Origin of the sequence: Microbacterium galbinum (genome assembly GCF_023091225.1) — a bacterium.
GTDB lineage: Bacteria > Actinomycetota > Actinomycetes > Actinomycetales > Microbacteriaceae > Microbacterium > Microbacterium galbinum.
Map to the genome: position 1 here is coordinate 226,937 of NZ_JAHWXM010000002.1, position 54,956 is coordinate 281,892.

57 protein-coding genes and 2 tRNA genes (2 of these 59 running past the window's edge) are annotated in these 54,956 nt (G+C 69.8%); 29 read left to right on the forward strand and 30 right to left on the reverse strand.

Annotated elements, in window-relative coordinates; genetic code table 11:
- The 3 genes from KZC52_RS15160 to KZC52_RS15170 form a co-directional block, all read left to right on the forward strand.
- Positions 1–266: the 3' end of an MMPL family transporter gene (locus KZC52_RS15160; RefSeq protein ID WP_247624975.1), read on the forward strand. The gene continues 1,921 nt to the left of window position 1, outside the view; 266 of the gene's 2,187 nt are visible here — the last part of the coding sequence; the start codon falls outside the window, past its left edge; it ends in the stop codon at positions 264–266.
- Positions 267–331: 65 nt separating this feature from the next.
- Positions 332–405, forward strand: a tRNA-Arg gene (locus KZC52_RS15165).
- A gap of 35 nt (positions 406–440) precedes the next feature.
- The gene (locus tag KZC52_RS15170) at positions 441–968 is read left to right on the forward strand and encodes a hypothetical protein (RefSeq protein ID WP_247624976.1); all 528 of its coding nucleotides are present in this window, start codon (positions 441–443) and stop codon (positions 966–968) included.
- 30 nt (positions 969–998) lie between these two features.
- Here the strand turns inward: KZC52_RS15170 and KZC52_RS15175 are convergent, their stop codons facing one another.
- The 3 genes from KZC52_RS15175 to KZC52_RS15185 form a co-directional block, all read right to left on the reverse strand.
- Complete coding sequence (locus KZC52_RS15175) at positions 999–1,496, reverse strand: HNH endonuclease (RefSeq protein WP_247624977.1); 498 nt, start codon at positions 1,494–1,496, stop codon at positions 999–1,001.
- Positions 1,497–1,834: 338 nt separating this feature from the next.
- Positions 1,835–2,629, reverse strand: coding sequence for a M23 family metallopeptidase (locus KZC52_RS15180; RefSeq protein ID WP_247624978.1), 795 nt, complete (start codon positions 2,627–2,629; stop codon positions 1,835–1,837).
- A 266-nt stretch (positions 2,630–2,895) separates the two neighbouring features.
- On the reverse strand, positions 2,896–3,597 hold the full coding sequence (locus KZC52_RS15185) for an iron-dependent transcriptional repressor DtxR (protein ID WP_247624979.1): 702 nt from the start codon (positions 3,595–3,597) through the stop codon (positions 2,896–2,898).
- A 101-nt stretch (positions 3,598–3,698) separates the two neighbouring features.
- On the opposite strand from KZC52_RS15185, the gene serC reads away from it, so the two are divergent.
- Positions 3,699–4,811: a phosphoserine transaminase gene (serC, locus tag KZC52_RS15190; RefSeq protein WP_247624980.1), complete on the forward strand. Its 1,113-nt coding sequence runs from the start codon at positions 3,699–3,701 to the stop codon at positions 4,809–4,811.
- 51 nt (positions 4,812–4,862) lie between these two features.
- Here serC and KZC52_RS15195 read toward each other — a convergent pair whose 3' ends face one another.
- Positions 4,863–5,489, reverse strand: coding sequence for a DUF3027 domain-containing protein (locus KZC52_RS15195; protein ID WP_247624981.1), 627 nt, complete (start codon positions 5,487–5,489; stop codon positions 4,863–4,865).
- Positions 5,473–5,853, reverse strand: a complete 381-nt coding sequence (locus tag KZC52_RS15200) for a cold-shock protein (RefSeq protein WP_247624982.1) — start codon at positions 5,851–5,853, stop codon at positions 5,473–5,475. Before KZC52_RS15200 ends, KZC52_RS15195 begins: the two co-directional genes overlap by 17 nt.
- Positions 5,854–5,973: 120 nt before the next feature.
- Here KZC52_RS15200 and KZC52_RS15205 point away from each other — a divergent pair, with 120 nt between their 5' ends.
- The 6 genes from KZC52_RS15205 to KZC52_RS15230 all read left to right on the forward strand — a co-directional run bounded on the left by KZC52_RS15205 (position 5,974) and on the right by KZC52_RS15230 (position 12,600).
- Positions 5,974–6,246, forward strand: coding sequence for a multidrug ABC transporter ATPase (locus KZC52_RS15205; RefSeq protein ID WP_247624983.1), 273 nt, complete (start codon positions 5,974–5,976; stop codon positions 6,244–6,246).
- A 13-nt stretch (positions 6,247–6,259) separates the two neighbouring features.
- Positions 6,260–7,969, forward strand: coding sequence for a helicase-associated domain-containing protein (locus KZC52_RS15210; protein WP_247624984.1), 1,710 nt, complete (start codon positions 6,260–6,262; stop codon positions 7,967–7,969).
- Between the two features lie 37 nt (positions 7,970–8,006).
- Positions 8,007–9,662 carry a DNA repair helicase XPB gene (locus KZC52_RS15215; protein ID WP_247624985.1) on the forward strand — a complete coding sequence of 552 codons (1,656 nt, stop codon included), beginning with the start codon at positions 8,007–8,009 and terminating at the stop codon, positions 9,660–9,662.
- A gap of 61 nt (positions 9,663–9,723) precedes the next feature.
- A complete protein-coding gene (locus tag KZC52_RS15220) occupies positions 9,724–10,416 on the forward strand; it encodes a response regulator transcription factor (protein WP_247624986.1) in 693 nt (230 codons plus the stop codon).
- A gap of 44 nt (positions 10,417–10,460) precedes the next feature.
- On the forward strand, positions 10,461–12,149 hold the full coding sequence (locus KZC52_RS15225; protein WP_247624987.1) for a sensor histidine kinase: 1,689 nt from the start codon (positions 10,461–10,463) through the stop codon (positions 12,147–12,149).
- 163 nt (positions 12,150–12,312) lie between these two features.
- Complete coding sequence (locus KZC52_RS15230; protein ID WP_247624988.1) at positions 12,313–12,600, forward strand: WXG100 family type VII secretion target; 288 nt, start codon at positions 12,313–12,315, stop codon at positions 12,598–12,600.
- 124 nt (positions 12,601–12,724) lie between these two features.
- Here the strand turns inward: KZC52_RS15230 and groL are convergent, their stop codons facing one another.
- From groL to KZC52_RS15250, 4 genes are all read right to left on the reverse strand, one after another.
- Positions 12,725–14,344 carry a chaperonin GroEL gene (groL, locus tag KZC52_RS15235; protein ID WP_247624989.1) on the reverse strand — a complete coding sequence of 540 codons (1,620 nt, stop codon included), beginning with the start codon at positions 14,342–14,344 and terminating at the stop codon, positions 12,725–12,727.
- A gap of 124 nt (positions 14,345–14,468) precedes the next feature.
- Positions 14,469–15,041: a LytR C-terminal domain-containing protein gene (locus KZC52_RS15240; RefSeq protein WP_247624990.1), complete on the reverse strand. Its 573-nt coding sequence runs from the start codon at positions 15,039–15,041 to the stop codon at positions 14,469–14,471.
- A 25-nt stretch (positions 15,042–15,066) separates the two neighbouring features.
- Complete coding sequence (locus KZC52_RS15245; protein WP_247624991.1) at positions 15,067–15,324, reverse strand: DUF3263 domain-containing protein; 258 nt, start codon at positions 15,322–15,324, stop codon at positions 15,067–15,069.
- 9 nt (positions 15,325–15,333) lie between these two features.
- Entirely contained in the window at positions 15,334–16,326 is a 993-nt protein-coding gene (locus KZC52_RS15250; RefSeq protein ID WP_247624992.1) for a DUF2332 domain-containing protein, read from the reverse strand.
- 71 nt (positions 16,327–16,397) lie between these two features.
- Here KZC52_RS15250 and msrB point away from each other — a divergent pair, with 71 nt between their 5' ends.
- Together msrB and KZC52_RS15260 are read left to right on the forward strand one after the other, a co-directional pair.
- Positions 16,398–16,808 carry a peptide-methionine (R)-S-oxide reductase MsrB gene (gene msrB, locus KZC52_RS15255; protein ID WP_247624993.1) on the forward strand — a complete coding sequence of 137 codons (411 nt, stop codon included), beginning with the start codon at positions 16,398–16,400 and terminating at the stop codon, positions 16,806–16,808.
- Positions 16,805–17,383: a nitroreductase family protein gene (locus KZC52_RS15260; protein ID WP_247624994.1), complete on the forward strand. Its 579-nt coding sequence runs from the start codon at positions 16,805–16,807 to the stop codon at positions 17,381–17,383. The genes msrB and KZC52_RS15260 overlap by 4 nt, the downstream gene beginning before the upstream one ends.
- On the opposite strand, the gene KZC52_RS17625 is transcribed toward KZC52_RS15260, so the two are convergent.
- The gene (locus KZC52_RS17625; protein ID WP_247624995.1) at positions 17,384–18,322 is read right to left on the reverse strand and encodes a DMT family transporter; all 939 of its coding nucleotides are present in this window, start codon (positions 18,320–18,322) and stop codon (positions 17,384–17,386) included.
- Between the two features lie 70 nt (positions 18,323–18,392).
- On the opposite strand from KZC52_RS17625, the gene KZC52_RS15270 reads away from it, so the two are divergent.
- Positions 18,393–19,046, forward strand: a complete 654-nt coding sequence (locus KZC52_RS15270; protein WP_247624996.1) for an SOS response-associated peptidase family protein — start codon at positions 18,393–18,395, stop codon at positions 19,044–19,046.
- 2 nt (positions 19,047–19,048) lie between these two features.
- Positions 19,049–19,465, forward strand: a complete 417-nt coding sequence (locus KZC52_RS15275) for an MmcQ/YjbR family DNA-binding protein (RefSeq protein ID WP_247624997.1) — start codon at positions 19,049–19,051, stop codon at positions 19,463–19,465.
- Here KZC52_RS15275 and KZC52_RS15280 read toward each other — a convergent pair.
- The 4 genes from KZC52_RS15280 to KZC52_RS15295 are packed head-to-tail and all read right to left on the reverse strand — an operon-like array spanning position 19,462 to position 22,879.
- Positions 19,462–20,076, reverse strand: coding sequence for a response regulator (locus tag KZC52_RS15280; protein ID WP_308194266.1), 615 nt, complete (start codon positions 20,074–20,076; stop codon positions 19,462–19,464). The genes KZC52_RS15275 and KZC52_RS15280 overlap by 4 nt on opposite strands.
- On the reverse strand, positions 20,073–21,164 hold the full coding sequence (locus KZC52_RS15285) for a sensor histidine kinase (RefSeq protein ID WP_247624998.1): 1,092 nt from the start codon (positions 21,162–21,164) through the stop codon (positions 20,073–20,075). Before KZC52_RS15285 ends, KZC52_RS15280 begins: the two co-directional genes overlap by 4 nt.
- A gap of 9 nt (positions 21,165–21,173) precedes the next feature.
- Complete coding sequence (locus KZC52_RS15290; protein WP_247624999.1) at positions 21,174–21,935, reverse strand: ABC transporter permease; 762 nt, start codon at positions 21,933–21,935, stop codon at positions 21,174–21,176.
- On the reverse strand, positions 21,932–22,879 hold the full coding sequence (locus KZC52_RS15295; protein ID WP_247625000.1) for an ABC transporter ATP-binding protein: 948 nt from the start codon (positions 22,877–22,879) through the stop codon (positions 21,932–21,934). Before KZC52_RS15295 ends, KZC52_RS15290 begins: the two co-directional genes overlap by 4 nt.
- 177 nt (positions 22,880–23,056) lie before the next feature.
- On the opposite strand from KZC52_RS15295, the gene KZC52_RS15300 reads away from it, so the two are divergent.
- Positions 23,057–25,957 carry a hypothetical protein gene (locus tag KZC52_RS15300; RefSeq protein ID WP_247625001.1) on the forward strand — a complete coding sequence of 967 codons (2,901 nt, stop codon included), beginning with the start codon at positions 23,057–23,059 and terminating at the stop codon, positions 25,955–25,957.
- Positions 25,958–25,985: 28 nt separating this feature from the next.
- Entirely contained in the window at positions 25,986–27,434 is a 1,449-nt protein-coding gene (gene cycA, locus KZC52_RS15305) for a D-serine/D-alanine/glycine transporter (protein ID WP_442928441.1), read from the forward strand.
- Here the strand turns inward: cycA and KZC52_RS15310 are convergent.
- Positions 27,423–27,959, reverse strand: a complete 537-nt coding sequence (locus tag KZC52_RS15310; protein ID WP_247625002.1) for a hypothetical protein — start codon at positions 27,957–27,959, stop codon at positions 27,423–27,425. The genes cycA and KZC52_RS15310 overlap by 12 nt on opposite strands.
- A 169-nt stretch (positions 27,960–28,128) precedes the next feature.
- Here KZC52_RS15310 and KZC52_RS15315 point away from each other — a divergent pair, with 169 nt between their 5' ends.
- The 3 genes from KZC52_RS15315 to KZC52_RS15325 are packed head-to-tail and all read left to right on the forward strand — an operon-like array spanning position 28,129 to position 31,407.
- Positions 28,129–29,283 (forward strand): calcium:cation antiporter, encoded by a 1,155-nt coding sequence (locus KZC52_RS15315; RefSeq protein WP_247625003.1) that lies wholly within the window; start codon positions 28,129–28,131, stop codon positions 29,281–29,283.
- A gap of 46 nt (positions 29,284–29,329) precedes the next feature.
- Positions 29,330–29,872, forward strand: a complete 543-nt coding sequence (locus KZC52_RS15320) for an ArsR/SmtB family transcription factor (RefSeq protein WP_247625004.1) — start codon at positions 29,330–29,332, stop codon at positions 29,870–29,872.
- A 14-nt stretch (positions 29,873–29,886) separates the two neighbouring features.
- Positions 29,887–31,407, forward strand: a complete 1,521-nt coding sequence (locus KZC52_RS15325) for a serine hydrolase domain-containing protein (RefSeq protein ID WP_247625005.1) — start codon at positions 29,887–29,889, stop codon at positions 31,405–31,407.
- Positions 31,408–31,423: 16 nt separating this feature from the next.
- On the opposite strand, the gene KZC52_RS15330 is transcribed toward KZC52_RS15325, so the two are convergent.
- Positions 31,424–32,377: an aldo/keto reductase gene (locus tag KZC52_RS15330; protein WP_247625006.1), complete on the reverse strand. Its 954-nt coding sequence runs from the start codon at positions 32,375–32,377 to the stop codon at positions 31,424–31,426.
- 57 nt (positions 32,378–32,434) lie between these two features.
- Here KZC52_RS15330 and KZC52_RS15335 point away from each other — a divergent pair, with 57 nt between their 5' ends.
- Both KZC52_RS15335 and KZC52_RS15340 read left to right on the forward strand, forming a co-directional pair.
- Positions 32,435–32,986 (forward strand): hypothetical protein, encoded by a 552-nt coding sequence (locus KZC52_RS15335; RefSeq protein WP_247625007.1) that lies wholly within the window; start codon positions 32,435–32,437, stop codon positions 32,984–32,986.
- 9 nt (positions 32,987–32,995) lie between these two features.
- Positions 32,996–33,478 (forward strand): hypothetical protein, encoded by a 483-nt coding sequence (locus KZC52_RS15340; protein WP_247625008.1) that lies wholly within the window; start codon positions 32,996–32,998, stop codon positions 33,476–33,478.
- A 12-nt stretch (positions 33,479–33,490) separates the two neighbouring features.
- Here the strand turns inward: KZC52_RS15340 and KZC52_RS15345 are convergent, their stop codons facing one another.
- The 3 genes from KZC52_RS15345 to KZC52_RS15355 all read right to left on the reverse strand — a co-directional run bounded on the left by KZC52_RS15345 (position 33,491) and on the right by KZC52_RS15355 (position 36,677).
- Positions 33,491–35,554, reverse strand: coding sequence for an acyltransferase family protein (locus KZC52_RS15345; RefSeq protein ID WP_247625009.1), 2,064 nt, complete (start codon positions 35,552–35,554; stop codon positions 33,491–33,493).
- A gap of 45 nt (positions 35,555–35,599) precedes the next feature.
- A tRNA-Thr gene (locus KZC52_RS15350) sits at positions 35,600–35,672 on the reverse strand.
- Positions 35,673–35,729: 57 nt separating this feature from the next.
- Positions 35,730–36,677 (reverse strand): DsbA family protein, encoded by a 948-nt coding sequence (locus KZC52_RS15355; RefSeq protein WP_247625010.1) that lies wholly within the window; start codon positions 36,675–36,677, stop codon positions 35,730–35,732.
- Between the two features lie 237 nt (positions 36,678–36,914).
- On the opposite strand from KZC52_RS15355, the gene KZC52_RS15360 reads away from it, so the two are divergent.
- Together KZC52_RS15360 and KZC52_RS15365 are read left to right on the forward strand one after the other, a co-directional pair.
- Positions 36,915–38,018, forward strand: a complete 1,104-nt coding sequence (locus tag KZC52_RS15360) for an ABC transporter ATP-binding protein (RefSeq protein WP_247625011.1) — start codon at positions 36,915–36,917, stop codon at positions 38,016–38,018.
- Between the two features lie 80 nt (positions 38,019–38,098).
- On the forward strand, positions 38,099–39,409 hold the full coding sequence (locus KZC52_RS15365) for a DUF4032 domain-containing protein (protein ID WP_247625012.1): 1,311 nt from the start codon (positions 38,099–38,101) through the stop codon (positions 39,407–39,409).
- Positions 39,410–39,436: 27 nt separating this feature from the next.
- On the opposite strand, the gene KZC52_RS15370 is transcribed toward KZC52_RS15365, so the two are convergent.
- From KZC52_RS15370 to KZC52_RS15390, 5 genes are all read right to left on the reverse strand, one after another.
- Positions 39,437–40,078, reverse strand: a complete 642-nt coding sequence (locus KZC52_RS15370) for an NAD(P)-dependent oxidoreductase (protein WP_247625013.1) — start codon at positions 40,076–40,078, stop codon at positions 39,437–39,439.
- 31 nt (positions 40,079–40,109) lie between these two features.
- Positions 40,110–41,114: a 23S rRNA (guanosine(2251)-2'-O)-methyltransferase RlmB gene (gene rlmB, locus KZC52_RS15375; RefSeq protein ID WP_247625014.1), complete on the reverse strand. Its 1,005-nt coding sequence runs from the start codon at positions 41,112–41,114 to the stop codon at positions 40,110–40,112.
- Positions 41,107–42,516 carry a cysteine--tRNA ligase gene (gene cysS / locus KZC52_RS15380; protein WP_247625015.1) on the reverse strand — a complete coding sequence of 470 codons (1,410 nt, stop codon included), beginning with the start codon at positions 42,514–42,516 and terminating at the stop codon, positions 41,107–41,109. The genes rlmB and cysS overlap by 8 nt, the downstream gene beginning before the upstream one ends.
- A gap of 65 nt (positions 42,517–42,581) precedes the next feature.
- Positions 42,582–43,799, reverse strand: a complete 1,218-nt coding sequence (gene ispD, locus KZC52_RS15385; RefSeq protein WP_247625016.1) for a 2-C-methyl-D-erythritol 4-phosphate cytidylyltransferase — start codon at positions 43,797–43,799, stop codon at positions 42,582–42,584.
- Between the two features lie 76 nt (positions 43,800–43,875).
- Positions 43,876–44,358, reverse strand: a complete 483-nt coding sequence (locus tag KZC52_RS15390) for a CarD family transcriptional regulator (protein WP_247625017.1) — start codon at positions 44,356–44,358, stop codon at positions 43,876–43,878.
- A gap of 134 nt (positions 44,359–44,492) precedes the next feature.
- Between KZC52_RS15390 and KZC52_RS15395 the strand changes: the two genes are divergently transcribed.
- Entirely contained in the window at positions 44,493–44,966 is a 474-nt protein-coding gene (locus KZC52_RS15395) for a DNA modification methylase (RefSeq protein WP_247625018.1), read from the forward strand.
- An 88-nt stretch (positions 44,967–45,054) separates the two neighbouring features.
- Here KZC52_RS15395 and KZC52_RS15400 read toward each other — a convergent pair whose 3' ends face one another.
- Together KZC52_RS15400 and KZC52_RS15405 are read right to left on the reverse strand one after the other, a co-directional pair.
- The gene (locus KZC52_RS15400) at positions 45,055–45,738 is read right to left on the reverse strand and encodes a response regulator (protein ID WP_247625019.1); all 684 of its coding nucleotides are present in this window, start codon (positions 45,736–45,738) and stop codon (positions 45,055–45,057) included.
- Positions 45,735–46,955 carry a sensor histidine kinase gene (locus KZC52_RS15405; RefSeq protein ID WP_247625020.1) on the reverse strand — a complete coding sequence of 407 codons (1,221 nt, stop codon included), beginning with the start codon at positions 46,953–46,955 and terminating at the stop codon, positions 45,735–45,737. Before KZC52_RS15405 ends, KZC52_RS15400 begins: the two co-directional genes overlap by 4 nt.
- A 221-nt stretch (positions 46,956–47,176) precedes the next feature.
- Between KZC52_RS15405 and phoU the strand changes: the two genes are divergently transcribed.
- Positions 47,177–47,875 (forward strand): phosphate signaling complex protein PhoU, encoded by a 699-nt coding sequence (gene phoU / locus KZC52_RS15410; RefSeq protein WP_247625021.1) that lies wholly within the window; start codon positions 47,177–47,179, stop codon positions 47,873–47,875.
- Positions 47,876–47,945: 70 nt separating this feature from the next.
- On the opposite strand, the gene KZC52_RS15415 is transcribed toward phoU, so the two are convergent.
- The gene (locus KZC52_RS15415; RefSeq protein ID WP_247625022.1) at positions 47,946–48,695 is read right to left on the reverse strand and encodes a phosphoglyceromutase; all 750 of its coding nucleotides are present in this window, start codon (positions 48,693–48,695) and stop codon (positions 47,946–47,948) included.
- 58 nt (positions 48,696–48,753) lie between these two features.
- Between KZC52_RS15415 and KZC52_RS15420 the strand changes: the two genes are divergently transcribed.
- Complete coding sequence (locus tag KZC52_RS15420; protein ID WP_247625023.1) at positions 48,754–49,578, forward strand: class I SAM-dependent methyltransferase; 825 nt, start codon at positions 48,754–48,756, stop codon at positions 49,576–49,578.
- A gap of 17 nt (positions 49,579–49,595) precedes the next feature.
- Here KZC52_RS15420 and ygfZ read toward each other — a convergent pair whose 3' ends face one another.
- The 3 genes from ygfZ to KZC52_RS15435 all read right to left on the reverse strand — a co-directional run bounded on the left by ygfZ (position 49,596) and on the right by KZC52_RS15435 (position 51,771).
- Positions 49,596–50,717 carry a CAF17-like 4Fe-4S cluster assembly/insertion protein YgfZ gene (gene ygfZ, locus KZC52_RS15425; RefSeq protein WP_247625024.1) on the reverse strand — a complete coding sequence of 374 codons (1,122 nt, stop codon included), beginning with the start codon at positions 50,715–50,717 and terminating at the stop codon, positions 49,596–49,598.
- A gap of 1 nt (position 50,718) precedes the next feature.
- Positions 50,719–51,321, reverse strand: a complete 603-nt coding sequence (locus KZC52_RS15430) for a heme-binding beta-barrel domain-containing protein (protein ID WP_247625025.1) — start codon at positions 51,319–51,321, stop codon at positions 50,719–50,721.
- Between the two features lie 153 nt (positions 51,322–51,474).
- Entirely contained in the window at positions 51,475–51,771 is a 297-nt protein-coding gene (locus tag KZC52_RS15435) for a hypothetical protein (protein ID WP_247625026.1), read from the reverse strand.
- 73 nt (positions 51,772–51,844) lie between these two features.
- On the opposite strand from KZC52_RS15435, the gene KZC52_RS15440 reads away from it, so the two are divergent.
- The 3 genes in view from KZC52_RS15440 to KZC52_RS15450 are tightly spaced (at most 52 nt apart) and all read left to right on the forward strand, a layout consistent with a single transcriptional unit that may run on beyond the window.
- A complete protein-coding gene (locus KZC52_RS15440) occupies positions 51,845–52,528 on the forward strand; it encodes a winged helix-turn-helix transcriptional regulator (protein ID WP_247625027.1) in 684 nt (227 codons plus the stop codon).
- Positions 52,529–52,580: 52 nt separating this feature from the next.
- Positions 52,581–54,746, forward strand: a complete 2,166-nt coding sequence (locus tag KZC52_RS15445; RefSeq protein WP_247625028.1) for an RNA degradosome polyphosphate kinase — start codon at positions 52,581–52,583, stop codon at positions 54,744–54,746.
- Positions 54,743–54,956, forward strand: the 5' portion of a protein-coding gene (locus KZC52_RS15450) for an NUDIX hydrolase (protein WP_247625029.1). The gene runs 761 nt beyond the window's last position; the window shows 214 of its 975 coding nt (coding positions 1–214); the start codon lies at positions 54,743–54,745; its stop codon lies beyond the right edge, outside the window. The genes KZC52_RS15445 and KZC52_RS15450 overlap by 4 nt, the downstream gene beginning before the upstream one ends.

Below are 54,956 nucleotides of genomic sequence, written 5' to 3' on the forward strand. Positions count from 1 at the left end.
TGGCGCACGGCACGCGCGAGGGTGTGCTGCGCGGACTGTCGATCACGGGCGGCGTCATCACCTCGGCGGGCCTCGTGCTGGCCGCGACGTTCGCCGCGCTCTCGGTGATCCCGATCCTCTTCCTCGTGCAGCTCGCGTTCATCGTGGCGTTCGGGGTGCTGCTCGACACGTTCATCGTGCGGTCGCTGCTCGTGCCCGCGCTCGCCTACGACATCGGCAAGAGGATCTGGTGGCCGTCGAAGCTCTGGCGCCGGGGCCTGGACTGAGTCTCTGCCGAGCCTCGACTGCACCTCGGGGGCCTGCCGTATCCGGTCGCTAGACTGGAGCCCAGGCCCCCGTAGCTCAGCAGGATAGAGCAGCCCTCTCCTAAAGGGCAGGTCGCAGGTTCGAATCCTGTCGAGGGCACCGATGATCATCCGACGACGAGTGGGGACACGACGATGACCGATCCGACGCAGAACCCGTACGTTCCGCCGCCCGCACCGGGCGCGGGCATCCCGCCCGTCCCGCCGGCCACGTCGGTGCCGCCCGTTCCCCCGGCACCCACCGCGAGTCCGCTCGGGTACCAGCCGCCGCCCGCGCCGCAGTCTGCACCGCCGGTCGCACCGCAGTATGCGCCTCCGGTCACGCCGCAGTACGCGACGCCGCCGCAGCCCGTCCAGCCCCCGCAGCAGGTCGCGCCCTACGGCTACCCCGGTCAGACCCCCGTGCCCGCCGGTCGGAAGCAGACGTCACCACAGACCAGCAGCATCATCTCGGTCGTCGCCGGAGCGGTCTCGATCATCGTCCTGCCCTGGATCGCCGGATTCATCGGCATCGGGATGGGCGTGTTCACCCTCCGCACGCAGTCGACCGCGCGTCGTCAGGGGCTTCCCACCAGCGGTGCCCATACGACGATGGCGATCATCGGGATCGTGCTCGGCTCGATCGGCATCCTCGCGAAACTCGCGCTCGACTACTTCCTCTGATCCGTTCCGAGTCGCGCCTGTCGCTCGCGGTCAGGCCGCCAGCGCCAGGTACGGCTCCCACCGCGGGTCGCTGCGCTCGGTGCCGCGCACGGTCCACGCCGTGCCGTGCGGAGGCCGAGGAACGAACCGTAGCTCCCAGCGCATCTCCTGCGGTGTGCGATTGCTCTTGACGTTGTTGCAGCGCAGGCAGCAGGCGACGAGGTTCTCCCACGAGTCGGCTCCGCCTCGCGAACGCGGCATCACGTGGTCGATGGTCGACGCCGCCTTGCCGCAGTAACCGCACCGATGATTGTCGCGACGCAGCACGCCGCGACGGGTGACCGGCACGCGTCTGCTGTTCGGCACGCGCACGTAGCGCGAGAGGATGATCACCGCCGGGCGGTCGTAGGCACCGCGGCTCCCCCAGACGGGGTCCCCCTCGATGCGTTCGATCACGGAGGCCTTGTCGTTCATCACGAGCACGAGGGCCCGCTTGAACGACACGATCGCCAGGGGCTCGTAGCCCGCGTTCAGGACAAGTGTGCGCATTCGTCATCCTCTCGATCCGCCGGGACGGCTTCCCGGCACTCTCGACTCACACGACGTCGTGCTGGCGGAGGAATGATCGCAGAGACGAAAAAAGGCGCTGTCTAGAGACAGCGCCTTCTGCGCGCGGAAGAACCGCGGCGTCCCTGCGGGCAATGCCGGAGGACGTGACGACCGAGGGCATCCATGGTGCGGATACTCGGTTGCGTGTCCATCGGCTTCTCCCGTCAGTTCGACGACGGGTTCAGGCTAACCCATTACGGACGGTGCAGGGCGAAACAGCCGGTGAACGTTCGGGCGTGTTCGCCCAGCGATCGCCCCGCCGAGCGGCTCAAGAAAGGTCAGCCGGCGTTGGCGCCGAGCCAACCGATGGGCTCGACGAGTCCGCCGTTGACCCAGACCTCGAAGTGGAGGTGGTTGGCGGTCGAGCGACCGGTGCTGCCGACGTAACCGATGAGCTGGCCGGCTTCGACGGTCTGCCCCTGCTGCACCTGACGCGAGCCGTAGATCATGTGGCCGTATGTGGTCTGCACGCGCTGGCCACCGATGACGCTGTCGAGCATGACGCAGACGCCGTATCCGCCGATGCTCTCGGCCGAGGCGCGCACGACGCCGGCCGCGGCCGCGTAGATCGGGGTGCCCGCGGGGGCGAGCATGTCGGCGCCGTTGTGACCGCCGCCGACCGTGCGGCTGACGTTCCAGGAGCCGAGGGGAAGCGGATAACGGACCTCGCCCGATCCGGGCGCGACGAGCGCGTAGCCCGCGGTGTTGAAGCTGGTGCTGGTGCTGGCAGCGGCGGCCTTCGCCGCCTCAGCGGCCCGTGCGGCGGCAGCTTCTTCGGCCTTCTTCTTCTCGATCTCCTCCGGCGTGGTCGCCGTGAAGGTTCCGCGATCGAGGGGAGCTGCAGTGGCCTCGGAGGCCACGACGAGCGACTGCGCGTCAACGGCGGCGAGCTGCTGGACGGTGGTGGCGGCCTCTGCCGGCTTGGTGGCGGCGTAGGCGGGCAGAGCGACGGCGGCGACCAGAGCACCGACTGCCCCGAAGATGGCGACCGACCGGATCGGCTTCGCGATGGAGCGGGTGCCGTTCTTCCCACCGGTACGGCGGGCGACAGCGCGGTCTTCAGATTTCTTCACGGGCAATTCGTTGTCTGCGACCAAAACATCCTCCAGCGCCTGCGCGCTCGGGTAGCGCTGACTCGTCGGCACTCTGCTCTCGTGGCACGTGTGTATCTCGGGTACGTTGTGCGTTTCTCACCGCGTCGACGACGAGCCTGGGAGGCAACCGACGCGATTCATCGTCTGCGGGCTTCGCGGACGACTCGACCGAGGTTACCGGAAGATAACGATCATGTCACCCTGTGAACCTGGCAATCCTCGGAGAGCCAGTTCAGGAGCCATTTTCAGGCAGGCTCCCCGACGAGGAAGATGTGCGAGGCCAGCTCGACGGGAAGCTCGAGCCCGTCATCCTTGCCCTCCATCTGGATCAGGACGTATCCCTCGTTGAAGCGGAAGTCGCCGCGCGCACCGGGCATGACGCCCGCGTCGCGCAGCTGCTCGAGCAGTTCGGGGTCGACCTGCGCGGGCTCGGCGAGGCGACGGACGGTGCCGTCGATCGGTTCACCCGCCGCATTCAGCTTCTGCACGAGGCCGATGACGCCCTCGTCGAAGGTGCGCGCCGGAAGGTCGCCGAGCTGGTCGAGACCGGGGATCGGGTTGCCGTAGGGCGACTCGGTCGGGTGCCCGAGGAGCTCGACGAGGCGACGCTCGACCTGCTCGCTCATGACGTGCTCCCAGCGGCAGGCCTCTTCGTGCACGAACGCCCAGTCGAGTCCGATCACATCGGACAGGAGGCGCTCGGCGAGGCGATGCTTGCGCATCACGTCGACGGCCTTGCGGCGGCCGGCATCGGTGAGCTCGAGCGTGCGATCCTCCGAGACGATCACCAGGCCGTCGCGCTCCATCCGGCCGACGGTCTGCGAGACCGTGGGACCCGAGTGGCCGAGGCGCTCGGAGATGCGCGCACGCAGCGGAACGATGTTCTCCTCCTCGAGTTCGAGGATGGTGCGGAGGTACATCTCCGTGGTGTCGATCAGATCCGTCATGTTCTGGCCCTCCGAGGTTCTTAGGCAAGCCTACATTCCCGCACGGACATCGGGCTCGCGCACGGTGAAACACGCCCTGCGCGCCCCCGTAGAATCTACGCATGGCGATCGAGATTCCGCGTGACCTCCTGCCCGTCGACGGCCGTTTCGGCTGCGGACCCTCGAAGGTGCGCCCCGCGCAGCTCGAGGCTCTGGTGACCGCGGGAGCGTCGATCCTCGGCACCTCGCACCGCCAGGCACCCGTGAAGAACCTCGTGGGCAGCGTGCGCGAGCAGCTCTCCGCCCTGTTCCGTGCGCCGGAGGGATACGAGATCCTGGTCGGCAACGGCGGGTCCACGGCGTTCTGGGACGCGGCGGCCTTCGGCCTCATCGAGCGCCGCAGCCAGAACCTCGTCTTCGGCGAGTTCGGTGGCAAGTTCGCCGCGGCTGCGGGAGCCCCCTGGCTCGATGCCCCCGACGTGCGCAAGGCCGAGCCCGGATCGGCGACGACCGCGCAGATCGTCGACGGCGTCGACGTCTACGCCTGGCCGCACAACGAGACCTCCACCGGCGTGGCCGTTCCCGTCGAGCGCGTCGCCTCCGAGGGGGCACTGACCGTCATCGACGCGACCAGCGCCGCGGGCGGCATCGACTTCGACGCCACGCAGGCCGACCTCTACTACTTCGCGCCGCAGAAGAACCTCGGGTCCGACGGCGGGCTGTGGTTCGCCGTCGCCTCGCCGGCGGCGATCGAGCGGATCGAGCGGATCGCGGCATCCGATCGGTACATCCCGGAGTTCCTGAGCCTGAAGAACGCGCTCGACAACTCGCGTCTGAACCAGACGCTCAACACCCCGGCGCTGACGACTCTGCACCTGCTCGACAGCCAGCTGCGGTGGATCCTCGACAACGGGGGCCTGAGCTGGGCCGCCGCCCGCACCGCCGAGTCCTCCGGCGTGCTCTACGACTGGGCGGAGGCCTCCTCGGTCGCGACACCCTTCGTCGCGGAAGCGGCGCACCGCTCCCCCGTCGTCGTCACGATCGACTTCGACGACAGCATCGACGCGGCGGCGATCGCGAAGACGCTCCGCGCCAACGGGATCGTCGACACGGAGCCGTACCGCAAGCTCGGGCGCAATCAGCTGCGCGTCGCGACCTTCGTGTCGATCGAGCCCGACGACGTGCGCCAGCTCACCCGCGCGATCGACTTCGTGCTCGCGAACACCGCTTCCTGAGGTGCGGGCGCGGGCCCTGAGCCCGCGCCCCTCCCCGGATGCCGGGGAGGATCACTCCTCGTCGTCGGAGTCCTCGTCCGAATCGTCGTCGTCGTCGGAATCGTCTTCTTCCGAGTCGTCATCTTCCGACTCCTCATCTTCCGACTCCTCGTCCTCCGACTCGTCGTCCTCGGACTCCTCGTCGAGCTCGTCGATGTCGACACCGTCGAGATCCCCGGCGTGGAGGATGTCCGGCTCGTCGTCGTCGAGATCGTCGTCGTCGAGATCGTCATCCGCGTCGTCGCTCTCGTCGTCGGCGGCACCGTCGACCGCCGCGCCGGAATCGTCACCGGCGGCTGCGGCCTGCTCGGCCAGTTCGACCTGGTGCGCACGGTAGTCGGCGAGACGCTCGGCCCACGGCACCCACTCGGGTGCGAGAAGCGCACCGTCGCCGGGCAGCAGCTCGACCTCGAGCACCGTCGGGTCCTCGTCGTCGACCCGTGCGACCGTCACGATCCAGTACCAGCCGGGGTAGCCGGCGAGGCGGTTCTCGAAGCGCAGCGAGACCGAGCCGTCCTCCTCGGGGAGGAAGCCGGCAGCGGGGCCGATGGTGTTCGCGGGAGTGATCTCGCGCAGCGCGGCGAGCGCGAGATCGTGGGCTCCGATGAGACGCTCGTCGGCGTCAGGCTTCGAGGTCATCAGCGACCTTGCGCAGGACGGCCGCGATCTTGCGGCCGTGGGAGGAGGACGGGTAGCGTCCGCGACGCAGATCGCCGCCGATGCCGTCGAGCAGCTTCACGAGGTCCTCGACGATGATCGCCATGTCGTCGGCCGGCTTCCGCTTGGCCTTCGCGAGGCTCACCGGCGCTTCGAGCACGCGGACCGAGAGCGCCTGCAGACCGCGCTTGCCGTCGGCGACGCCGAACTCGACGCGGGCGCCCGCCTTGACGGCGGTGCCGGCGGGCATCGCCGACGCATGCAGGAAGACGTCCTGGCCGTCATCGGATGCGATGAAGCCGAAGCCCTTGTCTTCGTCGTAGAACCTGACCTTGCCGGTGGGCATGGGAGAAACCTCGCTGAATCGGTGCAGAACAAGACAGCCGCGCACGTGCGCGACCCCCTCCAGCCTACCGGTCACCGGCCGCGAGATCTCGAAGGCCCCGGTGCGGGTAGGGTGAGACTGATGAGCACGCAGAACTCCCAGCCGGATGTTCCGATCCGCCGAGTGGATCGCATCCTGGCCTTCACGGCGCTCGGCATCGCCGCGGCATCCGTCATCTGCTTCTTCGCGATCATCATCGGAACCGCGCTCGGCATGGATCAGAAGGCGTTCGGCCACGGCGCCTGGCCCGTCATCGCGTTCATTCCCTACTGGGGGCTCCCCCTCGCCTTCGCGATGATCATCACGCTGCTGACCATGAGCTTCATCCGGAAGGGTCGCGCATCGCGACCCTGAGGGCGGCCTCGTCATGAGCACGCACGCACGACCGCTGGCCGATCGCCTGGCTGCGGCGGGCGACGACGACCTCACGCGGCTCTTCGCCGCGCGCGGTGTGCGCGCCGACCCCGGGTGGCACGACTTCTTCGACGCTGCCGAGGCCCTGCTCGATCCGTCGTCACTGGCCAAGGTGCTGCCCCGGCTGACCTCGGATGAGGCGGCGGCCCTGCTGCGTGCGGACGGCGCGGGCGACGCCGGCGATCAGCGCGAGGCCCTCGACGCCCTCGCGCTCCTGACCGCCGACGGCTCGACCTGGCCGGAGCTCGCGACGGCGCTCGAGGGTCGCCCCGCCCCCGCACCGCTCGACGCATCGGCGCCGCACCCTTCCGACCCTGCGCCGTCGGCGCACGCCGCCGAGCGCGCCTTCACCACGGTCGCCGTCCTCGCCGACCTGCTGATGATCACCCGGGATGCCCCGTTCTCGCTCCTCGCGGGCGGCACCGTGAGCGCCGCGGAGAAGCGCCAGCTCGCCGAGGCGGGGATCGCGGTCGACCTGGTGGACGCCCTCGTGTCGATCGCCGTCGACGCGGGGCTCGCCACCGCGGCCGAGCGTCGACTGCGCGTGACCGCGGACGGCGACGGCTGGTTGCGCTCCTCGGCATCAGATCGCTGGACGAGACTCGCGACGTCGTTCCGCGACGCGCTCCCCCGCGGCGTGCGCACCCCGAGCGGCGGCTGGATCGCCACCGACGCCTGGATCGACGCGCACCCGTGGGATCCCGCCTGGCCCGACCGCAGCCGCGCGCTGCGCGAGACGGCCCGACTGCTCGGACTCGTCGCCGGAGACGGCAGCGAGCCCGCGTGGGCGACGCCGCTGCGCGAGGGAGCCCCCGCCGACACCTCGGCGCTCGGCGTCCTGCTGCCCGCCGAGGTCGATCGCTTCTTCCTCCAGAACGACCTCACGGCGATCGCCCCCGGCCCCCTCGCCCCCGCGCTCGACGTGCGGCTGCGCACGATCGCCGCTCGCGAATCCGCGGCGCAGGCATCCTCCTACCGCTTCACCGCGGAGTCGATCGCGCACGCCTTCGTCGTCGGTGAGAGCGAACAGGGCATCCTCGACTTCCTCGGCGGTATCTCGCTGACGGGCATCCCGCAGCCGCTCGCCTACCTCATCGCCCAGACCGCCCAGCGTCACGGGCTGGTGCGCGTGTCGACCGACGACGAGACCGGACGCACGCGCATCGAGAGCGACGACCGGCACCTCATCGACGCGATGGCCGTCGACCAGAGCCTGCGCCCGCTCGGCCTGACCGCTCACGTCGCCTCTCTCACCACCAAGGTCGGTCGCGACACGGTGTACTGGGCGCTCACCGATGCGCGGTACCCGGCCACGCTCATCGGCGCCGACGGCGCGCCTCTCATCGGCGACCGGCATCCGCCGCGAACGGCGACCGCGCCGGCAACCGCCGCCGTCGACTACGCGCCGTTGATCGCCCGCCTGCGCTCGCGACAGGGCCCCGACGCGGATGCCGCCTGGCTCGACCGCGAACTCGAGGCCGCCGTCCGCGCGCGTGCCGTGGTGCGCGTCACCGTGGGCATGCCCGACGGATCGACCCGAGACCTCCTCCTCGAAGCGACCGGGCTCGGCGGCGGACGTCTGCGCGGTCGCGACCGAGCGGCCGACGTCGAGCGCACCCTGCCCGTGTCGAGCATCCGCAGCGCGACGATCGTCGCCCCGTAGGCGCCCGCACAGCCGGGCGCGGGTAGGATTGTCTGCTATGTCTGATGGCCCCCTGATCGTCCAGAGCGATCGCACCGTGCTGCTCGAGGTCGCCCACGCGGATGCCGAGAGCGCGCGCCACGAACTGGCGATCTTCGCCGAGCTCGAGCGCGCCCCCGAGCACATCCACACGTACCGCATCACACGCCTGGGACTGTGGAACGCACGCGCCGCCGGGCACACCGCCGACGACATGCTCGAGACCCTCGACCGCTGGTCGCGCTTCCCCGTGCCGCCCTCCGTGGCCGTCGATCTGAAGGAGACGGTGAACCGTTACGGCCGTCTGGTGATCGAGCGCGACGAGGAGGGCGTGCTGATCCTGCGCTCCACCGACCCCGCCGTGCTGTCGCAGGTCGCGCACAACAAGCGCATCCAGCCGCTGCTGATCGGTCACCCGACTCCCGAGACCTTCGTCGTCGACGCCTGGGCCCGCGGCCAGATCAAGCAGGAGCTCCTCAAGATCGGCTGGCCGGCCGAGGACCTCGCCGGGTACACGCCGGGCACACCGCACGAGATCGACCTCGCCGAGAGCTCGTGGAAGATCCGCCCCTACCAGCAGGATGCCGTCGACGCCTTCGCGAAGGACGGCTCCGGGGTCGTGGTGCTCCCCTGCGGCGCGGGGAAGACGATCGTCGGCGCCGGCGCGATGGCGGCGACCAAGACGACCACGCTCATCCTCGTCACGAACACGGTGTCGGCCCGCCAGTGGCGCGACGAACTGCTCAAGCGCACGAGCCTCACCCCCGAGGAGATCGGCGAGTACTCCGGCCAGTCCAAGGAGGTCAAGCCGGTCACGATCGCGACGTACCAGATCCTCACGGCCAAGCGGAAGGGCGAGTACGCGCACCTGGCGCTCCTCGACGCGCTCGACTGGGGTCTGATCGTCTACGACGAGGTGCACCTCCTTCCCGCGCCGGTGTTCAAGCTCACCGCCGACCTGCAGGCCCGCCGCCGCATCGGCCTGACCGCCACGCTCGTGCGCGAGGACGGTCGCGAGGGCGATGTCTTCAGCCTGATCGGCCCCAAGCGCTTCGACGCACCGTGGAAGCAGATCGAGGCGCAGGGCTTCATCTCCCCCGCCGCCTGCTACGAGGTGCGCGTCGACCTGCCACCGGACGACCGGCTCGAGTACGCGGCCGCCACCGACGACGAGCGCTATCGTCTCGCCGCCTCGGCGCCGGCCAAGATCGACGCCGTGCGGGAGCTGATCGCGAAGCACCCGGGCGAGCGGATCCTCGTGATCGGTCAGTACCTCGACCAGCTCGAGACGCTGTCGCAGGCACTCGATGCGCCGCAGATCACCGGAGCGACACCGGTCGACGAGCGCGAGGAGCTGTACCGCCAGTTCCGCGAGGGCGAGATCGAGCTGCTCGTCGTGTCGAAGGTCGCGAACTTCTCGATCGATCTGCCCGAGGCATCCGTCGCCATCCAGGTGTCGGGATCGTTCGGATCGCGCCAGGAGGAGGCCCAGCGCCTCGGCCGTCTGCTGCGCCCGAAGCAGTCGGGTCACACCGCCAGCTTCTACACCCTGATCGCCCGCGACACGATCGACCAGGACTACGCCCAGAACCGCCAGCGCTTCCTCGCCGAGCAGGGCTACAGCTACACGATCCTCGACGCGCACGACCTCGCCTCATCGTTCGCTGACCGCTGATCGACGGGGCGCACCGGCAGATAATCAGCCAGAGCATCGGCGGAGTCACCATAATGGGGTCATGACTGCTGCGCGCATCCTTGTCGTCGACGACGAGCCGAACATCCGTGACCTGCTCTCCACGGGCCTCAGCTTCGCGGGGTTCCAGGTGAAGACGGTCGCCAACGGCGCCGCCACCATCTCGGCCGTGCTCGAGGAGGAGCCGGACCTCATCATCCTCGACGTGATGCTGCCCGACATGAACGGGTTCAGCGTCACCAAGCGACTGCGCGGCGCCGGATTCACCGCGCCGATCCTCTTCCTCACGGCGAAGGACGGCACCGACGACAAGATCGAGGGGCTGAACGCCGGCGGCGACGACTACGTGACGAAGCCGTTCAGCCTCGACGAGATCGTCGCGCGCGCCCAGGCGATCCTGCGCCGGACCATGCAGGCCGACGAGGAGTCGATCATCCGCGCCGGTGAGCTCGCGATGGATCAGGACACGCACGACGTGCACGTGGGCAAGGAGCCGATCGAGCTGAGCCCGACCGAGTTCAAGCTGCTGCGCTACCTCATGCTCAACCCGAACCGCGTGCTGTCGAAGGCCCAGATCCTCGACCACGTGTGGGAGTACGACTTCAACGGCGACGCCGGCATCGTCGAGAGCTACATCTCGTACCTGCGCCGCAAGATCGATCCGCACACCGAGGAATCCCTCATCCAGACCAAGCGCGGATTCGGCTACATGCTCAAGGTCGGCAAGTCCGCCTGACCCGAGCCCGCTCGACCAGAACCACGCCGCACCGGGAGGACCGCATGGCGCACAAGCCGGATGCGGTCACCGCATGGTGGCGTCGGATCAGTCTGCGCGCCAAGGTCACGGGCGTCACGGTCGCGATCCTCGCGCTCGGGCTGCTCGTCGCCGGCGTCGGCACCGTCCCGGTGCTGCGCAATGCGCTCGTGCTGAACATCGACGCACAGCTGCCCGCCCTGGTGTCGAGCAACCTCGCCGATCGGTACTTCGTGCTCGCCGACGACGGCGAGACGCTGACGCCCCGCGACACCCCGCGCGACTTCGCCGTCGCGATATACAACGCGGACGGGGATCTGCTCGCATCGTCCGGAGCGATGCCGCTGGAGTCCGCCCCGCTCTTCCCCTCGTCGTACTCGCCGCAGAAGGCCGCGGCGAACGAGGACGAGGTGACCGACCTCCTCGGCAAGGACGGCAGCGTCTACCGCAGCGCCGTCGCGATCATCCCCGCCGACGGCGGCGCCCTGCGCATCCAGCTCGTCGCGATGCCGCTCGATGAGGCCGACCGGATCATCTCGCAGTACTTCGGCATCTACATCACGATCGCCCTGATCACGATCCTGATCGCCGCCCTCGCCACCCGCGGGCTCGTCACCCTCACCTTCCGCCGGTTGGGACAGGTCGAGGCGACGGCCATGTCGATCGCCGCGGGTGACTTCAGCCAGAGGCTCACCGATCTGGAGCCGACGACCGAGGTCGGCCGGCTCAACACCGCGATCAACACGATGCTCGACCGCGTCGACCGCTCGCTCGCGCAGCGCGAGCGCACGGTGCGGCACATGCGCCGCTTCATCGGCGATGCGAGCCACGAGCTGCGCACGCCGCTGGTGAGCGTGCGCGGCTACGCCGAGCTGTACCGGATGGGTGCGATCCAGGGCGACGAGGACACCGCCCGTGCCATGGAGCGCATCGAGAAGGAGGCGATCCGGATGGGTGTGCTCGTCGAGGACCTTCTCGCTCTCGCCCGTCTCGACGAGGAGCGCGAGCCGGAGATCGCCGCTCTCGACCTGCGCCCCGTGGCCCGCGACGCCGCCCTCGACCTGCGCGCGGCCGCTCCGGGACGCACCGTGACGGTCATCGACCGCACCGCCGAGACGAGCGACACCGCGAGCGTGCGCATCGCCTCGGTTCCCGCACCCCCACCGCCGCCCCGCGGGCTCTCGCGTGCGGCTCTATCGCGTCTGCGGCGGCGTCCGCGTTCGACACCCACGCCGACCGAGCAGATCCCCGCGATCGACTTCTCGGAGACCCCCGACACCCCCGTCCGGACTCCCCCGATCGTGCTCGGCGAGGAGAACAAGGTGCGCCAGGTCGTCACCAACCTGCTCGGCAACGCGCGCCGGTTCTCTCCCGAAGACGGCCCGATCGAGATCGTCGTCGACGCGAACCGCGTGCAGGGCACGGCGAGCATCGCGATCGTCGACCACGGAGAGGGCATCCCGCCGCAGATCCGCGAGCAGATCTTCGAACGCTTCTGGCGCGCCGACACGTCTCGCGCACGGGAGACCGGCGGGTCGGGCCTCGGCCTCGCGATCGTCGCGTCGATCATGAAGGCGCTGCACGGCAGCGTCGCCGTCTCGGAGACCCCCGGTGGCGGCGCTACCTTCACGGTGACCCTGCCCCTGGCACCGTCGCGCGCGACGCCCGCGCACCTGCTCGAGGACACGCAGCCGCTCGAGCCGCTCGACCTCTGACACGGCCGCGCCCGGCACACGCCCCGTCGCGCCCAACACACGCCCTGCACAGCCGGGCGATCGCACAGGTTCTTCCGCGACGCCGTGGAGCACGCGCATCGCGGGGACGGACGGGCGGATGCTCGACCTAATCTCGGAACTCCCATCACGAAGGAGAATCCAGATGTCCGTCTTCACCGTCGACACCGAAGCAGTCCAGGCAGCGAACAGCGCGGCCCGCGCCACCATGGAGCGCCTGCAGTCCGAATCGACCACCCTCATGGCGCAGCTCACGCAGCTGCAGTCGTCATGGGTCGGCAGCGCCTCGACCGCGTTCCAGGGATGTGCGGAGCAGTGGCGCACGGCGGCCCTGCAGGTCGAGCAGGTGCTCGACTCGATCGGCACCTCACTCGGTTCGGCCGCGATGCAGTACAGCGACGCCGACCAGTACTCCGCGAGCCTGTTCCGCTGATGCCCGTCGGCCGATGCTCACCGGCCGACCCCGACGTCCTGCGGACGGTGGTTCCTCCCCGCCGTCCACAGGAACGCAGAACGCCCCCGGCCGAAGCCGGGGGCGTTCTGTCATGCGCGATGGATCAGAAGTCCATGCCACCCGACGGGTCGCCGACCGGAGCGGACGCCTTCTCGGGCTTGTCGGCCACGACGGCCTCGGTGGTGAGGAACAGCCCGGCGATCGACGCGGCGTTCTGCAGCGCGGAGCGCGTCACCTTCGCCGGGTCGATGATGCCGGCGCCGAACATGTCGACGTACTCGCCCGTGGCGGCGTTGAGGCCCTGGCCCGCGGGGAGCTCGGAGACCTTGTTCGCCACGACGCCCGGCTCGAGGCCGGCGTTGAGTGCGATCTGCTTGAGCGGAGCCTCGATCGCCACGCGGACGATGTTCGCACCGGTCGCCTCGTCACCCGTGAGCGACAGACCGTTGAGCGCCTTCGTGCCCGACTGGATCAGCGCGACGCCACCACCGGGGACGATGCCCTCTTCGACGGCTGCCTTCGCGTTGCGGACGGCGTCCTCGATGCGGTGCTTGCGCTCCTTGAGCTCGACCTCGGTGGCCGCGCCCGCCTTGATGACGGCGACGCCACCGGCGAGCTTCGCCAGGCGCTCCTGCAGCTTCTCGCGGTCGTAGTCGCTGTCGGTGTTCTCGATCTCGCGACGGATCTGGGTCACGCGACCCTCGATCTGCTCGGCCTCACCGGCACCCTCGACGATCGTGGTCTCGTCCTTGGTGACGATGACCTTGCGGGCACGACCCAGCAGGTCGAGCGTGGCGTTCTCGAGCTTCAGGCCGACCTCTTCGGTGATGACCTGACCACCGGTGAGGATCGCGATGTCCTGCAGCTGCGCCTTGCGACGGTCGCCGAAGCCGGGAGCCTTGACGGCGACCGACTTGAAGATGCCCTTGAGCTTGTTGAGCACGAGAGTCGCGAGAGCCTCGCCCTCGACGTCCTCGGCGATGATGACGAGCTCCTTGCCGTCCTGGATCACCTTGTCGACGATCGGCAGGAGGTCCTTGATGTTGGAGACCTTCTGGTTCGCGATCAGGATGTAGGGGTCCTCGAAGACGGCTTCCTGACGGTCGGGGTCCGTGACGAAGTACGGGTTCAGGTAGCCCTTGTCGAAGCGCATGCCCTCGGTGAGCTCGAGCTCGGTGCCGAAGGTCTGCGACTCCTCGACGGTGACCACACCCTCCTTGCCGACCTTGTCGATCGCCTCGGCGATGAGCTCGCCGATCGCGGGGTCTGCGGCGGAGATGGATGCCGTGGCGGCGATCTGCTCCTTCGACTCGATCTCCTTGGCGCTGGAAAGCAGCTCCTCGGTGATCGCGGCGACGGCCTTCTCGATGCCGCGCTTGAGCGAGATCGGGTCGGCGCCGGCTGCGACGTTGCGCAGTCCCTCGCGGACCAGGGCCTGTGCGAGGACCGTGGCGGTGGTGGTTCCGTCACCGGCGACGTCGTCGGTCTTCTTGGCGACCTCCTTGACGAGCTCCGCGCCGATCTTCTCGTACGGGTCGTCCAGCTCGATCTCCTTGGCGATGGACACACCGTCGTTCGTGATCGTGGGGGCGCCCCACTTCTTCTCGAGCACGACGTTGCGACCGCGCGGGCCGAGGGTCACCTTGACCGCGTCGGCGAGGATGTTGAGGCCGCGCTCGAGGCCGCGGCGGGCCTCCTCATCGAAAGCAATGATCTTTGCCATGAGTTTTTTCGTCCCTCCTGGACGTAGACGTTGGGTTTAGCACTCAGAGTGTGAGAGTGCTAACGCCATTCTGGCACTCGACCCCTGCGAGTGCAAGCCGCGGACGGAGGGTGCCCGACGCGTCTCAGGGAGCGGGCGTCTCGGCCGAAGTCTCGGGCGCCGTGGCGGAGCGATCGAGGCCGACGACGATCGTGAGCTGCTTCGCCTCGCCGTCGTTGAGGTCGGCGTAGAAGTCGCTCTGCTCGACCGCCGCTCCCCCGATGAGGTCGGCGACGCCGAGTGCGGCCGGACGATCGGCCTCGTCGACGTAGTACACCGTGGTGGTCTCGAAGTCCTGGCTGCCGCTGTCGCTCGCGTACACGGTGGCGAACCCGGCGTTGAGCAGGGTGTCGCGCATCTGCTCGTCGAGACCCTCATCGGGCGTCGCGTTGAGGATCGTCACCTCGAACGTCGTGTCGACCACACCCGTCTCGACCGGGGTCGGCTCGGCGGTCGGTACCGCTTCGGGGAAGAGGTCGATCCGCCCCATCACGACCAGCGAGCCGAAGATGCCCACGATGATGAGCACGAGCGCCGCGACGAACGACCACAGCAGCACCACCCATCCGTTCATCCCCGGCGCTTCGGCGCGGTGCGCCCCGACGCGGCCGGATGAGCGGGGGACGTCGTCGAAACGATCACGGGTGGGCTTGGACACCCCACGATGCTATCCGAGAGCGCGGTCAGCCCACGAAACCGGGCGTCCGTGCCGAACGGCGCACGACGCGCGCGTCGCGCAGACGCCGCAGCCGACGGATCAGCATCGGATCGAACTCGAGGGCGGCATCCGACTCGATCAGCCGGCCGAGGAGCTGGTAGTAGCGCGCGGCACTCATGCCCAGCTGCGCCCGGATCGCCTCCTCCTTGGCCCCGCTGTGCCGGGGCCAGACCGTCTCCAGCGCGAGGATCGCGCAGTCGCGCTCCGTGAGGTCACCGATCATGTGCCCAGGTTAGGACGGGTGCGGCCGCTCGGCCGCGCGCCACTCCCACCACGCGCCGAGCGGATCGGCCGCCGCACGCACCCGCCCGTCGAGCGCGACCGCGAACCCGGGCCACGCCTCCACGTCGATCGGCGGCTCCCAGACGTCCAGCAGGCCGGGCGGGTCGATCGTGACCCACCGCGCCGGGAGCTCACGGATGCGGGCGACCAGAGCCGACCTGGCGGCGCGCGGGATGTGCACGAGCACGCCGGGGGTGGTGATCACGAGCGTCGCCCCGACCGGCGCCCGGGCGACGAGAGCATCGAGGCGTTCGAGCGCGTCGCCGGCGACGAGCGTCGGCGGATCGGATGCCGCGATGTCGAGCGCCGCCGCGATCCGCTGCTCGCGGCCGGTCTCCCCCGGCCACACGAGCCCCTGCAACCACCGACGATCGTCGGCATCGCGGGCATCGAGCGGTGCGAGATCGATCCCGGCGCGCCACACGATCTCGGGCAGCCGCAGGTCCGGAAGCTCCCCGTCGACCCGACTGGCGAGCACGACCGGGGAGACCCCGTCGAGCGGATCGAGCGCCACCCGCGCCTCGCCATCGGAGCCGCTGAAGCGGTACGAGTAACGATCCGGGTAGAGGCAGAGGCCCGCGGATGCCCCGATCTCCAGCAGCGCGATCGGTCCGTCGATCTCCGACAGCACCGGGAGGAGCGCCGCGAGCCGGAGCGGCTCGTTGGTCTGCAGCGAGCGCGCGGAGCACTGGGCGACGACGGCATCCGCGTTCCGGAGCACGAAGTCCCGCCACACCGGATATCCCTCGAGCGCTGCTCCGAGAAGCCGGGTCACCGCGAACACCAGCGGCGGCTGACGCCGATTCTCGGGGATCCGCGCGAGCACTTTCTGCACCGGGCCGTCGCCGGCGACGCCCGCCGCCCACTCCGCGTAGAGCGCGCTGCGACCGGGCGCCTCCTTCTCGGCGAAGCGCGCGTAGCGCTCGCGAACAGCATCCGTCATCCCTCCATTGTGGATGCACGCAGCCCGGCGCCCCGCGACAGGGGAGAATGGAGAGGACCCCAGGAGGACTCATGTCGTACAGCGTGGAAAAGACCGAAGACGAGTGGCGCAAGGAGCTCGGCGACGACCAGTACGCCGTGCTGCGCCAGGCGGCGACCGAGCGCGCCTGGACCGGCGAGCTGCTCGACGAGGGACGCGCCGGCCTCTACACCTGCGGCGCATGCGGCGCCGAGCTCTTCCAGAGCGGCACGAAGTTCGACTCCGGCTGCGGCTGGCCGAGCTTCTACGAGTCGATCCGCCCCGAGGCCGTCGAGCTCATCGAGGACACCTCGCTCGGCATGGTCCGCACCGAAGTGCGGTGCGCGACGTGCGGATCGCACCTCGGCCATGTCTTCCCCGACGGCTTCGGCACCCCGACCGGCGACCGCTACTGCATGAACTCGCTGGCGATGAACTTCACTCCCGAGGCCCCCGAGGCGTGAGCGCGCTCGACGCCGTCCGCTCGCGGCAGTCCTGGTCGAAGGTCACCGAGGAGGCGCCCTCCCGCGAGGAGCTCCTTCCGCTGATCGCCGCCGCCGGGCGCGTGGCCGATCATTCGTCGCTGCGGCCGTGGCGACTGATCGAGCTGCGCGGTGACGACCGGCTCGCCCTGGGCGCCGCGATCGCGAAGGCCGAGGGCGAGAAGAAGCCGTCGACCAAGCCGCTGCGTGCGTCGCTGCTGATCGCGGTGGTCGGCAGCTATCGCACGAACCACAAGGTGCCGGTGTGGGAGCAGGAGGCGGTCGCCTCCGGTGTCGCGCACACGCTGAGCCTGCTGCTCGACGAAGCCGGGTGGGGCGTGTTCTGGCGCACCGGCGGATACACGCGGTCGAAGGCGGTCGCGCGGGCGCACGGACTGGCGAAGAACGAGGTGCTGCTGGGGTGGCTCTACGTCGGCGGCAAGCCGGCGAAGTCCCCGGGGCGGCGCACGCCCGTCGATGCCGACGCGCTGCTGACGCGAATGCCGTCGGACGGGGCGACGAAGGACGAGAAGTCCGAGAAGAAGAAGAACAAGTAGTCAGCGCCGTCGGCGCACGACCGCCACGAGCACGGATGCTGCGGCGATCACCACCATCGTGACGATCTGCCAGGTCGCAGGCCCCGCCTCGGCGGGCCAGATCAGGTCGATCGCGACCGCGGCGACGAGCTGCCCCAGCACCGATCCCAGTCCGAGCAGCAGCACCCCGGTGTGCGCGACGAGGAACGCCCCGAGGAAGATGTAGACGACGCCGAGGAAACCGCCCGCGTACAGCCACGGTTCGGCCGGCAGTCCGTGCGGGGCACCCTGCGAGACGACGCTGATCGCGGCGGCGACGGCGAGCACGACCGTGCCGGCGATGAAGCTCGTCATGGTCGCCACCATGGGCGACGACACGCGCTGCGCCAGGCGTCCGTTCACGGCCTGCTGCCACGCGATGCCCACGCCGGCGGCGAACGGGAGCACGAGCATCCACAGCGGGGCGGTGCGCAGCACGTCTCCGCCCAGCGAGACGCCGACGGCCACCAGCGCGAGCGCGGCACCGGCGACGCGACCCATCGTCACGGCCACGACGCCCGCGGGTCCGAAACCGATCCGGTCGAGCACGAGTCCGTGCAGGGTCTGCCCCGCGACCACTCCCACGGTGAACAGCGAGACCCCGAGCACGGCGGCGGTGAGCCCCTGCGTCGAGACGGTGAGCGCGCCGCAGGCGCCGCCGAGGAGCATCCACGGCGGGATGGTCCTGCCTCGTACTCCGCGGACGAGCCGGACCATACCGGCGCGGCCGGACGGGAGGGAGGCGACGATGACGGCGAGGACGGCCGTACCGACGGCGAAGGAGACGAGACCGGCGACGATCCCATCGCCCAGACGGATGCCGAGGACGCCGTTGATGCGCGCCTGGATCGCGGTCATGACGCCGATCGCCACGGCACCGCCGATCGCGAGCGGCGCGGGGAGCGAACGGGTCGGAGTCACTCGTTTCACGGTACCGGATCCCCCCTCCCGCCCCCTGACGGATGTCGGTGGCCCGGGCTAGCCTGTGGGCATGTGCGCGAGCTATGGACTGGATCCCCGATTCACCGACGCCGAGCTGCTGGCCGAGGCCGACGCCGACGTGCTCGACGGCCTGCGCCAGTGGGCGCAGCAGAACGCGGGTGAGACCCTGCGCCCGACCGGCAAGAACCTCCGCAACCTCAATCCCGTGGTCGTCGATGCCGACGGCCAGGCCACGCTCGAGCCCGCGTGGTGGGGGTTCCTGGTGAACGGCGAACCCGCGAAATTCCCCTCGATCAACACCCGCTCCGAGCGCCTGCAGGAGCGCCCCGGCTCGCTCAAGACCCGCGCGCTGGTGCCGGCGACCGGCTGGTTCGAGATGAAGAAGCCCGAGCGCGTGTGGCACGAGTTCGGCATGGGCGAGGGCACCCTGTTCGGAATGGCGGCCGTCACGCAGCGCGGCCGCACCGCCGATGGCGAATGGTTCACCTGCTACTCGATCGTGATGCGCCCCGCGCCCGCCCATCTCGCCGATGTGCACGACCGCATGCCGGTCCTCATCCCGACCGCGTTCGCCCACGAGTGGCTCACCGCGCAGGGCGATCGCGAGCTCATCGACGAGGCGCTGCTGGCGGCGGCATCCCTCGACGATCGCGTCGCCGTCGCCGCGCGATCCGACGACAAGGGAACGGATCGGCTGTTCTGACGATGGATGCCGATGCCCTCACCGCCACGGCGGCCGAACGCGCCGAAGAACTCCCCGGCGCCGAGCTGACCAACCCGTTCGGCCCCGAGTGGGACGTCTACAAGGTGCGCGGACGCGTCTTCCTGCTCCTGCCCCTCGACGGCACGGGTCGGGTGACCGTCAAGTCGCATCCCGACGACGCGGTCGCCCTGCGCGAGACGTTCGCCGACATCCTGCCGGGGTACCACATGAACAAGAAGCACTGGATCTCGCTGCGCCCGGGCCCGTCGCTCGAACCGGGACTCGTGACCGAGCTGGTCACCGAGTCGTACCTGCTGGTCGTCGAGAAACTGCCCCGCGCGCAGCGGCCCGTGGATCCCGAGCTGTTTGCGAGACCCGCCCCCGAGATCCCGCCGGTTCCAGATCCAGCCGGGTCCTAGATCCACCCCTTGTCGCGGGCGATGCGGGCCGCCTGCGCACGATTCTCGGTCGCCGTCTTGCCGATGGCCGACGACAGATGGTTGCGCACCGTCCCGGCCGACAGGAACACCTCGGCGGCGATCTGCGCGATCGCGCGCCCGTCCGCCGACAGCCTCAAGACCTGCTGCTCGCGCTCGCTCAGCGGGTTGGCGCCCTCGAACAGCGAGGCCTCGGCCAGCGCGGGATCCACGACGCGGAGCCCCTGATGCACCCGCCGGACCGCGTGCGCGAGTTGCGCGGCCGGGGTGTCCTTGGCGATGAAGCCGCTCGCCCCCGCATCCAGAGCCTGGCGCAGGTACCCGGGGCGCGCGAAGGTCGTCACGATCAGCACACGCGTCGACGGGCTCACCTCGCGCACGGCGCGCGTCGCGGCCACCCCGTCGACACCGGGCATCTGGATGTCCATCAGGCACACGTCGGGCCGCGCCTGCGCCGCTCGCTCCGCCGCTTCGGCACCGTCGGCGGCTTCGGCGACGACCGTCAGATCGTCCTCGAGTTCGAGCAGGGCACCCATCGCTCCCCGCACGAGAGCCTGATCGTCGACGAGCAGCAGCCGGATCGGATCGCTCACCAGGTCACACTCACTCTCGTCCCGCCCAGCGGGGCATCCTCCACGGCGAGCACCGCGCCCGCCGCCGCGGCGCGTTCGGCCATCCCCCGCAGACCGTTGCCCGCGGGCCCCCGTGCGCCGCGGCCGTCGTCCTCGATCGCCACCACGCCGGGGGCCATCGTGATCCGCACCCGCCGTGCCTTCGCGTGGCGCAGGATGTTCGTGGTCGACTCCCGCACGATCCACCCGGCGGGCAGGGCCTGCGCGGGCGACAGCGCTGCGGCGTCACCCTCGACGTCGACGTGCAACCCCGCCGATTCGAGCGCGACCGTGCTCGCATCGATCTGCTCCGCCAGTGCGACGCTGCGGATGCCGGTGACGGTGCTGCGCACACCGGCGATCGCCTCGCCCGTGAGGTGCACGATCTGCGCGAGTTCGGCCTTGGCGCGCGCGGGGTCGTGGTCGACGAGGCGTTCGGCGAGCTCGGCCTTGAGCTTCACGGCCGTGAGAGTGTGCCCGAGCAGGTCGTGCACGTCGCGGGCGATCGAGGTGCGCTCTTCGCTGGTGGCGAGGTCCATCCGCACCTTGTCGGCGTCGACCGAGCGCCCGATCAGCCAGGTGTTCACGGTGTTCACCACCGCGATGAGCAGCACGATGACGAGGATCTGGAAGTGGTCGCCGAACCTCCCCGTCGCGACGATCGTCCCCGCCGCGATCGCGATGCCCGCCAGGGTCGTCACCCAGTGCCAGGCACCCCGCAGCCCATAGCTGGCGTACGACATGAGGTACGGGAGGAAGCTCAGCGCCTGCGACTCGATCGCCGGGATCGTCGCGAGCGCGCACGCGATCTGCACCCAGAACAGCGTGCGCACGATCGGGCGCGGTCGTCCCCACGACGAGCGCATCCCGATGACGAATCCGACCACGTACACGGTCGCGAATGCCACGAGTCCCGCCCATCCGAGCACGACCCATCCGGTCGCGGCATCCGAGGCGAGCAGCGCCAGCACCGGGTAGACGAGGAAGACCATCCAGACGACGGCCATCAACCATCCCCAGCGCTCCCAGGGACCGGTGTGCGCCGGGGTCTCGGCAGCCTCGGTGGTCATCGGCCCAGCCTAACGACGGCTGCGCGAGCGCATCACGCCGAGACGCACGAGCGCGGCGAACAGCACGGCCCAGACGACGACGTTCAGCAGCACGGCCCAGAGCGGGTCGGCCCCGCCCGCCACGAGGGTGCCGTCGGTGGCCGGCCAGCGCACGAGCGCGACGTAGCCGTACATCGGGGTCCACTTCGCGATGTCGAGCATCACGCCGTCGAGCGGGATGAAGACGTTGCCGAAGAAGCCGAAGAAGGTGATCGAGATCGAGGCGAGAGCGGCCGCCGAGTCGGAGTTGAAGGCGAGGCCGACCCCAAGTCCGAACAGGCCGTAGATCAGCCCCAGACCCAGGGTGATTCCGGCGGCGGCGAACCAGCGCCAGGTGTCGGATGCCTCGGCACCCGTCGCGAGACCGGCCGCATACACGAAGAGCACGGCGAGCGCCGAGAACGACACCGCGGCGAGCACCTTGGTCACCGCGTATCCCGCGGTCGAGAGCGGGGTGAGCGCGAGCTGACGCCCCCACCCCTGTCCGACCTCGGAGGCGGCGAGCGAGCACAGCGAGCTCATCGCGGTGGCCGTGCCGTACGCCCCCATCGACACCATCACGTAGAACGAGACGTTCGCCTGGCCCACGCTCTGCGAGGCGTACGACATGCTCGCACCGAAGAGCAGATACATGGCCACCGGCATCGCCAGGGTGAAGGCGAGCGTGTACGGGTTGCGGATCTGCCGCACGAGTTCGGTGCGGTACAGCGCGGGGGCGACGAGCGTGGTCATGACGGGTCCTCCGTGAGCGAGGTGAAGGCGGATTCGAGGGTGGGAGCGGTGATCTCGAGATCGCAGGCACCGAGCGACAGCAGCCGTCCGGCGAGCAGATCGGATGCCTCGGTGCGCACCGTGAGCCGATCGGCGTCGGTCGACACCTCGGCGACGGAGGCGTCGGCGCGGAGTTCCGCGGCGAGCGCAGCGATCCCGCCGGGGATCGTCGCCGAGACGATGCGGCCGCCCAGTGACGCGCGCAGGCGGGCGGTGGCGCCATCGGCGACCACACGGCCGTGATTCATGACGATCGTGCGCCGCGCGAACTGCTCGGCCTCTTCGAGGTAGTGGGTGGCGAACACGATCGTGCGGCCGGCGTCGGCATCCGCCCGCATCGCCTCCCAGAAGCGGCGACGGGCGGTGACGTCCATCCCCGCGGTCGGCTCGTCGAGCACCAGCACGTCCGGGTCCGGCAGCAGCGCGAGCGCGAACTTCACGCGCTGCTTCTCGCCACCCGAGCATTTGCCGACGCGGCGACGCGCGATCGCGGTGAGGTCGGCGCGATCGATGACCTCGGCGATGCGACCGGAAGCGCCGTGCAGCCCGGCGACCACCGAGATCGTCTCGCGCACGGTCAGGTCGGAGAGCAGTCCGCCGGTCTGCAGCACCGCCGCGAGGCGCCCCGCCGTGACCGCGCGGTGCGGATGCGTGCCGAGCACGCGCGCCGTGCCCTCGTCGGGTTCGGAGAGTCCGAGGAGCACGTCGATCGTGGTGGTCTTGCCCGCGCCGTTCGGGCCGAGCAGAGCGACCACCTCGCCGCGCTCGATGCGGAGGTCGACATGATCGACCGCGACGATCCGATTCGCGCCGTGCCCGAAGCGGCGGACGATGCCGGTGAGATCGACGGCGGGCGCGGAGTCTGCGGGAGGGCGATCGGCGGGGGCGACGAGGGGCTGGCTCATGCTCCCAGTGAAGCGCCGCGAGCACGGCCCGCACCGGAGGTCGATGTCACGCGGTGCGGATGACATCCGTCATGTTCCCGGTGCGCTGTTCGCCTGCCGTTCACCCCTGAGTCGGCATCCGTTCGTCCGCTTCCGTTTGTGTCGGATCGACCCGACCCCCGACCGGAGGTACTCGCCGTGCCCATCCCCCGCTCCCTTTCCTTCGGCCTCGCCGCGCTCGTCGCGGCGAGCGCGGCGATCGTCACCCCGCAGGCGGCCGTCGCCGCCGATGCCCCCGCCGACCAGCTCGCCGTCTCGGTCGTCGGCGACGGCGCGGCCACCGGCAACGACGCGGTTCCGGTCGCGATCCAGCTCCTCGACGGACAGGGCGAGCTCGGCGACACGATCGCGCTGCCGACGACGGATGCCGGCGATCAGCACGCGTTCACCCTTGGGGCGAACCGCGACCAGCAGGGGGCACTGCAGCAGTCCGCCGATCACCGCTACGTGACGCTCGGCGGATACGACGCGGCCCCGGGAACGGGCTCGCTCAACGACACGGCCGCCCCCGACACGCTGCGCGTGATCGCCCGGATCGGATCGGAGGGCGACGTCGACACCGCCACGACGCTCGCCGGAGGGTTCTCGCTGCGTCACATCCGGGGCACCGCCACGGTCGACGGCACACGCTACTGGGCGGGCGGGCACGGCGGCGACTCCACGGCTCCCGCCGGCGGCGTCCTCACGGTCGAAGCCGGTGGGACCACCCCCACCGCCGTCGTCTCCGGCAGCAGCAACCTCAACAACGGCCGCGTGGTCGACATCCACGACGGCCAGCTCTACCTCACGAGCGACCGCAGCGGGTTCTCGGGGCTGAACACGGTCGGCACCGGCATCCCCACCGCCGCGGGAGCACCGCTCACGCTCGTGGCCGCGGCCCCGGCCGGGGCATCCGTCGCGCACGACTTCGCCTTCGCCGGCGAACACCTGTACGTCGGCTACACGGAGGGGGCGAACGAGGGCATCGCGAAGTACCGCCGCACCGGCGCCACCTGGACCTGGGTCGACACCCTGCCGGGCGACTTCTGGGGCCTCGAGGCACGCCCGGCCGGCGACGATTCGGTGCTGTACGCCGTGCGCGGGCTCAACCAGGGCAACGAGATCGTGCGGATCCTCGATTCCGGTGACGACTCCGCGTTCACCGCGCAGACCGACGTGCTCGCGACGGCGGCGCCCCAGACCGCGTTCCGCGGTGTCGCCTTCGCGCCCGGGTTCGAGCCGGGCACGGATGCGGTGGGCCCCATCCTCGCGAAGCCGACCCTGTCGTGGGACGTGCGCGTGCCCGGCGGCGCCGGCAGCGCCCTCGCCGCCGTGCTCGGGCAGGACACCAACCCCGCAGCCACCGGCGTGATCGCCGATGCCGCCGGCGAGGCCGTCACGGCGACCGTGACCAGCAGCAACCCCGCGGTCGTGCCCGACGAGGCGATCCGCCTCGACGTCGCCGACGACGGATCGTTCCGGCTCGCGGCGACACCCGCGGCCACCGGCGCCGCCGTGCTCACCGTGCATCTGCGCACCGACGACGGACGCACCGCGATCTCGCAGCTCCCGTACCGCGTCGCCCCGGCCTTCGCCGATGACGGCGCTCGCGGGCACTTCGGCATGTCGGACGCCTCCGCCGCGATCGACGCCGGCGACGGCTACTTCTTCGCGGCCGACGACGACTCGAACGCGATCCGCCTCTTCTCGGAAGAGGGCGGAGAAGCCGTCGCGGCGTTCGACTTCAGCGATCGCATCGAGTTCGAACGCGCAGGTGAAGCCCACGACTTCGAGGCCGTCGCCCGGGCCGGAGACCAGGTCTTCTGGATCGGATCGACCGGCAACACCCGCAGCGGCAACGTGCGCCTCGACCGCGACATCGTGCTCCAGACGCAGATCTCCGGATCCGGCGCGGACGCGACGCTCACGTTCGTCGGTTACCGCAACGTGCTGCGCGATGCGCTCGTCGCCTGGGATCACGAAGGCCAGCACGGCCTGGGCGCCGACCGTTTCGGGTTCCTCGCGGCCACCCAGCCGGGGGTCTCGGCCGAGGGTCCCGACTCGCTCAACATCGAGGGAGCGGCGATCGCGCCGGACGGCACGACGCTGTGGCTCGGCTTCCGCTCGCCCGAGGTCGGCGATGACGCGGATGCTCTCATCGTGCCCGTCGCCGACATCGCCGATGTCGTCGCCGGGGCGGATGCCGTCGTCGGCGACCCGATCCTCCTCGACCTGGGCGGGCGAGCGATCCGCGACATGGCCCGCGCCGAGTCCGGTGACTACCTGATCGTCGCCGGCAGCGCCGACGACACCGGCCGCTTCGCCCTCTTCGGGTGGTCCGGCTCGCTGGACGACGCCCCGGTCGCGGCATCCGGCACCCTCGGACTCGCGAACTGGCCCGGCTCCTACGAGGGCATCGCGGGCGTGCGCGACCTCGCCGACGGAACCTCCGTGCGCCTGCTGCTCGATTCGGGAACGGTCGACATCTACGGCGACGGCACCGAGGCGCAGGACCTCTCCCCCGTCGAGTTCAAGCTCTTCCCCTCGCAGACCGTCGAACTGTCGTTCGGCGCGGCGTTCACCGAGAAGCGGATCGCGGTCACGGGCGGCACCCTTCGAATCGGCTCGCCCTCCGAGATCACCGTCTCGGGCTTCGCGGAGGGCGAGCAGATCGAGCTCGTGCTGAACTCCGACCCGGTGCGCCTCGCGGCCCTCACCGCGGGAGCCGACGGCACGGCGCGCGCGGTCGTCGTTCCCCCGGCATCCGTCTCTCCGGGGGCGCACACCCTGACCGCCACGGCGGCCTCGGGCGCCGCCGAGCTCACGGTCACGGTGCTCGCCCCAGTCGCCGACGGCGGCAGCGGTGACGGCGGCAGCGGTGACGGCACGGACGGCGGCGACAGCGGTGCCGGAGCGGGATCCGGCGCAGGATCGGATGCCGGTGACGCCCTCGCCACGACGGGGTCGGACTTCCCCGCGGGGCCGGTCGCGCTCGTCGCACTCGCGCTCCTCGCGCTCGGTGCGCTGGCGCTGCGCCGCAGGGGTGTCGCTTCGGAGTGACCCGTTCTCGTCGGCTACTCTGCATCGGGTGACCGTGCAGAGTACCGACGAAGAACAGCACCTCCGGCGAGCGCTGAGCAACCGCCACATCCAGCTCCTGGCGATCGGCGGTGCGATCGGGACCGGGCTCTTCATGGGCAGCGGCAAGACGATCTCGGTGGCCGGTCCCTCGGTGATCTTCGTCTACATGATCATCGGGTTCATGCTCTTCTTCGTGATGCGCGCGATGGGCGAGCTGCTGCTGTCGAACCTCAAGTACAAGTCGTTCAGCGACTTCGCCAGCGACCTGTTGGGGCCGTGGGCCGGGTTCTTCACGGGCTGGACGTACTGGTTCTGCTGGGTGGTGACGGGCGTCGCCGATGTCATCGCGATCGCCGGGTACACGAACACCCTCATCCCCGGCATCCCGCTGTGGATCCCGGGTGTCGCCGTGGTCGTCATCCTGCTCGCGCTCAACCTCCCCACGGTCGCCGCGTTCGGTGAGATGGAGTTCTGGTTCGCGCTGATCAAGATCGTGGCGATCGTCGCTCTCATCGTCACCGGTCTCGTGATGATCTTCACCGGCTTCGAGCACGACGCCGGTACCGCGTCGTTCGCGAACCTCTGGAGCCACGGCGGCATGTTCCCGCACGGGTTCATGGGGTTCGTGGCCGGTTTCCAGATCGCGGTCTTCGCGTTCGTCGGGATCGAGCTGGTCGGCACCGCCGCCGCCGAGACGAAGGACCCGAAGCGGAACCTCCCGAAGGCGATCAACGCCATCCCGATCCGCATCCTGCTCTTCTACGTCGGCGCGCTGATCGTGCTGATGGCGGTGACCCCCTGGACCGAGTACGTCGCCGGGGAGAGCCCCTTCATCGCGATGTTCGCCCTGGCCGGCCTCGGCATCGCCGCGACCGTCGTGAACCTGGTGGTGCTGACCTCGGCGATGTCGAGCGCCAACTCGGGCATCTATTCCACCTCGCGCATGGTCTTCGGGCTCGCGCACGACGGTGACGCGCCGAAGCTGTTCGGTCGCCTGTCGAAGCGCCGCGTGCCCCAGAACGCGCTGTTCCTCTCCTGCATCCTCCTGCTCTCGGGCGTCGTGCTGCTCTACGCGGGCGAGGACATCGGCACCGCCTTCGACATGGTGACGACGGTCTCCGCCGTGTGCTTCATGTTCGTGTGGACGATCTTCCTGCTCAGCTATGTGGTCTACCGCCGCCGGCGCCCGGAGAAGGCCGCGGCCTCGGCCTTCCGGATGCCGGGCGGAGTGTTCATGGTCTACGTCGTGCTGGCGTTCTTCGTCTTCATCCTGTGGGCGCTGACCACCCAGCCCGATACCCTCACGGCTCTGCTCGTGACGCCGATCTGGTTCGCGCTGCTCGTCGTCGCCTGGCTGTTCGTGCGCCGCTCGCCGAACCATCTGCAGCGGCACGCGGCCCACATCGCGCATCTGCGCAGCGACGACGAGGACGACGAGGACCAGTCAGCGGCGTAGCTCTCCGCGGATCGCCCAACGCCCCGTCGCCTGGTGGAACTGCAGCTGTGCGAGCAACGGCGAGGCGTCGTACATCCGGATGTTGAGGCTCAGCCGCACTCCGCGCCCGGTGCGCACCGTGAGCATCGGCCCCTGATCCGAGCGCCGTACCGAGTAGTCGGTGATGTCGGAGTAGCGGAAGCTGCGCGTGACACCCGCGAGCGTGCGGAAGGTCACCTCCTCGTCGCCGAACGCGACGTACCAGTTGCGGTACATGACGAGGAACAGGATGCCGCCGCCGAGGATCGCGAACGAGGCGATCGCCATGGCGGTGCGATCATCGTCGCGCGAAGCATCCGAGAGCAGGATCATGGGGATGCTGAGCAGGAGGAGGGTCCACCCGCCGATCGGCAGGATCTTCATCAGTCGGAGGCGGCGCGGATCGCGACGATCACGATTCGGATGCTTCCGGGCGTAGTGCGCGGCCTCGACGGCCAGCCACCCCGCGATCGCAGCGACCGCGATGTGCACGACGACCGCCAGCATCCGCTTCTCCTCTCCGGAGCGCGATGCGCTCCCCTTCTCCTCGACGAGTACTGCCCAGGAATACGTCGGACACAGCCGGTAGAATACTGGGTGTGCACGGTGCACGCTGCGGCCGGGACGACCCGGATCGCGTCATCACCCGGGGACGGCCCCGCGAAGGAACCGGATGATGATCCCCACCGCTGTGAAGCAGTTCATCGGACGACCCGATATCGCCCGAATCGCCCTGGGCTGGGGCGCCTACGTCCTGGTGCTGCTGGCGCACCCCCTGCTCGCGGCCCCTGTGGCCGTCCCCCTGCTGATCGTCGCCCTCGGGGTGATCATCGGTGTGATCCTGGTGTGCGCGTTCGGCGTGGTGAAGCAGGCCGAGGCCCTCGCCCACCGTTTGGGCGACCCCTACGGATCGCTCGTACTCACCCTGTCCATCGTGCTGATCGAGGTGATCCTCATCTCGGCCGTCATGCTCGGACCGGGCGACCACGCCACCATCGCCCGGGATTCGGTGATGGCCGTCGCGATGATCATCCTGAACCTCGTGATCGGTCTCGCACTGCTGCTCGGCGGTCTCCGCCACCGCGGCATGGCGCACAACCGCACGGGAACCTCGGCCTACCTGGCGATGCTCGTGGTGCTCGTCGCGCTCGCGTTCGCCCTCCCGGCTCTCATCGGCCGCGACGGCTCGTACACCCTCGGCCAGGAGATCCCGACCGTGATCCTGACCCTCGGGATCTACGCATTCTTCCTCTTCCGGCAGATGGGGACGCAGGCGGGCGATTTCACCGAGGTCGACGAACGCCTGCGGCGACGGACGGATGCCGCGGACGCTGCGCCGCGCACGGGCATCCGCGAGACTCTCGCCGCACACCGCACCGAGGTCCTGGTGCGCCTCGCCCTGCTCGTGGTGACGGTCACCCCGATCGTGCTGCTCTCGCACGACATGGCGGCGCTCCTCGACGACGGCCTCGGTCGCCTCGGAGCCCCGGCCGCACTGGCCGGCGTGCTGATCGCCGCGATCGTGTTCCTGCCGGAGTCCCTCACCGCAGTGCGGGCAGCTCTCGGGGGCGAGGCACAGCGGGTGGTGAACCTCTGCCACGGGGCGCTGGTGTCGACGGTCGGGCTCACGATCCCCGCCGTACTGGTCATCGGCATGCTCACCGGCCAGACCGTGGTGCTGGCCGAGTCTCCGGCGAACCTCCTGATGCTGGGTGTGACGCTGCTGCTCTCGGTGACCACGTTCGCGGCGAAGCGGGTGACGGCCATGCACGGCGCCGCGCACCTCGCGGTCTTCGCGGTGTACGTGATCGTGCTGTTCAGCGGATCGTAAAAGTTCGATTTCTCCGTAATTACGAACTATTGCTACGGTTGTAGCCATGGAACGTGACGCGCTGCACGCGATCGAAAGCCGGGTCGACGCCCTCGAACGCGAACTCGAGCGTTTGCGTGCGCAGGTCGAGGAGCCGTCGGCCGACGCCTCGACCGTGACACCGGAACCGGGGGCTGCGACATCGGACCCCGCCGCCGATCCGCTCTGGTTCGTCAATGAACTCGGACGCCGGGCTCCCGGCGCGGTGATGATGGCGGGTGCCGTCGAGGTACCGGCCGGGCCCATCCGCTGGCAGTACGGCCTCTACGCGGAAGAGCTCCTCGGCAAGGACTGGGGCGATCTCGCTCGACCCCTCGAAGCACTGGGGCACCCGGTGCGTCTCGAGCTCGTGCGCGTCATCCTCACCGGCACCCAGACCACCGCTGAGCTGCTCGAACTGGAGCAGTTCGCGTCGTCCGGCCAGCTCTACCACCACCTCCGGCAGCTCGTGAGCGCGGGGTGGCTGTCCTCCCCGCGCCGCGGGTTCTACGAGGTGCCGGGGGCGCGCATCGTGCCGCTCCTCGTCTTGACCATGATCGCCTCGAGCTGAGGAGCAGCCGCACCGTGACCTCCCCCACCCCCGCACTCACAGGCCCCACCCCGACAGCGACGTCGCCCGCGCGACGCTCCCCCGGTCCCGTGCTCGGCCTCCTGGCGGGCGGCGCGGTCGCCGCGATCGCCCTCGGCGCGGCCGTCGGGCCGCAGCAGCAGACCGTGAGCTCGGCCTGGAGCGGTGACGAGACCCTGGCGGAGAGCATCCGCACTCTGCCCGGAGGCCTCGACGGATTCCGCTCGCTGTCGGTCGCGGAGATCGATCCGGGCGGCGTCGTCTTCGCCGGTCTCGGTGACGCCGATCCCGCACACCCGGAGGCGCCCGGGCCCGACACCGTGTTCGAGCTCGGTTCGATCACGAAGACCTTCACCGGAGCGCTGTTCGCCGACGCGATCGAACGCGGAGAGGTGGCCCCCGATGATCGCCTCGCGGAGCACCTCACGGCCCTCGAGGGAACGGATGCCGGCGACGTCACTCTCGCGTCGCTGTCGCAGCACTCCTCCGGACTCCCCGGCCTGGGCGCGACGGCCGCCGACGGCGCGGTGTCGAGCCTGATCCTCAACGACAACGCCTACGCGTCGTCGACCACGGCGCAGTTCATCGCCGACGCGGCCATCGCCCCCGTCGACCCCGACCAGGGCGCCGTCTACTCGAACTTCGCCGTCTCGCTCCTCGGAACCGCACTCGTCGAGGCGGCCGGCGCCGACGACTATGCGACATTGCTCGACGAGCGCCTCACCGGCCCGCTCGGGATGGAGCACACCACGGTCGCGGCGACGGCCGCAGAGGTGCCGGTCGATGCGGTTCCGGGCTTCCTCCTCAACGGCACACCCGCACCACGCTGGTGGGGGGAGGGATATCTGCCCGCGGGGTCGTCGACGTTCACCACGGCATCCGACCTGGCGATCTGGGCACAGGCCAACCTCGACGGCTCGGCGCCGGGCGCAGCCGCACTCGAGCCCTCCGCTCCCCTGGGAGCGGAGGGCGAGATCGGCTGGGGCTGGATCACCTCTGCGTCCTTCGACGGCGCCGGCACTCAGACCTGGCACAACGGCGGCACAGCGGGCTTCCGCACGATCCTCACGATGGATCGCGACGCCGGCACGGCCTTCATCGCCCTGTCGAACACCGTCGCGACCGTCGACTACGTCGCGATGTCGTATCTCTCGGGTGCGCCGATCCCCGGCCCCGCCGAGCCGTATCTGATCCTGGGATGGTCGGTCTTCGGCATCGCGCTGGCGCTCGGTGTCGTCGCGCTGCTCCGGGCCCTCCGCGCGAAGGCGCTGCTCCCGTCGCTCAGCGACCTCGCGTGGGCGCTCGCCGGGCTCCTGCTGCTCTGGCACAGCGGCCCGTGGTTCGTGGTCGGCGGTTGGGTGTGGGGCGTCGCTCTCGCGCCCACCTTGGCTGCGGTCGGACTGCTCGCGCTGCGCGGTCGCTCGCTGCCGTTCCTCCCCGCGCGTCGACGGTGGTTCTGGTGGCCGACCGCGGCCATCGGTGTCGCGGCCGCGGTCGGCGTCACCTTCCTCTGGTGAGGACGCCGGTGGCCGCTCAGGCCTGAGCGGGAGTCCACTCCGAGACGCGGTCGAGCGTCTGCACCTCGTCGGCGCTCAGCTCCAGGCGAGCGCCGGCGAGGAGGTCGGGAACCTGCTCGACCGTGCGGGCGCTCGCGATGGGGGCTGCCACCGTCGGCTGCGCGCGCAGCCACGCCAGCGACGTCGCGGCGATCGAGGCTCCGTGCGCGGAGCCGATCTCCTCGAGGGCGTCGATGATCTTCAGGCCCGCGGGAGTCGCGTACTTGGCGGCGCCCTCGGCGCGGGGCGAGGACTGCCCCGCGGTCTCGGTGGAGCGGTACTTGCCCGTGAGGAAGCCGCTCGCCAGCGAGTAGTAGGGCACGAGTCCGAGGCCGAACTCCTCGGCCACCGGGATGATCTCGTTCTCGACGTCGTTGCGATGCACGAGGTTGTAGTGCGGCTGAACGGCGACGGGCAGCGCGGCACCCGTGCGCTGCGCGATCTCGATCCACTCGCGGATTCGATCGGCGGAGTAGTTCGACACGGCCACGTTGCGCACGAGGCCGTCGGTCACGAGCTGACCGAAAGCGCCGACCGTCTCCTCGAGGGGCACGCTCTCGTCGTCGAAGTGGGCGTAGTAGAGGTCGATCGCGTCGACGCCGAGACGCGCGAGCGACGCCTCGGCAGCCTTGCGGATGTTCGCTGCGGCGAGTCCCCGGAACTCCGGGTGCGTGCTCACCTTCGTCGCGACCGTGACGCCCTGCGGCTTGCGCGAGGCCAGCCACTCGCCGATGATCGTCTCGCTCTCGCCGCCGGAGTTCCCGGGCACCCACGCACTGTATCCGTCGGCGGTGTCGATGAAGTCGCCCCCACCCGCCACGAACGCGTCGAGCACGTCGAAGGACGTGTCGCGATCGGCCGTCCAGCCGAACACGTTGCCGCCGAGAGAGAGCGGGAAGACATCAAGGTCGCTGTTTCCGATACGAGTCATACTCGTCGCAACCGATGGGTCCCGTGGGGTATTTCCGATTCGGGATACTCTCACCGCATGCATATCCTCCGCCGAGCATCCGTCGCCATCGTCGCCGTCGCCCTCGCCGGGATGCTCGGCGGGTGCGCGGCATCCGTCCCCGACCCGCCCGCTGCGGTGGGCGAGAACTACCCCGGCACGTGCATGCCCGCCGAGTTCACCTGGCCGACCGACTTCCTCGAGGCGCTGTCGAGCGAGTCCGAGGCCGTGGGCGGCTCCATCGTCGGCCTGCGGCTGGAGTACATCGACGAGCGGTGGGCGTGGCGCATCCGCAGTGCGAGCGGTCGGACGGATGCTTTCGGCGAGCGGGTCGACGATCCCGCGGCGGGGCGGGAGACGCTCGCGGACGTGCGGACCCTCGAGGTCTTCGCCAGCCGCGATGTCGCCCTCACGAAAGCGGAGCAGACGGCGGGAACGAGCGCCTACACGGCAGCCGACCGCTCGGGCGAGGAGTGGCCGAGCCCCCTCATCATCGAGATGGCCCGGGTCGATGACGCTGGTTCCGACGTCTGGCGGATCACGATGTGCGACACGGCGACCAACGCGCAGTCCGTGATCACCGTGAAATAGCATTCAGGAATGCGCCGTTCTGCCGTCGTCCCCCTGATCGCTCTCGTCGCGCTGCTCGCGGGCTGCACGGGAACTCCGATCCCCGCATCCTCGGCGACACCGGCCCCGACGCGAACGGCGACCACCGCGCCCACCTCCACGGCCACGCCCGCTCCCTCGTCGAGCCCGTCCACGGCGCCCGCCCCCTCGTCGCCGCCGGTCGCGTCCGATCCCACCGACGGCGAGCTCGTGACGATGTGCGTCGAGAAGGTCGATGCCTACGCGGGCGGCGCGACGTATGCGAGCGACCGGGGCACCGTCGAGTGGCTGGCCGAGCAGACGACCTGGTTCGTGGTCGTGCCCACGGATCGAGACGGCAACGAGGGCGCGGCCGTCTGCGGCATCGAGAAGACCTCCGCGGGCCCCGACGTCACGACCTACGGCGAGACCATCCCGAGCGGCGTCGCCGATCAGCGTGCGGAACTGCTGCGCGGAGAACACCCGCACGAGTGACCAGGGCCCGGCTCAGTCCCCGAGCGCCTTCTTCGCGGCATCCGCGATGTACGGCGCCAGGGTCTGCGCGAACTCCCCGGTCATGTGGTCCCGATCCCTGTACACGACCGCATTACCGATGACCACCGGGCAGACGGATTCGTTGCAGAGGATGGACGTGAAGTCGATGAGGGTGGCGCCGGGCGTGGCCGCGACGGCATCCTCCGACCCGTCGTACGAGGCGAGCGCCTGATCACGCGGCAACGCGCAGGAGTTCGGATCGTCGCGGTTCATGTCGATGCAGGCCTTGACGTCGTCGCGCTGCACGGGATTGTCGCGGATCGCGAGGATCTTCGCTCCGCGGGCGGCCTGCGTCGCCCACACCTCGCTCATGCCGTTCGCCGTGGCCTCGTTCTGAGTCTCACCGTCGACCGGGATGGCCTGCCACCGCGACGAGGCGTGCATGGTGAAGATACCGTCGTACGCCGGACGCTCATCGAGCCAGTCGGTGATGTTCGCCTTCCACGCCGTGCAGTTCTCACGGTGACCGAGGTTGGGATCGTCCTGCTCCCGTGCGGTCCAATAGCACCCGTTGTGACCGGTGAGATCGATCCGCCAGTTCATCTCCTCGGCGATGGTCTCGTACGTGTCGATCAGCGTGCTGTTGTGCGAGTCGCCGACGGCGAACAGCGTGCGGGTGTACCCGGACTCCGGCCCCAGGCTGCAGACGTTCACGGCGGCGCTGTCGACTCCCGTCCAGCACTCGACGCGATTGGTATCGGTATTCGGCGCCGCGGGGTCGGGGATGAGTGCGTCCCCGAGCGGATCCGGTGGGCAGTCGCGGGTCGGGTCGACGGCACCGGCGCCGAAGCACTCGCTGTTCGCACCGTCGGCGAGCATCGCCTGTGCGGCCTCGTTCGCGGCCTCGATCTTCACGTTCGTGTATGCACCGGCTCCGAAGCTCACTCCCCCGATGAGGGCGATCGACGCGGCCATCGCGACGAACACGAATCCGGGCCGGCGTGCGCGGTCGAGCCGAGGGTTGAACCGCACCGGCGACTCGACGAAGCGGTACGACAGCCACGCGAGCGCGACCGCTGCGGTGCCGATGAGGATCTTGTCGACCGTGCTGAGCGGCCGACCGGTCGCATACGGGACGAGCACGATGAGCGGCCAATGCCAGAGGTACAGCGAGTACGAGATGTTCCCCAGCCACAGCACCGGGCGGAACCGGGATGCGCGGTCGACCCATGAGGCCGGACCGGCCGCGATCACGGCGACCGTCGAGAGCACGGGGAGCAGGGCGATCCAGCCGGGGAACGCATCCGCTGAGTCGAGCAGGAAGGCCGAGGCGATGATGCCCGCCACTCCGAGGATGCCGACCACGGCCGATGCCCCTCGCGAAAGGGCGATCGGCACGAGCGCGAGGAGAGCTCCCGCGAGGAACTCCCACGCCCGCGTGAAGGTCGAGAAGTACGCGACGGCCGGGGTGGTCGCGGTGAGCCAGATCCCGTAGCCGAGCGACAGGAGCGCTGCGCTCCCGAGCACGATCCGGAAGGTGCGCAGTGAGTGGCTGCGCGTGATCGCCGCGGCGATGACCAGCAGCAGCGGCACGAGGATGTAGAACTGCTCCTCGACCGAGAGCGTCCAGAAGTGCTGGAAGGGCGACGGAAGGTTGTCGGCCGCGAGGTAGTCGACGCTGAAGGCGGCGAGCACCCAGTTGACGACGTACGCCGCGCTCGCCGCTCCCTCGGTGACGAACTGCACGATCTGACTCGCCGGCACCAGCACGAGCACGGCGACGAGCGAGGCGGCGATGACGACCAGGCTGGCCGGGAGAAGACGGATGGCGCGCCGCGACCAGAAACGGGCCAGACTGATCCGACCGTTCTTCTGGAAGTCCCGCACCAGATGCCCCGTGATGAGGAACCCGCTGATCACGAAGAAGACATCGACACCGACGTATCCCCCGGTGACCCGGTTCGGCCAGAGATGGAAAAGCAGCACGAGGAGAACAGCCACGGCACGCAGGCCCTGGATGTCGGCGCGGATGCTCTGCCGTCGGGAGGCACGGGTCCGGTACTGCGGCTGCGTCATCAGTCGTGGTCTCGTGAAGGGGACGGAGAAATGTTCAGATCTGAGAGCCGACTACGGGACTCGAACCCGTAACCCCCGTATTACAAGTACGGTGCGCTACCAATTGCGCCAAGTCGGCGGGTGCCACCAGCTTAGCGATGGTGGCGGAGGTCTCCCGACCTCTCGGGCTTCCGACTTACTCGGCCGGAGTCTCGGTCGGTGTCGGCGTGGGCGTCGCGGTGGCCTGGTAGTACGCGTCGCTGGCGACCGTGAGCACGAACTGCGAGAACTCGGCCGGGTCGTCGAGCGCGCCGACGTATGCCTCGCCGTTGGCGACGATCATCGGGGTCGACGCGAGCACGAGGTCGTCGGAACCGGGCAGCGGACCCTCGAGTGCACGGGTCGTCGCCTCCTTGGCCCACGTCAGGTAGTCGCCGTCCTGGATGCAGTTGCGCACCGTCTTGGTGTTGTCGACGCCGACGGCCCCCGCGAGATCCGCGAGTTCGCTGTCGGACAGCCCGTCGGTGTTCACCTCGGGCTGGTCGTCGAGCAGATCGTGGTTGAAGGCGTAGAACTGGTCGGGCGAGTGCGTCGCGACGCAGGCGGCCGCAGCGGCGGCGCGCAGCGAGTACTTGGTGCCGTTGGAGCTCGCGGTGAGCAGGGCGACCGGGTGGTAGGTCACGGTGACCGCACCCTCGCTGATCCAGTTGGTGAGCTGGCGGGCGTTGGCGCGCTCGAACTCGCCGGCGTCATCCGACAGGTAGTCCACGTAGATGTGGATGTCGACCTTCTGGGCCGTCGTGGGCTCGGCCGTCGGCTCGGCGGGGGCCTCGGCCTCGGAGGAGTCGGGGGTGGGCGTAGCCGTACCGGCATCGGATGCCGCAGATGCGGAGAGCTCGGAGACGACGACGCCGTCACCGTGCATGCCGGTCGGCGAGAGCTGGGGCTTCGAGACCTGAGCCGACACCGCGAGAGTCACGGCGGTACCGATCGCGCCGACGGCGACCACCGCGAGCGTCCCGATGATGATCCGTCGCATGATGCGCGCACGGGACTGCGCTGCATGCACTCGCTGTGCCTTCTCCCGCACAGCCTCGCGGGAGTTGCGAGGGGTGGGGACGTTCGGCGTTTCGTCGCTCGACATCGTTCCTCTTGAAAGTCTCACGGGGGCAGGGTGGCCCCGATCATCGGATATCGGATAGGCGACGATCGCCGCGTTGCACGGCCGGATTCGATGTTAACCATCGCACCTGAGAAATACCCAGATGCCGCGGTCCATGTCATACTGAGGGCGACCCAATGAGGGGTCACGGCGGGTCGAACCGCCGCATCCATCACTACGGATCGTCCGGCACGTACCTGCCGGTGAAGGAGAAACACAATGGCATCTGTGACTTTCGACGAGGCCACCCGCCTCTACCCGGGCGGCACCCGTCCGGCCGTCGACAAGCTCGACCTCCAGGTCGCCGACGGCGAGTTCCTCGTCCTCGTCGGACCCTCCGGTTGCGGTAAGTCCACGTCGCTCCGCATGCTCGCCGGCCTCGAAGAGGTCAACGCGGGCCGCATCCTCATCGGCGACCGCGACGTCACCGACGTCCCGCCGAAGGACCGCGACATCGCGATGGTCTTCCAGAACTACGCGCTGTACCCGCACATGACGGTCGCCGAGAACATGGGCTTCGCGCTCAAGATCGCCGGCGTCGGCAAGGAAGAGCGCGCCACCCGCGTGCTCGAGGCCGCCAAGCTGCTCGACCTCGAGGAGTACCTGACCCGCAAGCCGAAGGCCCTCTCGGGTGGTCAGCGTCAGCGTGTCGCCATGGGTCGCGCGATCGTGCGTCAGCCCCAGGTCTTCCTCATGGACGAGCCGCTGTCGAACCTCGACGCCAAGCTGCGCGTCCAGACGCGTACGCAGATCGCGTCGCTGCAGCGCCGCCTCGGCGTCACCACGGTCTACGTCACCCACGACCAGACCGAGGCCCTCACCATGGGTGACCGCATCGCGGTGCTCAAGGACGGCCTCCTGCAGCAGGTCGGCACGCCGCGCGACCTGTACGAGAAGCCGAACAACGTGTTCGTCGCCGGCTTCATCGGCTCCCCCGCCATGAACCTGTTCACGGCGGACCTCGCCGAGGGCGGCGTGCGCTTCGGCACCGAGGTCGTCCCGCTCGAGCGTGACGCGGTCGCCGGCGCGAACGGCACGCAGGTCACGGTCGGCGTGCGTCCCGAGGACATCACGGTCGGACCGGCCGACGGCAAGGGCCTCTCGGTCGTCGTCGACCTCGTCGAGGAGCTCGGCGCCGACGGTTACCTCTACGGCCACACCGACATCAACGGCAAGCGCACCGACCTCGTCGCGCGCGTCGACGGTCGCAGCCACCCGAACGCCGGCGAGACGGTCACCCTGGCCGCCAACCCGGGGCACGTCCACGCGTTCGACCTCGAGTCGGGAAGCCGCCTGAACACGGCTCCGGTCGTCTCGGCCTGATCGCACACACCACTCGCGGCGCGGGTCGACTTCGGTCGCCCGCGCCGCGTCTGCGTCCACCCCGACTTCCCAGGAGCGCCATGCAGGATTCGCTGCGCATCACCGCCAGCACCGTCGACCCCGGCCTCCTCGGCCTCCCCTGGTCGACGACGCTCGCCCGCTGGCCCTCCGAGCACATCGTCTCGCTCCCGAAGGGTCTGTCGCGGCACCTCGTGCGCTTCGCCGATCTGTCGGGACGGGTCGTCGCGGTGAAGGAGACCACCGAGGAGATGGCGCGGCGCGAATACGAGATGCTCGGCAACCTCGCCCGCCTCGACGTGCCCTGCGTCGACCGGGTCGCCGTCATCGCCGGGCGAACGGATGCCGACGGCGAAGCGCTCCCGGCCGCCCTGGTGACCTCGCACCTGCGCTTCTCGATGCCGTACCGCGCGCTGTTCACCCGCGTGCTGCGCCCCGACACCGCCACTCGACTCGTCGACGCCCTCGCCCTCCTGCTGGTGCGCCTGCACAACGTCGGCTTCTACTGGGGCGACGTATCGCTGTCGAACACGTTGTTCCGCCGCGATGCGGGCGCGTTCGCGGCGTACCTCGTCGACGCCGAGACCGGCGAACTGCACGAGGAGGGGCTGACCGACGGGCAGCGCGCCTACGATCTCGATCTCGCCCGCACGAACATCGCCGGCGAGATCATGGACCTGGCCGCCGGCGGGCGCCTCGAGAACGGTGTGGACGCGGTCGCGATCGCCGACGGCATCGTCTCGTCGTACCGGTCGCTCTGGGCCGAGCTGACCGCACAGGACTCCTTCTCGGCATCCGAGACCTGGCGCATCACCGAGCGCGTCGAGCGGCTGAACGCCCTCGGTTTCGACATCGACGAGATGTCGATGACGACCACGGCCGACGGCGCGGTCGTCGAGATCCAGCCGAAGGTCGTCGATGCCGGCCACCACCAGCGGCGACTCATCCGCCTCACCGGCCTCGACGTCGAGGAGAATCAGGCACGTCGCCTGCTCAACGACCTCGACGAGTTCCGCGCGCGTTCCACCAAGCAGTGGTCCGATGAGGAGATGTACGCGCACGAGTGGCTGACGCGCGTCTTCGAGCCCGTCGTGCGCGCGATCCCCTACGACCTGCGCGCGAAGCTCGAACCGGCGGAGGTGTTCCACCAGGTGCTCGAGCACCGGTGGTACCTGTCGCAGGCGCAGGGACGCCCAGTTCCGCTCGCCGAGGTGCTGACGAGTTACATCAACGAGGTGCTCCGCCACCGTCGCGACGAGGCCACGATCATGGGGCCTCCCACCGAGACGATGAGCCTTCCCGTCATCACCGGCGCCACGCGCACCACCGACGAAGACGAGGACGGCGACATCGACTGGCGCGATCTCGTCTGATCCTCGGGGCGCGATGCCCGTTCGCGGTCAGTAGCCGACGGTGAACCGCTCGCGGTGGTGGTTGCCCTGCTCGATCTCGTCGACGACCGCGACGGCGAAATCCGCGCCCGAGATGTAGGACTTGCCGTCGGCGTCGCGCACGAGCACGTCTCCGCCGTCACGGTAATGGCCGGTGCGCTCCCCCTCGGCCCAGGGCCCGAAGACCTCCGCGGGGTGCACGAAGAACCAGTCGAGCGAGGCATCCGTGCTCTCGAGGAACGCGAGCGAGTCGATTCCCACCTGCGCCTCGTGCTTGTACTCCTCGGGGAAGTCCTGGTCGAACAGTCGCGGGCCGCCCGGGGCGACCAGGCTGCCGCCCGCTCCTCCGACCACGCCCAGGCGCGTGCCGGTGCCGCTGAGCTGTCGGGCCACGCCCTCGAGCGCGTCGAGCACGCGGTCCTCCATGTCGCCGCGCGGGGAGAGCGCGGAGACCACCGCATCCGCCCCCGCGAAGGCGCCGGCGAGAGGAGCGAGGTCCAGGACGGAGCCCTGGATGTACGCGACGCCCTCCACGGCATCCGTCGGCACCGAGCGCGACACCGCGACGACCTCGTGACCGCGGCTCACCGCCTCTGCGGCGATGTGACGACCGGCGTAGCCGGTCCCTCCGAGGACGACGATGCGACTCATGCGGGCTCTTCCCTTCGGATGCTGCGGCGAACTACTTCGTGGAGCGGATCGTCGCGACCTGGTACAGGGCGACGGAGGTGGCGATGCCGACGTTCAGCGACTCGGTGGCCGTGGAGATCGGGATCGAGACGATCTGATCGCAGGTCTCGCGGACGAGGCGCGAGAGACCCTTGCCCTCGGCTCCGGCGACGATGACGACCGCGCGATCGGCGAGCTGGAGTGCGGGCAGATCGACGTCGCCGTCACCGGCGAGGCCGAGGATGAACACACCCTGCTTCTTGAACTCCTTGAGCTGCGTGGTCAGGTTCGTCGCGAGCGCGACGGGCAGACGCGCGGCGGCCCCGGCGCTCGTCTTCCAGGCGGCGGAGTTCACCCCCGCCGAACGGCGCTGCGGCAGGATCACGCCGTGGCTGCCGAACGCGGCCGCCGAGCGGATGATCGCGCCGAGGTTGCGGGAGTCGGTGATGCCGTCGAGAGCGACGAACAGCGGGACCTGCCCCTTATCGATCGCCTTCTCGAGCAGATCCTGCGGGTGCGCGTACTCGTAGGGCGGCACCTTGATGGCGACGCCCTGATGCACGCCGTCGAATCCGGCCATGCGGTCGAGCTCCTGGCGCGTGACCTCGAGCACCGGGATGCCGCGGTGCGTCGCGATCGAGAGCATCTCCTTCACGCGGTCGTCCATCTCGACCCGCTGCGCGATGTAGAACGCCGTCGCCGGGATCTTCGCGCGCAGCGCCTCGAGCACCGAGTTGCGGCCGGTGACGACCTCGGTCTCCGTCGTGTTGTCCTTGGAGCGCGCCGAACGGTTCGGGTTGCCCCCGGCGGTCTGGCGCTGGCCCGGCTTGCCCTTGCCGCCGGACGCGGCGTAGCGCTCGGCCGCGGCCTTGCGCTTGCCGGCGGGGTGCCAGGCGCGGTCCTCGGCCTTCGGCGTGGGTCCGCGTCCTTCGAGCGCCTTGCGCCCGAGACCGCCGGTGCCCTTGGTGGGGCCCTTCTTGTTGCCCTTGTTCGCGCCGGGGCGCTGTGGCTTAGCCATCGATACTCCAATGAGTTCCGGCCGGAGTATCCTCCAGCGTGATTCCTGCGGCTGCGATCGCGTCACGGATGCGATCGGCTGCCGCCCAGTCCTTGTCGGCACGCGCCTGTGCGCGCTGGGTGATCATCGTCTGGACGAGTGCGTCCAGTGCGGCGGCCTCGGCTCCCCCGCCGGTGCCGTTCCACTGCGAAGAGTGCGGATTGATCCCCAGGACGAGCGTCATCTGAATGACGTCCATCACGTCCTGCCTCGCCTCATCGTACTTGCCCGCGTCGAGGAGCGCATTTCCGGAGCGGATGCTCGTGTGGATCGCGGCGAGCGCCCGGGGCACCGAGAGGTCGTCGTCCATGGCCTCGACGAACTCCTGCGGGAGTCCCTCCTTCGCCTGGCCCCAGCCCGGCTTCGCGAGCCGCTCGCCCCGTTCGAGGAAGGTGCGGATGCGTCCGATCGCGGCCTCGGCCTCCGTCCACGACGACTCCGACAGGTCGAGGCTCGAGCGGTAGTGCGCCGCCGCGAGCGCGTAGCGCACGACGAGCGGATCGCGGGCGGCGAGCACATCGGCGGCCAGCGTGAAGTTTCCGAGCGACTTCGACATCTTCTGCCCGTTCACGGTGACCAGGCCGTTGTGCACCCAGTACCGCGCGAACGCATCGCCCGCGGCCGTCGACTGCGCCAACTCGTTCTCGTGGTGCGGGAAGCGCAGGTCGAGGCCCCCGCCGTGGATGTCGAACTCCGGTCCGAGATAGCGCTTCGCCATCGCGGAGCATTCGATGTGCCAGCCGGGTCGGCCTTCACCCCACGGAGACACCCATCGAGCATCCGCGGGCTCCTCGCTCTTCGAGCCCTTCCAGAGGGCGAAGTCCTGGGGATTGCGCTTTCCACGGGGGTCGGCGTCCTCCGCCGCCTCCATCGCGTCGATCGACTGGTGCGTCAGCGCACCGTACTCGGCCCACGAGCGCACGTCGAAGTACACGTCGCCCGAGCCGTCGGCGGCGGGGTACGCGTGGCCGCGATCGATGAGCAGCGCGATGAGCTCCTGCATCTGCGGGACGGATGCCGTCGCGCGCGGTTCGTACGTCGGGGGCAGGATGCCGATGCAGGCGTAGGCTGCAGCGAACTCCTGCTCGATCCGATAGGCGAGGGCCCACCAGGGCTCCGCGTCGGTGGCGTTCGCGAGCACCTTGTCGTCGATGTCGGTCACGTTGCGCACGAAGGTGACCCGTCCGTGCCGCTTCTCGAGCCACCGGCGCAGCAGATCGAAGCTGAGCGCCGCGCGGACGTGCCCGATGTGCGGACCGGACTGCACGGTCGGACCGCACACGTACATCGTGACGTTTCCGGGGTCGAGCGGCACGAAGTCGCGCAGGTCCTGCGCACGGGTGTCGTAGAGGCGGAGAGTCACCGCTCAAGCCTACTCGGCCCGCCCCCGCGCGCCCCGAGAGTGACGCGCAGGCCGCGGTCGGTGGTTCAGGGCGCCGAGGCCGGGAAGACGAGTGCGACCGCGGTCACGGCGATGCCCTCCCCACGCCCCGGGAAGCCGAGCGCATCGGTGGTCGTCGCGGTCACCGAGACGGGAGCACCGCCGAGCGCATCCGAGAGCGCCCGCTCGGCCTCGGCACGGCGCGCGCTGAACCGGGGACGGTTGCCCTGGAACTGCGCCGAGACGTTGCCGATCACGAAGCCCGCCTCGCCGAGCAGTTCGCGGGTGCGCGCCAGGAAGACCGCGGCGTGCGCGCCCGCGTACTCGGGATGCGCGGTGCCGAAGTGCTCACCGATGTCGCCCAGGCCGGCAGCACCGAGCAGTGCGTCGACGATGGCGTGCGCGACCGCGTCGCCGTCGGAGTGCCCCGAGAGCGCCGGCTCGCCGGGCCACCGCAGTCCGGCCAACCACAGGTCGCCCTCTCCGCCGAAGGCGTGGACGTCGGTGCCGAGGCCGACGCGCGGCAGGTTCGGAGCGGACGCCGGCACGTGCAGGGGCAGCGCGGGCGCCTCGGCGAGCAGCCGGCGCGCTCGGTCGAGGTCGTCCGGCGTCGTGATCTTGAAGGCGCGGGCATCGCCGGGGATGTGTCGGACGGCGTATCCGGCGGCGGCGAACAGCGCGGCATCGTCGGTGTACTCGATCCCCGCAGCGGCGGCGGCGTCGTACGCCGCCTCGAGCGCGGTGCGCGGGAAGCCCTGGGGGGTCTGCGCCGCGGCGAGCTCGGAACGATCGACCGGGGCGACGATGCTGTCGCCGTCGACCCGCTTGAGGGTATCGACCACCGGGAGCGCGGGGATGATGCCGGTGCCCTCGGCGACAGCGGCGGCGACGGCGTCGATCTGCGCGGGCGGGGTCAGCGCACGAGCGGCGTCGTGCACCAGCACGGTGCGCACATCACCCCAAAGCGCCGCGATCCCCGCCGCGACGGACTCCTGGCGCGTGTCTCCTCCCACGACGACCCGTGCGAGGTCGACGCGATCCCCGGCGGCCTCGCGCACCTCGGTCTCGGCATCGCCTTCGAAGCCCGCGGGCGCGACGACGATCACCTGTGCGGGGGCGGCGGCAAACACGCCGTCGAGGGCGTGGCGCAGGATCGAACGCCCGTCGATGCCGACGAGGGCTTTCGGCGCGCCCGCCGCCAGGCGGGTACCGGATCCGGCGGCGACGACGATGACCGCGACGTGCGGCACGGGAAGCAGAGTCACCTCTTCACGCTACCGCCTGCGGGGAACGACGAAGGGGGCGGATGCCGAAGCATCCGCCCCCTTCGGGAAACTCGGATCAGGACGCGAGGACCTCGTCGAGCATCGCGCCCGCCTTGTCCTCGTCGGTCTTCTCCGCGAGCGCCAGCTCGGAGATGAGGATCTGACGAGCCTTCGCCAGCATCCGCTTCTCTCCGGCGGACAGACCGCGGTCTTGGTCACGGCGCCACAGGTCGCGCACGACCTCGCTCACCTTGATCACATCGCCGGAGGCGAGCTTCTCGAGGTTCGCCTTGTAGCGGCGCGACCAGTTGGTGGGCTCCTCGGTGAACGGAGCACGCAGAACCTCGAACACGTGGTCGAGGCCCTCCTTGCCGATCACGTCGCGGACACCGACCAGGTCGACGTTCTCGGCAGGAACCTCGATGATCAGGTCGCCCTGCGTCACATTGAGCTTCAGGTACTTCTTCGCCTCACCCTTGATGATGCGCTCCTTGACCTCGATGATGGTCGCAGCGCCATGGTGCGGATAGACGACGGTCTCGCCAACCTCAAAAAGCATAAAAACGTATCCTTTCGGCAACCTCAAGGATACCACAGGGGTTATGCGCTAAGGTTTGCGCCCCCTCGTCCCGAGGCGCGGCCCGCGTACCCGTAGAATGGTTGCGGATATCCCGTCGTACCCCAGGAGGACCCGTGAAATCGCGCCTTGTTGCGTCTGCTGCCCTCAGCGCCGTCGTTCTTCTCGGCGCGACCGGATGCACGTTCATCTCGCCCCAGGCGACGAAGATCGAGTATTCCGCCTCGGACGGCGTGAACGTCTCCGACGCCGAGGGCCCGATCGACGCGCGCAACGTGTTCATCGTCGCCAACGAGGACGGCACGGTGGGCAACCTCATCGGCGCCTTCGTGAACCCGACCGACGAGCGCGCGACCATCACGATCGCCTTCACCGGCAACGACGCCTTCACCATCACCGTTCCCGCGGGTGACAGCATCAGCCTGGGCGCCGACGCCGAGCCGCTGCGCATCGTCGGCCTCGACTCGAAGCCGGGCTCCACGGTCGAGATCCACTTCCAGTCCGGTGACTCCACCGGCGTGAAGACGGCCATCCCGGTGCTCGACGGCGGCCTCCCCTACTACGCGGATCTGGTTCCCGAAGAGAACTGATCCAGACGCACGCAGAGAAGGCCGGCTCCCTCGGGAGCCGGCCTTCTCGCTGTCCGGAGACCGTCCGGTGCGCTCGTGACGCGGTGGCTCAGGCCTCGAAGCGGTAGCCGAGACCCCGCACGGTGACAAGCATGACAGGCTCGCTGGGGTTGACCTCGATGCGCGAGCGGATGCGCTTGATGTGCACGTCGAGGGTCTTCGTGTCGCCGAAGTAGTCGCTGCCCCAGACCCGGTCGATGAGCTGTCCTCGGGTGAGCACGCGACCCGCGTTGCGCATCAGCACCTCCAGCAGTTCGAACTCCTTCAGCGGCATGTTGATCAGCTGCCCCGCCACCGACACCGTGTGCCGGTCGATGTCGAGCGACACGCGCCCGCCGTCGAGCACGCGCTCGTCGAGCTCGCTGTCGGCCTGCACCACCCGGCGCAGCACCGCCCGCATACGGGCGAGCAGCTCGCGCGAGGAGTACGGCTTCGTGATGTAGTCGTCGGCTCCGAGCTCGAGCCCCACCACGATGTCGACCTCGGAGTCCTTCGCCGTGAGCATGATGATCGGCACCGCCGACGACGAGCGGATCTGGCGGCACACCTCGGTGCCCGGCATGCCCGGCAGCATCAGGTCGAGCAGAACGATGTCGGCACCGCGCTCGCGGAACGCCGTGAGCGCCGTCGGGCCGTCCTCGGCGATCTCGACCTCGTACCCCTCCCGACGCAACAGGTACGCCAGCGGATCGGCGAGATCGGGTTCGTCTTCGACGAGGAGGATGCGGGTCATGCGCGGTCACCTTTCCGTACGCGAACGGCGCCGGCCTTGGCGGCCTTCCGTTCGCGCTTCTTCTTGCTCTTCTTGCCGGCATCCGCGTTCGGCGGTGCGTCGATCAGGGGAAGCCGCATCGTGAACGTCGAGCCGCGGCCCGGGCGCGACCACAGGCGCACCTCGCCGCCGTGCCGCTGCGTGGCGTGCTTGACGATCGACAGGCCGAGGCCGGTGCCGCCGGTGCGGCGCGAGCGCGCCTCGTCCGCGCGGTAGAAACGCTCGAAGATGCGCTCACGATCGGTCTCGGCGATGCCGATGCCCTGGTCCGACACCGCGATCTCCACGACGCCGTCCTCGGCGCGCACGCCGACCCCGACGCGGGATCCGCTCGGGGAGTACACGATCGCGTTCACGATGAGGTTCCCGACGGCTTCGACGAGGATCTGCGCGTCACCGCGCACCCAGATCCCGCGGTCGCCGCCGCGCGTGATCTCGACTCCCGCGGCGTCGGCCTGCACGACGTGCGCCTCGATGGACTTCGCGATGACCTCGTCGATCGCGACGGGGGTGACGTCGCCCAGGCCGTCGTCGGCCTGGAGCCGGGAGAGGCTCATGATGCGACCGGTCAGCTGCGCGAGACGGCCCGCCTCCGCCGAGATGCGCGTCGCGAAGATGCGCACCTGGGCCGGGTCGTCGGCGGCCGACTCGATCGCCTCCGCGAGCAGAGTCACCGCACCGACCGGGGTCTTGAGCTCATGGCTGGTGTTCGCGACGAAATCGCGCCGCATCTGGTCGAGGCGTTCCTGCTCCGTGACATCCCGGATGATCAGCAGGGTCAGACGCGGTCCGAGCACGCTCGCCCGCGCCGAGACGAGACGCGGGTCGAGGCTCAGCCCCCCGCGGGTGATGCGCATCGACTCCGTCGCGGTGCCGCCGTCGGCGCGCACGCCGCGCACGAGCAGACGCAGTTCCGGGTTGTCGAGGGTCGAGCCCACGTCGATCCCGAACCGCGAGGCGGCGACCGATGCGGCGAGCACGAGGCCCGACGTGTCGACCACGCAGGCCGCATCGTCCATGCTCGCGAGAACGTCGACGATCCCCTCGGGAACGGCGCTCGAGGTCTCCTCCGCGACACGGGCCCGCGCACGGTACGCCCAGGCGAGAAGGAGCGAGAGGCCGATACCGATCGCCAGGCCGACGGCCAGGGCGATCAAGGCGATCTGCGTCTCGGTCATGTCTCCAGCGTAGAGTGCGTTCACCCTCTCTCCGGCGGGTTTCCGGGCCACAGCGGCAACGAGAGAAGTACTATTCACGTGCTGGGCACCGTTCGTTAACCTTCGGAGCAGACAATCGCTTCGGGCCTGTGCGGGAGCGCGGTCCTGCTCCTCCCGTGCGGACGACCCCGCCGTCTCGCGCTGACACCAGTCGAGATTCACATGAAAGGTTGCGCCCCACCATGCGCGAAGTCTTCCACCAGTCCCTCGAGGACCTGCAGTCCCGCCTCGTGGAGATCGCCGACCTCGTCACGGTCTCGATCGACAAGGCGACACGTGCGTTCGCGACGAGCGACGTCGCTTTGGCCGAAGAGGTCATCGCCGACGACGCCAAGATCGACGAGCTCGCCGTCGCCCTCGACGAGCAGGCCATCGAGATCCTCGCCCGCCAGCAGCCGGTCGCCCGCGACCTGCGCATCGTCGTCACGGCGCTGCGCGTCAGCGCGTCGCTCGAGCGCATGGGCGACATGTCCGAGCACATCGCCCAGCTCGCACGCCTCCGCTTCCCGGAGCGCGCCATCCCGAAGGGCCTCAAGGGCACCTTCGTGAAGATGGGCGAGCTCGACGTCGAGATCTCGCGGACGCTCTCCGAGCTGCTGCGCACCCAGGACCTCCGTTTCGCCGACGCGATCCGCAATGCGGACGACGACGTCGACGAACTGCACGCCACCGTCTTCGAGAAGGTCCTCAGCGACAACTGGAAGGGCGAGGCCACGGCTACCGTCGACGCCACGCTCGCCAGCCGCTACCACGAGCGCTTCGCCGACCACGCCGTGGCCGTCGCGAAGAAGTACGTCTACCTGTCGACCGGAGACTGGGCCGTCGCCGAAGACGACATCGCCCTCGCCGTCGAGCAGCAGCAGGAGCTCGGTCACGCCTGACCCGCAGCATCCCCACGACGAAGCCCCCCGCGCCTGAGCACCGGGGGCTTCGTCGTGTCGTGCGTGGAGGTTACTTCTTGCCCTGCGCGGCGACCGCAGCGGCACCGGCGGCGGCGGCCTCGGGGTCGAGGTAGCGGCCGGGACCGGTGGGCACGTTGTTCTCGTCGAGTTCGTAGACGAGCGGGATGCCGGTGGGGATGTTCAGCTCGGCGATGTCTTCGTCGCTGATGCCCTCGAGGTGCTTCACGAGGCCGCGCAGCGAGTTGCCGTGCGCCGTGACGAGCACGGTCTTGCCGGCCTCGAGGTCGGGGACGATCGCGCTCTCCCAGTACGGGAGGAGTCGATCGATGACGAGCTTGAGCGACTCGGTGCGCGGCACCTCGCCGTCGATGCCCGCATAGCGGACGTCGTGCACCTGGCTGAATTCGCTGTCGTCGTCGAGCACGGGCGGCGGCACGTCGAACGAGCGACGCCACAGCTGGAACTGCTCGGGGCCGAACTCCTCGAGCGTCTGCGCCTTGTCCTTGCCCTGCAGAGCACCGTAGTGACGCTCGTTGAGGCGCCACGAGCGCGTCACCGGGATCCACAGCCGGTCGGCGGCGTCGAGGGCGATGTTCGCGGTCTGGATCGCGCGGCTCAGCAGCGAGGTGTGCAGCACGTCGGGCAGGATGCCGGATTCGGCGAGCAGCTCTCCGCCGCGGCGTGCCTCCTTCTGCCCCTGCTCGTTCAGGCGGACGTCCACCCAGCCGGTGAAGAGGTTCAGTTCGTTCCACTCGCTCCGGCCGTGACGGAGCAGGATGAGGGTGCGCTTCGCAGTCATGTCGTCAGTTTATCCGCCCGGACGGTGCGACCGAACAGGATGCTGGGAGGATGGAGACATGGCGTCATCTCCCCTCGGCAGGCCCACGCGCGGCACCACCGGGACCAACCGGCTGCGGCGCAACGACCGCTGGATCGCCGCCAGCGACGCTCTCCGTCGAGCGTCCGATCCCCTCGTCGTCGACCTCGGGTACGGGGCGAGCGGCGTGACCGCGTTCGAGCTCGCGACCCGCCTCGTGCGTGTGCGGCCCGACGTCGAGGTGCGCGGGCTCGAGATCGATCCCGCGCGCGTCGCGAGCGCCGAGATGCAGCTCGCGGAGGTGCGCGCGGGCCGCACGCCGTTCGCCGCAGACCTTCCCGTCTCGTTCGGCCGCGGCGGGTTCGAGGTGCCGCTTCCCGACGGACGCCGCGCGGCGGTCATCCGGTCGATGAACGTGCTCCGCCAGTACGACGAGCAGGACGTGCCGGATGCCTGGGCGCGCATGACCTCGCGCCTGGCGCCCGGTGGGCTGTTGTTCGAGGGCACGTGCGATGAGATCGGGCGCATCGCGAGCTGGATCGACGTCGCCCCGGACGCTGCTCCGCTGCGCTTCACCCTCTCGCTCCGGCTCGCCGATCTCGACCGTCCGAGCATCGTCGCGGAGCGTCTCCCCAAAGCTCTGATCCACCGCAACGTCCCCGGCGAACGCATTCACGCCCTCCTGACCGACCTCGACCGCGAGTGGGATCGGGCCGCCGGACTGTCGACGTTCGGGGCGACCCAGCGCTTCCTCGCCGCCGCGGGCGCGCTGCGCGCACAGGGGTGGCCCGTGCTCGGCGGTCGGACGCGGTGGCGACTGGGCGAGCTCACGCTGCCGTGGTCGGCGGTCGCGCCCGCGAACTGAACGGGAGCGCGGTCGGTCTAGACCTGCGCGCGCGGGTCCGGTGCCGACGGGCGACGGGACAGACGGGTGAGGCGCGGGATGTCGGCCGTCGCACCGGCATCCGCCGGAACGATGACCTGCTGCGAAGCCGCGATCTCGAGGCCGTCGGCTCGCACGACGAGGTCGCCGACCGGTGCGCGGCGGCTGAGGATCGCGAGCGCGATCGGCCCGTCCTCGAAGTGCCGGGCCACGGAGGTCAGGTGCCCGACCTCCTCGTCGCCCGCGAAGACGGATGCCCGGGCCTCCGGCAGCACCGCATCGCTGCCGTCGAGCTGCAGCGCGGCCAGACGCCGCGGCGGGTGCCCGAGGTTGTGCACCTTGGCGACCGTCTCCTGCCCGCGGTAGCAGCCCTTGTTCAGGTGCACGGCGCTGCGGATCCAATCGGACTCGTGCGGCAGGGAGCGCTCATCGACCTCGGTCGCCCAGCGCGGACGCCAGGCGGCGACACGCAGCGCCTCTGCTGCGAGGAGCCCGGCCAGCGCGTCGCGATCGGCAGACACCGCGAGAGCATCCGCGGCCTCGGTCGTCAGCAGCGCGACCCGCCACGCGTAGTCGGCGGCGGGGTGCGCTGCGACCTCGGCGTACTGGTGTCCGCCCGCGGACACGTGCTGCCACGGATCGGCCCAGATCAGGGGCGCACCGCTCGGTGCGGCCGCCGCCGTGGCCACCACCGGCGCGATCGCTCCGCCGTCGAGGAATCCGATCGGAACGAGATCCGGACGGATGCCGACGGAGGCCTGCGCGCGGAACTTCATGCGGGTCAGCCATCCGGCGAGCGCTTCGGCGTCACCGGCATCCGCCAGCAACCAGGTCGATGCGCCGTCGTCGAGGACTCCGGCCGCGTGCTCGACCCGACCCTGCGGGTCGAGGATCAGCAACTCGGTGCTCTCACCCGGAGCGAGACGGCCGAGCGCCTGCGAGGTGATGGAGTCGAGCCAGCTCAGCCGCTCGGGCCCCGCGACCTCGATCACGACCCGATCGCCGAGCGGGACGAAGGCAGCGCCCTCGGCGAGGCGGCGCTGCTCGCGGAACGCGTCGCCGAAGTGCGCGATCACGTCTCCGTCGGAGACGGCGCCGTCGATCTCGGCGAATGCGCCCACGTCAGACCTTGGCCAGTCGCGCGGAGGCGTGCGAGCGCAACGGGGTGCCGAGGGCCGCGATGTCCCAGGCCCACAGCAGGTGGCCGTCGACCAGGCCGTACATCCGCGAGGAGGCGGTGTGCACCTTGGCTCCGGAACTGCGCACCACGGCATCCGTGGCGATATCGATGCGCGGGCCGTTGATCTCACCCAGGTACAGCTCGAGCGCACCGTCGGCGTGGGCGAGTGACACCTCGATCGGGAAGCCGCCGCTCTCGGCGCGCAGCTCCTCGACGTCGTCGACCGTGCGGGCCACGGCGTCCGCGGTCGGGGGCAGCAGTGCCGGACCGGCATCCGCGTCCGTCGCCGGGCGCGCGAGACGCCAGAAACCGGTCTCGGCCAGCAGGGCGGAGGCCGGGGAGCCCTCCTCCGTGAGGAAGGTGGCGGTGGCCGAGTAGTTCAGGAACGGGCCGCCATCATGGCTGAAGCTCACGCGATGCGTGAACTCGCCCTGCAGCCGCTCATCTCCGACGGGGTAGTCGATGACACCTGTTCCCTCCCAGACGCCGATCAGCCACGAGAGCGGGGCGAGGTCGGCCGGGAGGTCGGTGGGAAGCTCGAGCACGATCGGCTCAGCGCTGGCCGCGGAAGAGGTTGCGCAGCACGACCGCCGAGACGAAGACGATCGCGAGGCTCGCCAGACCCAGCAGGCCGATGAAGAAGAGTTCGAGCGCCATGAGATCCATGGCTCCCACCCTACCGCGCGTGAGCGCGACTGTCAGGCGGAGGCGGTCGCGAGGGCGGCGAGCCCGAATCCGACCGAGATCACGCCCATGAGCAGCAGCGCACCGATCACGCTCCCCGCCACCCGGAAGATGAATCCCTCGGTGCGGCCGTACCAGAGCTGCACGGCGAAAGAGAGGAGCACGGCGCCGCCGAAGGCCACCAGCATCCACGGGATGCGCCACTCCTCGCCGACCAGGATGCCGATCGCCACGGCGCCCACCAGAGCGACCGCCCAGACGGCGACCACGCCGGCGAGCGGACTGCGCGGAGCGAGTGCGGGTTGCGTCATGCGTCCATTGTCACTCATCGACCCCGGTATTATTGCCGCACGGCGTTGACCCGCGCGCCGGTGAGGAGTACGCGTGCCCCAGATCCTGGTCTTGACGAATGCTCCTGCCGAGGAGTCGGTCCTGCCCGCGCTGGAGCTGCTCAGCCACACCGTCCGCCAGATCCCCGCAGAGCCCGCGCGGCTGGTGAGCGCCCCCGAGTACGACATCGTGATCGTCGATGCCCGCACCGACCTCGCGGGCGCCAAGTCGCTGTGCCGTCTGCTCCGCGCGACCGGCCAGGAGGCGCCGCTGCTGCTCATCGTCACCGAAGGCGGCATGAGCGCCGTCTCCGGCGACTGGGGCATCGACGACGTGCTGCTCTCGACCGCCGGCCCCGCCGAGACCGACGCCCGCCTGCGGCTCGCGATCGCGCGCCGCGACGACGCCGCGGCTCCGACGCGTGTGCAGGCATCCGGCGTCACGATCGACGAGCAGTCGTACTCCGCCAAGCTGCACGGCAAGCCGCTCGACCTCACCTACAAGGAGTTCCAGCTCCTGCACTTCCTCGCCACGCACCCCTCGCGGGTGTTCACGCGCGAGCAGCTGCTCAGCGAGGTCTGGGGCTACGACTACTTCGGCGGCACGCGCACGGTCGACGTGCACGTGCGGCGCCTGCGGGCCAAGCTCGGCGACGCCGATCAGATCATCGGAACGGTCCGCAACGTCGGCTACCGCTTCAACGTGTACGAGGACGACACCCTGGTGGGCTCGCGGTAACCGAGGGCATCCGTTCACGCGCGTGTCACCTCTCGGTGCTTAGATGTACCCCATGATGGATCCCGCTCTCGCCGACGCAGGTCTCGGCGACGCCGAAGACGACGACTTCGATGCCGTCGAGGCCCCCGACTCGCTCCTCCCGGATCACCGGTACCTCGATCGCGAGCTGAGTTGGCTCGCGTTCAACCAGCGCGTGCTCGAGCTGGCCGAGGATCCCTCGCTCCCCGAACTCGAGCGGGCGAACTTCCTGGCCATCTTCGCCAGCAACCTCGACGAGTTCTTCATGGTGCGCGTCGCCGGCCTCAAACGGCGCATCATCACCGGCCTCGCCGTGCCGACCAACATTGGCCGCTCCCCCTCCGACGCCCTCGCCGACATCTCGCGCGAGGCGCATGCGCTGCAGCTGCGGCACGCGGATGCCTGGACGTCGCTCGTGCGCCCGGCCCTCGCCGACGCCGGTGTCGAGATCACGGAGTGGGACGAGCTGACCGACGACGAGCGCGCGGGCCTGACCGACTACTTCCAGGCCCAGGTGTTCCCGGTGCTCATGCCCCTCGCGGTCGATCCGGCGCATCCGTTCCCCTACATCTCGGGGCTGTCGCTCAACCTCGCGATCCGCATCCGCAACGCACGCACGGGTCGCCAGGAGTTCGCGCGCCTCAAGGTGCCGCCGATGCTGCCTCGGTTCGTGGAGGTACCGGGCAACAGCGAGATCTCGCGCTACCTGCGCCTCGAAGAGCTCATCGCCAACCACCTCGGAGACCTCTTTCCCGGTATGGAGGTGCTCGACCACCACGCCTTCCGCCTCACCCGCAACGAAGACGTCGAGATCGAGGAGGACGAGAGCGAGAACCTCATCCAGGCGCTCGAGGCCGAGCTGCTGCGCCGCCGGTTCGGACCGCCGATCCGCCTCGAGATCACCGACGACATGGACGACGTGACCCTCGAGCTGCTGGTGAAGGAACTCGACATCACCGACCAGGAGGTCTACCGTCTCCCCGGGCCGCTCGACCTGCGCGGACTCTTCGGCCTCTCGCGCATCGAGCGCCCCGATCTGCGGTACCCGCCGCACGTTCCGACCACGGCGGTCGCGTTCCAGCCCGGCGACAGCAGCACGCGTGCCGACATGTTCAAGGCCATCCGCAAGTCCGACGTGCTCGTGCACCACCCGTACGAGTCGTTCACCACGAGCGTGCAGGCGTTCCTCGAACAGGCTGCCCGTGATCCGCATGTGCTCGCCATCAAGCAGACCCTGTACCGCACCTCGGGAGACAGCCCCGTCGTGCAGGCGCTGATCGACGCCGCCGAAGCGGGCAAGCAGGTGCTCGCCCTGGTCGAGGTCAAGGCACGGTTCGACGAGGCGAACAACATCGTCTGGGCGCGCAAACTCGAGAAGGCCGGCGTGCACGTCGTGTACGGCCTGGTCGGGCTCAAGACGCACTGCAAGCTCGCCCTCGTGATCCGCGAGGAAGACGGCAAGCTCCAGCACTACTCGCACGTCGGCACCGGAAACTACAACCCGAAGACCAGCCGCATCTACGAGGACTTCGGGCTGTTCACCGCGGACGCACAGGTCGGAAAAGACCTCACCCGCCTCTTCAACGAGCTGAGCGGCTATGCGATCGAGAAGAAGTTCAAGCGTCTGCTCGTCGCGCCCCTGCACCTGCGCAAGGGACTCGTGCGCCAGATCGACAACGAGCGCGCCAACGCCGTCGCGGGCAAGCCCGCGCACATCCGCATCAAGGTCAACTCGATGGTCGACGAGGAGATCATCGACGCGCTCTACCGTGCCAGCGTGGCCGGAGTGAAGGTCGACGTGTGGGTGCGCGGCATCTGCAGCCTCCGCACGGACCTCGCCGGCATCAGCGACAACATCACGGTGCGCAGCATCCTGGGCCGCTATCTCGAGCACTCGCGCATCTTCGCCTTCGAGAACGGCGGCGATTCGCAGATCTACATCGGCAGCGCCGACATGATGCACCGCAACCTCGACCGACGCGTCGAGGCGCTCGTCCGCGTCACCGAACCCGCGCATCTGAAGGAGCTCCTGGCCTTCTTCGACCTCGCGATGGATCCGGGGACGAGTTCCTGGCACCTCGGCGCGGCCGGCGTGTGGGAGCGCCACGCCGCGGATGCCGACGGCAAGCCGCTGATCGACCTGCAGGATAAGACCATGGGTCAGATTCAGCGACGCCGGCGTGCGCGGGCGGTTCGATGACGGTCGGACAGACCTTCGCAGAGCGGTCGAAGTGGACGGACAAGGCCGTCTACGCGGCCGGTGCCGTCGTCTGGCGCATCGTCGACGGCAAGCTGCGCATCCTGCTGATCCACCGCACCAAATACCGTGACGTCACCCTGCCCAAGGGCAAGGTCGATCCCGGCGAGATGCTCGCCGAGACCGCCGTGCGCGAGGTGCAGGAGGAGACCG

Excerpts from the sequence above, each read along its gene's own strand:
- KZC52_RS15170 (WP_247624976.1), top strand. The coding sequence starts at position 441 with ATGACCGATCCGACGCAGAACCCGTACGTTCCGCCGCCCGCACCGGGC.
- KZC52_RS15175 (WP_247624977.1), bottom strand. The coding sequence starts at position 1,496 with ATGCGCACACTTGTCCTGAACGCGGGCTACGAGCCCCTGGCGATCGTG.
- KZC52_RS15185 (WP_247624979.1), bottom strand. The coding sequence starts at position 3,597 with ATGACGGATCTGATCGACACCACGGAGATGTACCTCCGCACCATCCTC.
- serC (WP_247624980.1), top strand. The coding sequence starts at position 3,699 with ATGGCGATCGAGATTCCGCGTGACCTCCTGCCCGTCGACGGCCGTTTC.
- KZC52_RS15195 (WP_247624981.1), bottom strand. The coding sequence starts at position 5,489 with ATGACCTCGAAGCCTGACGCCGACGAGCGTCTCATCGGAGCCCACGAT.
- KZC52_RS15200 (WP_247624982.1), bottom strand. The coding sequence starts at position 5,853 with ATGCCCACCGGCAAGGTCAGGTTCTACGACGAAGACAAGGGCTTCGGC.
- KZC52_RS15205 (WP_247624983.1), top strand. The coding sequence starts at position 5,974 with ATGAGCACGCAGAACTCCCAGCCGGATGTTCCGATCCGCCGAGTGGAT.
- KZC52_RS15210 (WP_247624984.1), top strand. The coding sequence starts at position 6,260 with ATGAGCACGCACGCACGACCGCTGGCCGATCGCCTGGCTGCGGCGGGC.
- KZC52_RS15215 (WP_247624985.1), top strand. The coding sequence starts at position 8,007 with ATGTCTGATGGCCCCCTGATCGTCCAGAGCGATCGCACCGTGCTGCTC.
- KZC52_RS15220 (WP_247624986.1), top strand. The coding sequence starts at position 9,724 with ATGACTGCTGCGCGCATCCTTGTCGTCGACGACGAGCCGAACATCCGT.
- KZC52_RS15225 (WP_247624987.1), top strand. The coding sequence starts at position 10,461 with ATGGCGCACAAGCCGGATGCGGTCACCGCATGGTGGCGTCGGATCAGT.
- KZC52_RS15230 (WP_247624988.1), top strand. The coding sequence starts at position 12,313 with ATGTCCGTCTTCACCGTCGACACCGAAGCAGTCCAGGCAGCGAACAGC.
- groL (WP_247624989.1), bottom strand. The coding sequence starts at position 14,344 with ATGGCAAAGATCATTGCTTTCGATGAGGAGGCCCGCCGCGGCCTCGAG.
- KZC52_RS15245 (WP_247624991.1), bottom strand. The coding sequence starts at position 15,324 with ATGATCGGTGACCTCACGGAGCGCGACTGCGCGATCCTCGCGCTGGAG.
- KZC52_RS15250 (WP_247624992.1), bottom strand. The coding sequence starts at position 16,326 with ATGACGGATGCTGTTCGCGAGCGCTACGCGCGCTTCGCCGAGAAGGAG.
- msrB (WP_247624993.1), top strand. The coding sequence starts at position 16,398 with ATGTCGTACAGCGTGGAAAAGACCGAAGACGAGTGGCGCAAGGAGCTC.
- KZC52_RS15270 (WP_247624996.1), top strand. The coding sequence starts at position 18,393 with ATGTGCGCGAGCTATGGACTGGATCCCCGATTCACCGACGCCGAGCTG.
- KZC52_RS15275 (WP_247624997.1), top strand. The coding sequence starts at position 19,049 with ATGGATGCCGATGCCCTCACCGCCACGGCGGCCGAACGCGCCGAAGAA.
- KZC52_RS15285 (WP_247624998.1), bottom strand. The coding sequence starts at position 21,164 with ATGACCACCGAGGCTGCCGAGACCCCGGCGCACACCGGTCCCTGGGAG.
- KZC52_RS15290 (WP_247624999.1), bottom strand. The coding sequence starts at position 21,935 with ATGACCACGCTCGTCGCCCCCGCGCTGTACCGCACCGAACTCGTGCGG.
- KZC52_RS15295 (WP_247625000.1), bottom strand. The coding sequence starts at position 22,879 with ATGAGCCAGCCCCTCGTCGCCCCCGCCGATCGCCCTCCCGCAGACTCC.
- KZC52_RS15310 (WP_247625002.1), bottom strand. The coding sequence starts at position 27,959 with ATGCTGGCGGTCGTCGTGCACATCGCGGTCGCTGCGATCGCGGGGTGG.
- KZC52_RS15315 (WP_247625003.1), top strand. The coding sequence starts at position 28,129 with ATGATCCCCACCGCTGTGAAGCAGTTCATCGGACGACCCGATATCGCC.
- KZC52_RS15320 (WP_247625004.1), top strand. The coding sequence starts at position 29,330 with ATGGAACGTGACGCGCTGCACGCGATCGAAAGCCGGGTCGACGCCCTC.
- KZC52_RS15330 (WP_247625006.1), bottom strand. The coding sequence starts at position 32,377 with ATGACTCGTATCGGAAACAGCGACCTTGATGTCTTCCCGCTCTCTCTC.
- KZC52_RS15335 (WP_247625007.1), top strand. The coding sequence starts at position 32,435 with ATGCATATCCTCCGCCGAGCATCCGTCGCCATCGTCGCCGTCGCCCTC.
- KZC52_RS15340 (WP_247625008.1), top strand. The coding sequence starts at position 32,996 with ATGCGCCGTTCTGCCGTCGTCCCCCTGATCGCTCTCGTCGCGCTGCTC.
- KZC52_RS15345 (WP_247625009.1), bottom strand. The coding sequence starts at position 35,554 with ATGACGCAGCCGCAGTACCGGACCCGTGCCTCCCGACGGCAGAGCATC.
- KZC52_RS15355 (WP_247625010.1), bottom strand. The coding sequence starts at position 36,677 with ATGTCGAGCGACGAAACGCCGAACGTCCCCACCCCTCGCAACTCCCGC.
- KZC52_RS15360 (WP_247625011.1), top strand. The coding sequence starts at position 36,915 with ATGGCATCTGTGACTTTCGACGAGGCCACCCGCCTCTACCCGGGCGGC.
- KZC52_RS15365 (WP_247625012.1), top strand. The coding sequence starts at position 38,099 with ATGCAGGATTCGCTGCGCATCACCGCCAGCACCGTCGACCCCGGCCTC.
- KZC52_RS15370 (WP_247625013.1), bottom strand. The coding sequence starts at position 40,078 with ATGAGTCGCATCGTCGTCCTCGGAGGGACCGGCTACGCCGGTCGTCAC.
- rlmB (WP_247625014.1), bottom strand. The coding sequence starts at position 41,114 with ATGGCTAAGCCACAGCGCCCCGGCGCGAACAAGGGCAACAAGAAGGGC.
- KZC52_RS15390 (WP_247625017.1), bottom strand. The coding sequence starts at position 44,358 with ATGCTTTTTGAGGTTGGCGAGACCGTCGTCTATCCGCACCATGGCGCT.
- KZC52_RS15400 (WP_247625019.1), bottom strand. The coding sequence starts at position 45,738 with ATGACCCGCATCCTCCTCGTCGAAGACGAACCCGATCTCGCCGATCCG.
- KZC52_RS15405 (WP_247625020.1), bottom strand. The coding sequence starts at position 46,955 with ATGACCGAGACGCAGATCGCCTTGATCGCCCTGGCCGTCGGCCTGGCG.
- phoU (WP_247625021.1), top strand. The coding sequence starts at position 47,177 with ATGCGCGAAGTCTTCCACCAGTCCCTCGAGGACCTGCAGTCCCGCCTC.
- KZC52_RS15415 (WP_247625022.1), bottom strand. The coding sequence starts at position 48,695 with ATGACTGCGAAGCGCACCCTCATCCTGCTCCGTCACGGCCGGAGCGAG.
- KZC52_RS15420 (WP_247625023.1), top strand. The coding sequence starts at position 48,754 with ATGGCGTCATCTCCCCTCGGCAGGCCCACGCGCGGCACCACCGGGACC.
- KZC52_RS15435 (WP_247625026.1), bottom strand. The coding sequence starts at position 51,771 with ATGACGCAACCCGCACTCGCTCCGCGCAGTCCGCTCGCCGGCGTGGTC.
- KZC52_RS15445 (WP_247625028.1), top strand. The coding sequence starts at position 52,581 with ATGATGGATCCCGCTCTCGCCGACGCAGGTCTCGGCGACGCCGAAGAC.